The 54,075-nt window shown below is 66.0% G+C and carries 50 protein-coding genes; 22 read left to right on the forward strand and 28 right to left on the reverse strand.

Features of this window, described 5'->3' with window-relative positions:
- The 8 genes from P1X14_RS12525 to P1X14_RS12560 all read left to right on the forward strand — a co-directional run.
- Positions 1 to 680, forward strand: a 680-nt coding sequence (locus tag P1X14_RS12525) for an SDR family NAD(P)-dependent oxidoreductase (protein ID WP_277315709.1), incomplete at its 5' end; no start/stop codon positions are given.
- Positions 681 to 690: 10 nt separating this feature from the next.
- Positions 691 to 1,671, forward strand: a complete 981-nt coding sequence (locus P1X14_RS12530; protein WP_277315710.1) for a fumarylacetoacetate hydrolase family protein — start codon at positions 691 to 693, stop codon at positions 1,669 to 1,671.
- A 110-nt stretch (positions 1,672 to 1,781) separates the two neighbouring features.
- Positions 1,782 to 2,858 (forward strand): VOC family protein, encoded by a 1,077-nt coding sequence (locus P1X14_RS12535; RefSeq protein ID WP_277315711.1) that lies wholly within the window; start codon positions 1,782 to 1,784, stop codon positions 2,856 to 2,858.
- Positions 2,848 to 3,285, forward strand: coding sequence for a VOC family protein (locus P1X14_RS12540; RefSeq protein ID WP_277315712.1), 438 nt, complete (start codon positions 2,848 to 2,850; stop codon positions 3,283 to 3,285). Before P1X14_RS12535 ends, P1X14_RS12540 begins: the two co-directional genes overlap by 11 nt.
- Positions 3,282 to 4,052 (forward strand): SDR family oxidoreductase, encoded by a 771-nt coding sequence (locus P1X14_RS12545; RefSeq protein ID WP_277315713.1) that lies wholly within the window; start codon positions 3,282 to 3,284, stop codon positions 4,050 to 4,052. The genes P1X14_RS12540 and P1X14_RS12545 overlap by 4 nt, the downstream gene beginning before the upstream one ends.
- Positions 4,046 to 4,591, forward strand: coding sequence for a cupin domain-containing protein (locus P1X14_RS12550; protein WP_277315714.1), 546 nt, complete (start codon positions 4,046 to 4,048; stop codon positions 4,589 to 4,591). The genes P1X14_RS12545 and P1X14_RS12550 overlap by 7 nt, the downstream gene beginning before the upstream one ends.
- 19 nt (positions 4,592 to 4,610) lie before the next feature.
- A complete protein-coding gene (locus tag P1X14_RS12555; RefSeq protein ID WP_277315715.1) occupies positions 4,611 to 5,777 on the forward strand; it encodes an alpha/beta fold hydrolase in 1,167 nt (388 codons plus the stop codon).
- 5 nt (positions 5,778 to 5,782) lie between these two features.
- On the forward strand, positions 5,783 to 6,082 hold the full coding sequence (locus P1X14_RS12560) for an antibiotic biosynthesis monooxygenase family protein (protein ID WP_277315716.1): 300 nt from the start codon (positions 5,783 to 5,785) through the stop codon (positions 6,080 to 6,082).
- Here the strand turns inward: P1X14_RS12560 and P1X14_RS12565 are convergent.
- Complete coding sequence (locus P1X14_RS12565; RefSeq protein ID WP_277315717.1) at positions 6,079 to 6,546, reverse strand: helix-turn-helix domain-containing protein; 468 nt, start codon at positions 6,544 to 6,546, stop codon at positions 6,079 to 6,081. The two genes, P1X14_RS12560 and P1X14_RS12565, sit on opposite strands and share 4 nt — an antisense overlap.
- A gap of 71 nt (positions 6,547 to 6,617) precedes the next feature.
- On the opposite strand from P1X14_RS12565, the gene P1X14_RS12570 reads away from it, so the two are divergent.
- Genes P1X14_RS12570 through P1X14_RS12580 form a run of 3 tightly spaced genes read left to right on the forward strand, consistent with a single transcriptional unit; the run spans position 6,618 to position 9,254 of the window.
- Positions 6,618 to 7,427: an SDR family NAD(P)-dependent oxidoreductase gene (locus P1X14_RS12570; protein WP_277315718.1), complete on the forward strand. Its 810-nt coding sequence runs from the start codon at positions 6,618 to 6,620 to the stop codon at positions 7,425 to 7,427.
- Positions 7,428 to 7,452: 25 nt separating this feature from the next.
- Positions 7,453 to 9,036 carry an NAD(P)/FAD-dependent oxidoreductase gene (locus P1X14_RS12575; protein ID WP_277315719.1) on the forward strand — a complete coding sequence of 528 codons (1,584 nt, stop codon included), beginning with the start codon at positions 7,453 to 7,455 and terminating at the stop codon, positions 9,034 to 9,036.
- Positions 9,036 to 9,254, forward strand: coding sequence for a hypothetical protein (locus P1X14_RS12580; protein ID WP_277315720.1), 219 nt, complete (start codon positions 9,036 to 9,038; stop codon positions 9,252 to 9,254). The genes P1X14_RS12575 and P1X14_RS12580 overlap by 1 nt, the downstream gene beginning before the upstream one ends.
- A 13-nt stretch (positions 9,255 to 9,267) precedes the next feature.
- Here the strand turns inward: P1X14_RS12580 and P1X14_RS12585 are convergent, their stop codons facing one another.
- Positions 9,268 to 10,038 carry an SDR family oxidoreductase gene (locus tag P1X14_RS12585; protein WP_277315721.1) on the reverse strand — a complete coding sequence of 257 codons (771 nt, stop codon included), beginning with the start codon at positions 10,036 to 10,038 and terminating at the stop codon, positions 9,268 to 9,270.
- A gap of 139 nt (positions 10,039 to 10,177) precedes the next feature.
- On the opposite strand from P1X14_RS12585, the gene P1X14_RS12590 reads away from it, so the two are divergent.
- The gene (locus P1X14_RS12590; protein WP_277315723.1) at positions 10,178 to 11,365 is read left to right on the forward strand and encodes an MFS transporter; all 1,188 of its coding nucleotides are present in this window, start codon (positions 10,178 to 10,180) and stop codon (positions 11,363 to 11,365) included.
- On the opposite strand, the gene P1X14_RS12595 is transcribed toward P1X14_RS12590, so the two are convergent.
- The 4 genes from P1X14_RS12595 to P1X14_RS12610 all read right to left on the reverse strand — a co-directional run bounded on the left by P1X14_RS12595 (position 11,325) and on the right by P1X14_RS12610 (position 17,204).
- Positions 11,325 to 12,452 carry an FAD-dependent oxidoreductase gene (locus P1X14_RS12595; protein WP_277315724.1) on the reverse strand — a complete coding sequence of 376 codons (1,128 nt, stop codon included), beginning with the start codon at positions 12,450 to 12,452 and terminating at the stop codon, positions 11,325 to 11,327. The genes P1X14_RS12590 and P1X14_RS12595 overlap by 41 nt on opposite strands.
- A gap of 88 nt (positions 12,453 to 12,540) precedes the next feature.
- Entirely contained in the window at positions 12,541 to 12,960 is a 420-nt protein-coding gene (locus P1X14_RS12600) for a hypothetical protein (protein WP_277315725.1), read from the reverse strand.
- Entirely contained in the window at positions 12,957 to 13,970 is a 1,014-nt protein-coding gene (locus tag P1X14_RS12605) for a hypothetical protein (RefSeq protein WP_277315726.1), read from the reverse strand. The genes P1X14_RS12600 and P1X14_RS12605 overlap by 4 nt, the downstream gene beginning before the upstream one ends.
- Before the next feature lie 60 nt (positions 13,971 to 14,030).
- Complete coding sequence (locus P1X14_RS12610) at positions 14,031 to 17,204, reverse strand: autotransporter domain-containing protein (protein ID WP_277315727.1); 3,174 nt, start codon at positions 17,202 to 17,204, stop codon at positions 14,031 to 14,033.
- Between the two features lie 65 nt (positions 17,205 to 17,269).
- Here P1X14_RS12610 and P1X14_RS12615 point away from each other — a divergent pair, with 65 nt between their 5' ends.
- Positions 17,270 to 17,989: a response regulator transcription factor gene (locus tag P1X14_RS12615; RefSeq protein WP_277315728.1), complete on the forward strand. Its 720-nt coding sequence runs from the start codon at positions 17,270 to 17,272 to the stop codon at positions 17,987 to 17,989.
- Here the strand turns inward: P1X14_RS12615 and P1X14_RS12620 are convergent.
- Positions 17,970 to 19,877, reverse strand: coding sequence for an ATP-binding protein (locus P1X14_RS12620; protein ID WP_277315729.1), 1,908 nt, complete (start codon positions 19,875 to 19,877; stop codon positions 17,970 to 17,972). The genes P1X14_RS12615 and P1X14_RS12620 overlap by 20 nt on opposite strands.
- A 151-nt stretch (positions 19,878 to 20,028) precedes the next feature.
- On the opposite strand from P1X14_RS12620, the gene P1X14_RS12625 reads away from it, so the two are divergent.
- Positions 20,029 to 20,697, forward strand: a complete 669-nt coding sequence (locus P1X14_RS12625) for a nitroreductase (RefSeq protein ID WP_277315730.1) — start codon at positions 20,029 to 20,031, stop codon at positions 20,695 to 20,697.
- Here P1X14_RS12625 and P1X14_RS12630 read toward each other — a convergent pair.
- The gene (locus tag P1X14_RS12630; protein ID WP_277315731.1) at positions 20,694 to 21,044 is read right to left on the reverse strand and encodes a DUF2200 domain-containing protein; all 351 of its coding nucleotides are present in this window, start codon (positions 21,042 to 21,044) and stop codon (positions 20,694 to 20,696) included. The two genes, P1X14_RS12625 and P1X14_RS12630, sit on opposite strands and share 4 nt — an antisense overlap.
- A gap of 167 nt (positions 21,045 to 21,211) precedes the next feature.
- Between P1X14_RS12630 and P1X14_RS12635 the strand changes: the two genes are divergently transcribed.
- The gene (locus tag P1X14_RS12635) at positions 21,212 to 22,387 is read left to right on the forward strand and encodes an acetyl-CoA C-acetyltransferase (RefSeq protein WP_277315732.1); all 1,176 of its coding nucleotides are present in this window, start codon (positions 21,212 to 21,214) and stop codon (positions 22,385 to 22,387) included.
- Between the two features lie 126 nt (positions 22,388 to 22,513).
- Positions 22,514 to 23,296 carry an SDR family NAD(P)-dependent oxidoreductase gene (locus P1X14_RS12640; protein WP_277315733.1) on the forward strand — a complete coding sequence of 261 codons (783 nt, stop codon included), beginning with the start codon at positions 22,514 to 22,516 and terminating at the stop codon, positions 23,294 to 23,296.
- Between the two features lie 24 nt (positions 23,297 to 23,320).
- Here the strand turns inward: P1X14_RS12640 and P1X14_RS12645 are convergent, their stop codons facing one another.
- Positions 23,321 to 24,154, reverse strand: coding sequence for a DUF2306 domain-containing protein (locus tag P1X14_RS12645; protein WP_277315734.1), 834 nt, complete (start codon positions 24,152 to 24,154; stop codon positions 23,321 to 23,323).
- A gap of 2 nt (positions 24,155 to 24,156) precedes the next feature.
- Positions 24,157 to 24,765 carry a TetR family transcriptional regulator gene (locus P1X14_RS12650; RefSeq protein WP_277315735.1) on the reverse strand — a complete coding sequence of 203 codons (609 nt, stop codon included), beginning with the start codon at positions 24,763 to 24,765 and terminating at the stop codon, positions 24,157 to 24,159.
- A 257-nt stretch (positions 24,766 to 25,022) separates the two neighbouring features.
- Here P1X14_RS12650 and dld point away from each other — a divergent pair, with 257 nt between their 5' ends.
- Both dld and P1X14_RS12660 read left to right on the forward strand, forming a co-directional pair.
- Positions 25,023 to 26,741: a D-lactate dehydrogenase gene (gene dld, locus P1X14_RS12655; protein WP_277315736.1), complete on the forward strand. Its 1,719-nt coding sequence runs from the start codon at positions 25,023 to 25,025 to the stop codon at positions 26,739 to 26,741.
- On the forward strand, positions 26,738 to 27,580 hold the full coding sequence (locus tag P1X14_RS12660) for a fumarylacetoacetate hydrolase family protein (protein WP_277315737.1): 843 nt from the start codon (positions 26,738 to 26,740) through the stop codon (positions 27,578 to 27,580). The genes dld and P1X14_RS12660 overlap by 4 nt, the downstream gene beginning before the upstream one ends.
- A 24-nt stretch (positions 27,581 to 27,604) precedes the next feature.
- Here P1X14_RS12660 and P1X14_RS12665 read toward each other — a convergent pair whose 3' ends face one another.
- The 15 genes from P1X14_RS12665 to P1X14_RS12735 form a co-directional block, all read right to left on the reverse strand.
- Positions 27,605 to 28,369: a helix-turn-helix domain-containing protein gene (locus P1X14_RS12665; protein WP_277315738.1), complete on the reverse strand. Its 765-nt coding sequence runs from the start codon at positions 28,367 to 28,369 to the stop codon at positions 27,605 to 27,607.
- A 94-nt stretch (positions 28,370 to 28,463) separates the two neighbouring features.
- Positions 28,464 to 29,309, reverse strand: coding sequence for an amidohydrolase family protein (locus P1X14_RS12670; RefSeq protein WP_277315739.1), 846 nt, complete (start codon positions 29,307 to 29,309; stop codon positions 28,464 to 28,466).
- A 19-nt stretch (positions 29,310 to 29,328) separates the two neighbouring features.
- The gene (locus tag P1X14_RS12675) at positions 29,329 to 30,558 is read right to left on the reverse strand and encodes a right-handed parallel beta-helix repeat-containing protein (protein ID WP_277315740.1); all 1,230 of its coding nucleotides are present in this window, start codon (positions 30,556 to 30,558) and stop codon (positions 29,329 to 29,331) included.
- A gap of 35 nt (positions 30,559 to 30,593) precedes the next feature.
- Complete coding sequence (locus P1X14_RS12680; protein WP_277315741.1) at positions 30,594 to 31,322, reverse strand: SDR family oxidoreductase; 729 nt, start codon at positions 31,320 to 31,322, stop codon at positions 30,594 to 30,596.
- Entirely contained in the window at positions 31,322 to 32,521 is a 1,200-nt protein-coding gene (locus P1X14_RS12685; protein WP_277315760.1) for a UxaA family hydrolase, read from the reverse strand. The genes P1X14_RS12680 and P1X14_RS12685 overlap by 1 nt, the downstream gene beginning before the upstream one ends.
- A 2-nt stretch (positions 32,522 to 32,523) precedes the next feature.
- Entirely contained in the window at positions 32,524 to 32,826 is a 303-nt protein-coding gene (locus P1X14_RS12690) for a UxaA family hydrolase (protein ID WP_277315742.1), read from the reverse strand.
- On the reverse strand, positions 32,823 to 34,418 hold the full coding sequence (locus P1X14_RS12695) for an alpha-L-fucosidase (protein WP_277315743.1): 1,596 nt from the start codon (positions 34,416 to 34,418) through the stop codon (positions 32,823 to 32,825). The genes P1X14_RS12690 and P1X14_RS12695 overlap by 4 nt, the downstream gene beginning before the upstream one ends.
- 28 nt (positions 34,419 to 34,446) lie before the next feature.
- Positions 34,447 to 35,232, reverse strand: a complete 786-nt coding sequence (locus P1X14_RS12700; RefSeq protein ID WP_277315744.1) for an SDR family oxidoreductase — start codon at positions 35,230 to 35,232, stop codon at positions 34,447 to 34,449.
- A complete protein-coding gene (locus P1X14_RS12705) occupies positions 35,229 to 36,686 on the reverse strand; it encodes a sugar porter family MFS transporter (RefSeq protein WP_277315745.1) in 1,458 nt (485 codons plus the stop codon). The genes P1X14_RS12700 and P1X14_RS12705 overlap by 4 nt, the downstream gene beginning before the upstream one ends.
- 99 nt (positions 36,687 to 36,785) lie before the next feature.
- Positions 36,786 to 39,515 carry a TonB-dependent receptor gene (locus tag P1X14_RS12710; RefSeq protein WP_277315746.1) on the reverse strand — a complete coding sequence of 910 codons (2,730 nt, stop codon included), beginning with the start codon at positions 39,513 to 39,515 and terminating at the stop codon, positions 36,786 to 36,788.
- A gap of 283 nt (positions 39,516 to 39,798) precedes the next feature.
- Positions 39,799 to 40,761 (reverse strand): alpha/beta hydrolase, encoded by a 963-nt coding sequence (locus P1X14_RS12715; RefSeq protein WP_277315747.1) that lies wholly within the window; start codon positions 40,759 to 40,761, stop codon positions 39,799 to 39,801.
- On the reverse strand, positions 40,758 to 43,235 hold the full coding sequence (locus P1X14_RS12720) for a glycoside hydrolase family 2 protein (protein ID WP_277315748.1): 2,478 nt from the start codon (positions 43,233 to 43,235) through the stop codon (positions 40,758 to 40,760). The genes P1X14_RS12715 and P1X14_RS12720 overlap by 4 nt, the downstream gene beginning before the upstream one ends.
- Before the next feature lie 54 nt (positions 43,236 to 43,289).
- On the reverse strand, positions 43,290 to 43,988 hold the full coding sequence (locus P1X14_RS12725) for a TetR/AcrR family transcriptional regulator (RefSeq protein ID WP_277315749.1): 699 nt from the start codon (positions 43,986 to 43,988) through the stop codon (positions 43,290 to 43,292).
- A 145-nt stretch (positions 43,989 to 44,133) separates the two neighbouring features.
- Positions 44,134 to 46,371, reverse strand: coding sequence for a TonB-dependent receptor (locus P1X14_RS12730; protein ID WP_277315751.1), 2,238 nt, complete (start codon positions 46,369 to 46,371; stop codon positions 44,134 to 44,136).
- A 99-nt stretch (positions 46,372 to 46,470) separates the two neighbouring features.
- The gene (locus tag P1X14_RS12735) at positions 46,471 to 48,141 is read right to left on the reverse strand and encodes an AMP-binding protein (RefSeq protein ID WP_277315752.1); all 1,671 of its coding nucleotides are present in this window, start codon (positions 48,139 to 48,141) and stop codon (positions 46,471 to 46,473) included.
- A 199-nt stretch (positions 48,142 to 48,340) separates the two neighbouring features.
- Here P1X14_RS12735 and P1X14_RS12740 point away from each other — a divergent pair, with 199 nt between their 5' ends.
- Genes P1X14_RS12740 through P1X14_RS12750 form a run of 3 tightly spaced genes read left to right on the forward strand, consistent with a single transcriptional unit; the run spans position 48,341 to position 51,045 of the window.
- Positions 48,341 to 48,685 (forward strand): hypothetical protein, encoded by a 345-nt coding sequence (locus P1X14_RS12740; RefSeq protein WP_277315753.1) that lies wholly within the window; start codon positions 48,341 to 48,343, stop codon positions 48,683 to 48,685.
- Positions 48,682 to 49,647: a hypothetical protein gene (locus P1X14_RS12745; RefSeq protein ID WP_277315754.1), complete on the forward strand. Its 966-nt coding sequence runs from the start codon at positions 48,682 to 48,684 to the stop codon at positions 49,645 to 49,647. The genes P1X14_RS12740 and P1X14_RS12745 overlap by 4 nt, the downstream gene beginning before the upstream one ends.
- Positions 49,648 to 49,704: 57 nt before the next feature.
- The gene (locus tag P1X14_RS12750; RefSeq protein ID WP_277315755.1) at positions 49,705 to 51,045 is read left to right on the forward strand and encodes an MFS transporter; all 1,341 of its coding nucleotides are present in this window, start codon (positions 49,705 to 49,707) and stop codon (positions 51,043 to 51,045) included.
- 43 nt (positions 51,046 to 51,088) lie between these two features.
- On the opposite strand, the gene P1X14_RS12755 is transcribed toward P1X14_RS12750, so the two are convergent.
- Both P1X14_RS12755 and P1X14_RS12760 read right to left on the reverse strand, forming a co-directional pair.
- Complete coding sequence (locus P1X14_RS12755; protein WP_277315756.1) at positions 51,089 to 52,270, reverse strand: lipid-transfer protein; 1,182 nt, start codon at positions 52,268 to 52,270, stop codon at positions 51,089 to 51,091.
- Complete coding sequence (locus P1X14_RS12760; RefSeq protein ID WP_277315757.1) at positions 52,270 to 53,076, reverse strand: alpha/beta hydrolase; 807 nt, start codon at positions 53,074 to 53,076, stop codon at positions 52,270 to 52,272. The genes P1X14_RS12755 and P1X14_RS12760 overlap by 1 nt, the downstream gene beginning before the upstream one ends.
- Before the next feature lie 162 nt (positions 53,077 to 53,238).
- Here P1X14_RS12760 and P1X14_RS12765 point away from each other — a divergent pair, with 162 nt between their 5' ends.
- On the forward strand, positions 53,239 to 53,652 hold the full coding sequence (locus tag P1X14_RS12765; RefSeq protein WP_277315758.1) for a hypothetical protein: 414 nt from the start codon (positions 53,239 to 53,241) through the stop codon (positions 53,650 to 53,652).
- 4 nt (positions 53,653 to 53,656) lie between these two features.
- Here the strand turns inward: P1X14_RS12765 and P1X14_RS12770 are convergent.
- On the reverse strand, positions 53,657 to 54,075 hold a 419-nt coding region (locus tag P1X14_RS12770; RefSeq protein ID WP_277315759.1), incomplete at its 5' end, for a hypothetical protein.

Here is a 54,075-nt window from a genome sequence, read left to right on the forward strand (position 1 = left end):
GGCTGGCGGCAACGGCGGCGCTGACCGACGCCGGGGCCGAAGTGACGCTGGCAGCGCGCTCGCGCGACGAGATCGAAGCCGGGGCGGACGCGATCGGGGGCAATGCGAAGGCCGCAGTGCTGGACGTGTCGGACCTTGCCGCGGTGGAGGCGTTCTTCGCCGCGCGGCCGGCCTTCCATATCCTGGTCAACAATGCGGGGACCAATCGCCCGAAGCCGATGCAGGATGTGAGCGAAGCCGATTACGACGCGGTGCTCGATCTCAACCTCAAGTCCGCCTTCTTCGTCGCGCAGCATTGCGTGAAGGCGATGCTGGCGCAGGGCGTACCCGGATCGCTGATCCATATGGGATCGCAGATGGGCCATGTCGGCGGGCCGAACCGATCGCTCTATTGCGCGTCGAAATGGGCGCTGGAGGGGATGAGCAAGGCGTTCGCGCTCGATCTTGCCGCGCACAATATCCGCAGCAACACGATCGCACCGACCTTTATCGAGACGCCGCTGACCCGGCCATTCTTCGAGAACGAGGCGTTCAAGGCGAGCGTGCTGGCGAAGATCAAGCTGGGGCGGATCGGGCAGGTCGAGGATCTGATGGGCGCGATCCTGTTCCTCGCGTCCGATGCCTCGGCGTTGATGACCGGAACATCGATGGTGATCGATGGCGGCTGGACCGCCGATTGAGGAGAGACGGATGAAGCTCGCAACGCTCAAATCGGATGGCCGCGATGGCAGGCTGGTGGTGGTCGCGCGCGACCTGACCCGCGCGGTTTCCGCCGACGGGATTGCCGCGACGATGCAGGATGCGCTCGAACGCTGGAGCGAGGTCGAGGCCCCGCTGCGCGCTTTGTTCAACCGGCTTCAGGCAGACGAAGCAGAAGGCGCATTCGACTTCGACCCCACGCAGGCGCTCGCACCCTTGCCGCGCGCGTGGCAGTGGCTCGATGGCTCGGCCTATAAGAGCCATGGCGCGCTGATGGACAAGGTGTTCGGGATGGACCCGCCCAAGACCGACCGGCCGCTGATGTATCAGGGCGTGTCCGATCAGTTCCTGAGCGCCACCGCCGACGTGCCGATGCGCAATGCCGAGGAAGGCATCGATTTCGAGGGCGAGTTCGGCATCATCGTCGACGAAGTACCGATGGGCACCGCGCCCGCGGACGCGATGCGGCACATCCGCCTGATCGTGCAGATCAACGACTGGTCGCTGCGCAAGCTGGCGCCGATCGAGATGAAGACCGGCTTCGGCTGGATCCAGGCCAAGCCGCCATGCAGCGCCGCCCCGGTAGCCGTGACGCCCGACGAGCTGGGCGCGGCATGGGCGGACGGCCGCGTCCATCTGCCGCTGAACGTCTGGTGGAACGAAGCGAAGTTCGGCGCCGCCTTGGGCGGGGCGATGGGGCATGGCTTTCACGAACTGGTCGCCCATGCCGCGCACAGCCGCCGGCTGGTGGCAGGAACGATCATCGGATCGGGCACCGTATCGAATGAGAATTATCGCGAGGTCGGCTCGTCCTGCATCGCCGAGCGGCGCGGGATCGAGATCGAGGATCAGGGCGAGCCGAAGACGCCGTTCATGGCGTTCGGCGACCGCGTGCGCATGGAAGTGACGCTTGGCGACGGCACGCCGGTGTTCGGCAAGATCGATCAGCAGGTGGTGGAAGCGGCGCCCTAGTGGAGATCCGGGCCCAAAGGGCCCGGTTGGCCAATAGCTGCGATCCGAAACTTGGATTTCTCCCGGCGGCAAGGCTGTGGGAGGGCTGATCTCAGGACGAGGGGACTGAAATGGCAATCCTGGGTGTTGAGAGCGCAATTTTCGGCGTCGACGATCTCGATCGTTGCACGACCTTCTGGGAAGATTTCGGTCTCACCCTGAAGTCGCGCGATGCGGACGAGAGCGTGTTCGAGCTGCCCAGCGGATCGAAGATCGTGGTCCGCCGCCGCGGCGATCCGCGCCTGCCCGCTTTCTATTCGGCGAAGGTCGGCGTGCACGAGACGATCTGGGGCGTCGATACGCAGGAAGCGCTCGACACGCTGATCGCGGACCTGAAGACCGACCGCGAGGTGACGGTCGATCCCGATGGCACCGCGCATTTCGCCTGCGACGACGGGTCGCCGATCGGACTGCGCCTGTGGGCCAAGAAGCAGGTCGTGTCGCAACCCGATCCGGTCAACGCGCCGGGCAATATCCAGCGGCTGAACGTGATGCGCAAATGGCGCCCGCGCGCGCTGCCCAAGACGATCAACCACATCGTCTTCTTCGCGCACGACTATGTCGCCAGCCTGGAATTCTACATCAACCGGCTGGGCTTCCGCTATGTCGACCATTCGCGCGGCGCAGGTGCGTTCGCGCGGGCCGACGGCACCAACGAGCATCACTCGATCTTCTGGGTCTCGACCGCGCTGCCGGTCGCGCCCGACGAACCCGGCTTCATGCACATCGCCTTCGGCCTCGAGGATATCGACGAGCTGATGATCGGCGTGAATTACATGGAGAAGAAGGGCTGGAAGAATCAGAGCGTCAACAGCTCGGGCGGGCTTTCGCGGCACCGCATCTCCAGCGCGATCTACTATTATTTCGACAATCCCTCGGGCGGCGAGGCCGAGTATCATGTCGATACCGACTATCTCGACGATCAGTGGGTGCCGCGCGTGTGGGACTGGAAGTTCGGATCGCTGATGTGGGCGACCACCATCCCCAGCTTCTGGGCCGGCGAGGTCGAATGGGACATGAAGTTCGACGCCGACCGATCCTCGCTCGAGCCGTTCCGGCGGCCGCCCAACGCGCAGGTCAAGCCGCCCGCGGGCAAGCTGCCGGATGGGCTGGAAGGCCTGACCAGCGAAGACGAGCATGCGATCTGAGATGAACTTCTGGTATCATCATGGCGGCGTCAGCGTGGCCGATCTCGATGCATCGATCGCCTGGTATCGCGATGTGCTGGGCTTCGAGCTGGACAAGCGCTTTCACGTGCCGACGATCCCGGCCGACATTGCGATGATGCGCAACGGCGACCTCTATTTCGAGCTGTTCGAAGTGCCGGGATCCAAGGCGTTGCCGCATGACCGGCGCGTGCCCGACGACGACCTTCAGACCCAGGGCAACAAGCATGTCGCCTTCGTGGTGCAGGACGCCGCGGCGTTCGCTGCCGAGATCGAGAGCCGCGGCGCGGACATCGTGTGGGTCAAGAAGATGCCGCACGGATCGAACGCCTTCATCCGCGACAATTCGGGCAATCTGATCGAGTTCGTCGAGGAGCCGGTGCCGAGCGGGCTGCCGGGATCGCTGTGACCCTGTCCAACCGTCTCGAAGGCAAGGTCGCGATCGTCACCGGCACCGGCAACGGGATCGGCAAGGGCGTGGCCCTGATGTTCGCGCGGCACGGCGCGCGGGTGATCGGGTGCGATATCGATCATGCCGCCGCCGAAGCGACGCTGGCCGAAGCGCGTAACGAAGGACTCTCGTTCCACAGCCTGCACCCTTGCGACCTGACCACGCCCGATGGCGCACAGGCGCTGGCGGATTTCGCGGTGGAGAAGGCCGGGCGGATCGATGTGCTGGTCAATGCCGCAGCGTTCGGCGTGTTCAAATTGATCGAGGAAATGAGCTTCGACGACTGGAAGCGGACGCTTTCGGGCGAACTCGACCTCGTCTTCCTGCTGACCAAGGCGGTGTGGCCGCATCTGATCGCGGCGGGCGGCGGATCGATTATCAACTTCGCGTCGGCCAATGCCTATCAGGCGCTGCCCGGCAGCGGTGCGCTGGCGCATTGCGCGGGCAAGGGCGGCGTACTCGCGCTGACCCGCCAGCTGGCGATGGAAGGCGGGCCGCACGGCATCCGCGCCAATAGCATCTCGCCCGGCATGATCGTCACCGCCGCCACCGCCCCGGTCGTCGCCGATCCGGCGATGCGCGAGACGATCCTTGCCAAGAAGATGATCAAGCGGCTCGGCCAGCCCGAGGATGTGGCCTGGCTGGCGACCTTCCTCGCTTCCGACGAATCCGCCTGGATCACCGGCAGCGACCATCACATCGACGGAGGAGCGACCGCATGGTGAGGCCCGTACGCCGCATCGTCACCGGGCATGACGCGAAGGGCGAGGCGATCATCGTCGCGGACGGATCGCCCGCGCGCGTCTATGACCAGCTCGGCCAGCCGGGGCTGGTCTTCCACGAGATCTGGAACACGCAGCAGACCCCCGCGCAGATCGACCGCGATACTGCGGAAGCAGGCGAAGCCAGCCTGACGCTGGCCCCGCCCGCGCACGGCACGCGCATCCGCGTGCTCGACATTCCGCCCGACACCGACGAGTTCGACGATGAAGCCGCGCGCGAAGTGTTCGAGGCGATCGGCGGTGGCGACGCGCATCATGGCGGCAAGCGCCACGCGACGATGCACCGCACCCGCAGCATCGATTATGGCATCGTGCTGGAAGGCGAGATCACCCTGCTGCTCGACGAGCAGGAGACGGTGGTGCGCGCGGGCGAGATCGTCGTCCAGCGCGGCACCAATCATGGCTGGGCGAACCATTCGGGCGCCAATTGCCGCATCGCCTTCATCCTGATCGACGGCGTGTTCGACGCCGACATCGTCTGACCCTTCGGAGTCCCTTTCCATGGCCATGTTCGAATATTTCCCGGGCAATTATATCTGGAACCTGTCGGTCGACATCGCGATCGAGAGCGGCGCCCAGATCGGCGAGATCGAGGAGATCTGCCGCCCGATCCGCGAGGCCGCGGCCAAGGGCGCCGATGCCGGCACCGCGCAATTCTTCGATGCATGGTACGCGATGGCCGAGAAGCTGGTGATGCTGGCGGACGAGGACGAGGCGAAGGGCCGCACCTTCAGCGCCGCGACCAAGCTGCATCGCGCCGCGCTCTATTACCAGACCGCCGAGCGCATGCAGGCGCGCACCTATGCCCCGCGCTGGGAAGCGTTCCGCAAGGGCATCGCCACCTTCCAGAAGGCGATGGCGCTCTCGAAAGAACCCTATGAGCGGATCGAGATCGACTATCTGGACGGCAAGGTTCCGGGCTTCCTGACCTTGGCCGAAAGCACCGACGGCAATCCGCCGCCGGTGATGGTGTTCTGCAACGGCCTCGATAGCTCGAAGGAGATGCTCTACTGGACCCGCATGTCGCGCGAGCTGCGCCGGCGCGGGGTCTCGGTGCTCCATGTCGACCAGCCGGGTACCGGTGAATCGCTGCGCACCCACAATCTGCCCGCGGTCTACAATACCGAAGCCTGGGCCAGCCTGATCGTCGACCGGCTCCAGCAGCATCCCGGCATCGACCCGAAGCGGATCGGCATGATGGGCATTTCGCTCGGCGGCTATTACGCGCCGCGCGCTGTGGCGATGGAGCCGCGCTTTGCGCTGGGCGCCGTGTGGGGCGCGAACCATGACTGGGCCGAAGTGCAACGCCGCCGCCTCAATCGCGAGGGCGAGAATCCGGTGCCGCATTATTGGGAGCATGTCCGCTGGGTGTGGGGTGCCAAGGACCAGGACGAGTTCATGGAGCTGTCCGGCAAGGCGACGCTCGACGGCGTGCTGCAGAATGTGAAGGTGCCCTTCCTCGTCACCCATGGCGAGAAGGACCGCCAGATCCCGCTCGAATATGCGCACAAAAGCTATGAGGCGCTGGTCAACAGCCCCAAGCGCGAGCTGAAGATCTTCACCGATCGCGAACAGGGCGTCGAGCACACGAGCGTCGACAATCTGGCCAACGCGCGCGACTATATCGCCGACTGGATCGCCGAGACGTTCGGTACCGTGACGGGTTAAGACGCATGATATTCGAGATCGCCGAGATCGAAGTGGCCGAGGGCAGCCAGGCGGCATTCGAAGCGGCGGTAAGCGAAGCGCTGCCCCTGTTCCGCGAAGCCGCCGGGTGCCGCAGCATGAAGCTGGAACGCGGGATCGAAAGCCCGACGCGCTACCTGCTGGTGGTCTGCTGGGACACAGTCGAGGACCATATGGTCGGGTTCCGCGAAAGCGCCGCGTTCCAGCAATGGCGCGCGCTGGCCGGACCTCATTTTGCTGCGCCGCCCAGGGTGCAGCATGTCGAGACGGTGGTAGCCGGTTTCTAGTCCTCCCCCAGCGCGTCGAACCGGTCTCGGCTCGCGCGGATCGCGGGGTTGTTCTCACGCACCCAGTCCATCAGCGACTCCACCCGCTCCAGCAGGCTCAGTCCCAGCCCGGTGATCGCATAATCGACGCGCGGCGGGATGCTGGGCGTTACGGTGCGGTCGATCAGCCCGTCGCGTTCCAGCGTGCGCAGGCGCAGAGTCAGCATGCGCTGCGAAATCTCGCCTTCGGCCGAAGTCGCCGCGACCAGCCGTTTTAGCGTCGCATGACGGAAGCTGCCGATGCGCAGCAGCAGCAGCAGCAACAGGCTCCACCGGTCGCCGATCCGCGCCGGGATTTCGCGCATCGGATCGCTGCGGTCGCGGCCGTGCAATTCCATGTCGCCGACCAGCGCGATCAGCGCGTCAACCTGCATCTGCGGCACATCGTCGCCGCGCACCGCCTCGAGGATTTCGGACTCTTTCACGGGCACAAATATGTGCCGTCTTCCGCGCTCCGTCGAGGCGAATTAGCCCGGCCGTCAACAAGGAGAGGCACGTGCAGGATTTCCAGAATCGCGTCGTCATCGTGACCGGCGCCGGGGGCGGCATCGGCGGAGCGACCGCGCGCATGTTCGCGGGCCGCGGCGCGAAGCTCGTCTGCGCCGACATATCGCAGGACTATGGCCAGCGCACCGCGGACGCGATTCTGGCGAATGGCGGCGAGGCGATCGCGATCGGCGCTGATCTGGCCGACGAAGCGCAGATCGCGGCGATGATCGAAGGCGCGATGGCGCATTTCGGCCGGATCGACGTGCTGCACAATAATGCCGCGGACCAGGCGCCGGAAATGTCGCCGCGGTTCGACACCGATGTCGAGCGTACGCCCGGCTATGTGTGGGAGCGCGCGCTGATGGTGAATGTCCGCGGTACCGCGCTCGCCTGCCAGTACGCGCTGCCACACATGGTCGCGGGCGGCGGCGGGGCAATCGTCAACACCGTCTCGAACCTCGGCCTCCAGGGCAATCTGGTGCAGGTCGCCTATTCGGCTTCGAAGGCGGCGCTGATCCAGCTCACCCGCTCGGTCGCGGCATCGCATGGCCGCAAGGGCATCCGCTGCAACGCGGTCGCACCGGGCCTGACCCTGACCCAGTCGGTCCGCGACAATGTGCCCCAGCCGCATATCGATGCGGTGCTGGCGGAGACCCTCCTCCCCTATCTCGGCGAGCCCGACGATATTGCGAGCGCGGTCGTCTTCCTCGCTTCCGACGCGGCGCGATCGATCACCGGCCACACCTTGGTCGTCGATGGCGGCACCGCCAGCCATGTGCCCGGCTTCGAAGGGCTGTCCCGCGCCAACGCGCACTGAATTTCACGAGAAGAAGGAGCCGATGATGGCGAACAATTACGATGTGGTGGTGATGGGCGCGGGGCATAACGGCCTGATCGCGGCCTGTTATCTGGCGAAGGCCGGCAAGAAGGTGATGGTGCTCGAGCGCCAGGCATTTCCGGGCGGCGGGGTCGTCACCCAGGAGATCAACACGCCCGGATACAAGCACGACCTGCATTCCAGCGTGCACATCATGATCCAGGGCAACCCGATGATCCGCGAGGACGAGCTGGGCCTATTCTCGCGCTTCGGGCTGAAGTATAATTATTCCGACGTCCCCTATGCGAGCATCTTCGCCGACAACACGGCGCTGATCACCTACAAGGATCTCGACCGCTCGTGCGAGGCGATCGCGCGGCTCTCCGCGAAGGACGCCGAGACCTATCGCGAATTCGCCGAGCGTTCGATGCGGATGATGCCGATGTTCGTATCGGGCCTCTATTCGCCGCCGCTGCCGATGGGGCCGTTCGTGGCGATGCTCGACAGTTCGGACGAAGGCCGCGAGATGCTCGATGCGATGAGCCGCTCCTCGCTCGACATCATCGATTCCGCGTTCGAGAACGACCGGGTCAAGATGCACCTGCTCAAGCTGGTGACCGAGAATCTCCAGATGCCCGACGAACTGGGCACCGGCATGGGCATCTATCTGATGCCCGGCATCATCCACACCTATGGCGTGTCGCAGCCGGTAGGCGGATCGGGCGCGCTGACCGACTCGCTGGTCAAGTGCCTCGAAACCTATGGCGGCGAGCTGCGCTGCAATGCCGAAGTCTCGAAAGTGCTGGTCTCGTCGGGCCGCGCGGTCGGCCTGCGGCTCGCGGATGGCGAGGAGTATCTGGGCAAGGACGCGGTGATCGGATCGATGCACCCGCACAAGCTGCGCGCGTTCGTCGAGGAAGTGGAGGAGCCGATCCTCAAGCGCGCCGAGCGGGTGAACACCTCCACCTTCTCGCTGTTCGTCAGCCATTACGACCTCAAATCGCCGGTCAAATATTATGCCGGCGACGAGATCGAGACCGCGACGATGCTGGAATATTACCAGTTCGACACGCTGGCCGAGATGCTCGACGATTTCGACCACCTGCGCCGCGGCCGCCTGCCCGAACGGCCGCTGACCGGCGGCAGCGACGAGAGCCATGCCAATCCCGATCGCGTGCCGCCGGGCGCGGGCATGTTCCACGCGATCACCATGTCGCCCTACAAGCTGGCCGATGGCGGCGCGGCGCGCTGGGACGAGATCAAGGAGGAGGTCGCGGACAAGAACCTTGCGGCCTATCGCAAGTTCACGCCCAGCCTGACCGACGACAACATCATCATGCGCTCCAGCTGGTCGCCGCTCGACATGGAGCGCTCGTCGCCCAACAGCTTCGTCAATGGCGACATGCACGGCGCCGCGCCCTTCATGTACCAGACCGTCGGTCACCGCCCGACGCCGGATCTCGGCCAATACACCGTGCCCGGCATCGACCGACTCTATCTGTGCGGACCGTTCATGCATCCCGGCGGCGGCGTCTATGGCGCGGGCCGCGCCACGGCGATCCGCGTGTTCGACGAGCTCGATATCGATTTCGACAAGGTGGTTTCGTGATGAAGATCTATGACAAGACCAAGAAGGAGCTGATGCAGGTCAGCAAGATCGAGCGCGACGGCAACGCGCTCGTCCTCAAGGGCAAGATCTTCGGCACCATGCCGATGACCGCGCTGCTGACCCCGGAGGAGGCACGCGCGGCGCTCAAGCTGCTCGACGTGAAGACGGTGTTCTTCCTGCTGACGATCCTGTTCCGGAAATCGTCGAAGGGGAAATAACAGCTGTTGCTCGCTAGTTACCGTCGGTGATCAGCGTGCCCCCGTCGATCACCAGATTATGCCCGGTGACGAAGGCGCCCGCGGGCGAGGCGAGGAACAGGGCGGCGCCCGCCACTTCGGAAGCCTCGCCCATCCGGCGCAGCGGGGTGAGTTGCAGGCGGCGTTCCAGCACCGTTGGATTGTCGGCGATGCCGCTGGCGAAGTTGGTCCGGATCAGACCCGGCGAGATCGCGTTGGCGCGGATGTTCGACGGTCCCCATTCGACCGCGAGGTTGCGCGCGAGCTGGGCCAGCGCCGCCTTGGACAGGCCGTACAGTCCGATCGCCTTGTTGCCGCGCAAGCCGCTTAGGCTCGAAGTCAGCACGATCGCCCCGCCGCCGCGCGCGACCATGACCGGCGCTGCGAGGGAGGTCAGCCGCAATGCATGGCGCAAATTGATGTCCATGGTGAAGTCGAACTCGGCATCGCTGGCCGAACCGAGCGGCCCGAAATGCGGTGCAGCTCCGGCGTTGCAGACAAGGACGTCGATCCCGCCGAACGCTTCCATCGTCCGCGCGACCAGCGCTTCCAGATCGGAGGCGATGGTCACGTCGCAGGTCACCGCCAGCGCGCCGGGAATCCGCGCGGCCGCGGCCTCGCATCCCGCGGCATCGTTCGAAGCGATCACCACCGAAGCCCCGGCCTCGCCAAACAGTTCGGCGATCGCCAAGCCGATACCGCTCGATGCGCCGGTGACGATTGCGACCTTGCCATCGAGGCGGAACAGCGCGGGAAATCCTGTCATGCTGCGGAAATGCTGCGCGTCGCGGCAGGTGTCAAAACGGGCATTCCGATAGCGGCTATCGACCGAACCCGATTGTGCAGCCCGCCCCGGCAGGCGCAGATGGCGCAAAGCCCGGAATTCGGGCCGGGGAGGGTGTGGAATGTCCGAAGTACAGGCAAGGCAAGCAGGGATCGCGACCGGGATCACGCTGCTGGTGCCGATCACGCTTTCCACCATGGCGATCGTGCTGCTCGCGCCGATCCTGCCGATGCTGCTGAAACAGTTCAGCCACGTTCCCTATCACGACTATCTGGTGCCGATGGTGCTGACCGTGCCGGCGCTGTGCGTCGCGCTGCTTTCGCCGATCGCCGGGCTGCTCGGCGACCGGCTGGGACGGCGGCGGCTGCTGATCGCGGCACTGCTGATCTATGCGATGGTCGGCGTGCTGCCGGTGTTCCTGACCGATCTGACCGCGATCCTGATCTCGCGCATCGGCGTGGGCATCACCGAAGCGATGATCATCGTGCTCACCACCACGCTGATCGGCGACTATTACAGGGGCGAGGCGCGCAACCGCTGGCTTGCGTTGCAGACCGCCACCGCGTCGCTCTCCGCTCTGCTGTTCTTCAACCTTGGTGGCTGGCTGGGGACGTTCGGGTGGCAGGCGCCCTTCTGGGTCTATTCCTCGGCGCTGGCGATGCTCGGCGCGGTACTGCTGTTCACCTGGGAGCCGGAGCAGCTGGTCGAGACCGCCGCGGCGGAATCCTCGACACCGTTTCCGTGGAAGCGGATGAGCGGCATCCTGGCCATCACCATCTTCGCATCGGTGCTGTTCTACACGGTGCAGATCCATGCAAGCGTCGGGCTGAGCGTGCTGGGCGTGACCAATCCGGCCGAGATCGGCTTCCTCACCTCGATCGCCAGCCTGGGCGTTCCGGCGGGCACCTTGATCTACCAGAAGCTGTTCGCGATCCCCGTCCGCCGTCTGCTGCTCGCCGAATTCTCGATCCTCGCCACCGGCTTCGTGGTGATGGGCTTCGCGACCACGCCGACCGCCTTCCTGATCGGATGCGGGATCAACCAGATCGGCGCCGGGCTGATCCTGCCCACCTTGCTGGTATGGGCGATGAACCAGCTCGCGTTCGACGTGCGCGGGCGAGGGACCGGGATGTGGCAGGGCGCGTTCGCCTTCGGCCAGTTCCTCAGCCCGCTCGCGGTGACGAGCATTGCCGGCCAGACGGGGACGATGCTCTCGGCCTTCGCCTGGCTCGGCTATGCTGCGGCGGGTGCCGCAGCGATCACGCTGATCAGATCGGCGCGGACACCACTTCCAGCATCCGCCGGGTAAGCCCGCCCGGATCGGCATCCGGCGAATGGTCCTGCTCCCATTTGCCGATCTGGAGCGACGCTTCCCAGATGAACTTGGTCCGCTCGAAGCGGCGCTCCATATAGGCGGGCAGCGCGTCGTCGACCGAGCCTTCGGCCAGCAGCTCGGCAAGGACCAGCGCGTCCTCCACCGCCTGTGCCGCGCCCTGTCCCAGATGCGGCGTCGTGCCATGCGCGGCATCGCCGATCAGCACCACGCGATCGCGATACCAGGGCGGCGGCATCAGGATCGCCTCGAGCGGGCGGTAAACCACCTGAGCCGGATCGGTGATCTGTTCGCGCAGCGCCGGGATCTGTCCGCCATAGGGCGCCAGCCGCTTGCGGAACTCGTCGGCCAGCGTCTCCTCCGGAAAGCGCGGATTGCCCGGTTCGGCACCGACATAGATGACGTACATCGAAGTTTCGGTCAGCGGCACCCAGCCGGCTTTCCCCCCGGCAATGCCGTCGACCATCACCGCGTGATCGAGCTCGGCCGGGCGCGGCAGATTGTATCGCCACACGCCCTGCCCGGTGAAGTGCGGCCGGGCATCGGCATCGAGGATCGCGGCGCGCACCTTGGAGTAGAGGCCGTCGGCGCCGATCATCAGGTCATAGTCGCCGGTGGTGCCATCGGTGAAGGTCACCGACACGCCATCGGCGCGATTGTCGATCTTCGCAAAGGTGACGCCCAGCCGGACGTTGACGCCCTCGGCACGCGCCGCGCGGATCAGCACGTCGTGCAGCGCAGGCCGCGCCATGCCCAGATCGCTGGGATAATCCTCGCCAGCCAGCTTCGGTCCGGGAAAGCGGAACAGCGTCTCGCCCGCCGGATCCTGCATTTCGAAACCCGAATAGGGATAGCCGACCTTCACCAGTTCGTCGGCCAGCCCCAGTTCCTTCATCGCGCGGATGACATTGGCCTGGATGATGATGCCGACCTGATAGACGGTCCATTCGCGGTTGATCTCGGCCAGATCGACCTCGATCCCCCGCTGACGCAGCGCGATCGCGGCGCTCAGCCCGCCGATCCCCCCGCCCATGACGAGTATCTTCAAATTCGCAGCGGCCATATCACTCCCTCTCCTGACACCGGGCGATAGCCGGATCGGAGCCCGGGAGGGAAATCGCATATTTGGAGGCCAGCAATCGGTGCGGCGCCTAGCCTCGCCGCCGCTTCACCTCCTCATCGAGTACCGCGATGTCGGCCGGGCGATATTCGCGCCGGGGCAGCACCACCGCGCCGCTGCGGAAAACGAGCCGGTACTGCGCGGCACTGTCCTGCACGTCGGTCAGCCGGCTCCAGCCATGCCGTCTTTTGGTGAGCAACGTCGCGACCATCAGCGCCTCATGCTCAACCTCGACCCATTTCAGCGCCAGCAGGCGATAGAATGACACGAGCGCCAATATGCCCCCGGAGACCTTGAAGAACATCGCGGCCCGGATCGGCCGCTCGCCCGGTGCAAGTCCGGCAAAGGGATTCGGCGTCCACCACAGCAGCGAGACGCCAAGCGCGATGCTGACGAGGCAGAAGGGAATCCACCACCAGCGCGGACCGACCCGCAGGCCCCGCTCCCTCATTTCAGGCACGCACAGGGCAGGTAGCTGGTATATTCCTCGGCACCCGAGAAATCGCCCTGGCTCTCGAAGCCGGAGCCGACCGCGGCCTGCGAATAGGCATAGCCCTGGACGGTGCAATAGGTCGATCCGCGCGCCAGTATTCGCGCATCGATCGCTCGCCGCGTGACGATCCCCGAGACCGGATGGCGATAGAAGGTCCAGCCGGTATGGGTGATCAACACCCGCTCGGGCCGGGTCGCACTATCCTTCCATGTCTGGCGTGCGCGGTTCAGGATCGCGTTTTCTATTCCCGCATTGCGCATCGCCGCGGGCGGCAGGCAGATCTGCGGATCGTCCGGCCGCACCGCACCTGCAGAAACGCTCAACGTGAAACTGCCCCTGGCGACGACGGGCCCGACGATCGGCGGATTATCGCCATTGGCGACGGTGGGGATCAGCTCGACCTCGATCTGGTGGCTGCCGGGGCCGAGCTGGCCCCGTGCCATCGCTTTCGACAACAGCTCGCGGAACGCATCATTGCCCGGTACCTTGCTGCCGGTGCGATCGAGGAACTGGCCGCGCCATGTCGTCCATTCCGCATGCTCCTTGGCGGTGCCCCAGGCGCGGATCGAGGTCTCGACCGGCGCGCCGCCATCGACACGGAAGATCATGCGGTAGCGGATGCGATGCGCGTAATTGCCCTGCCCGCCCATCATCGGCGCGACCGCATTGACGCTCGACTTCGCCATATAGGCGCGGAAATAGATCGGATCGCCCAGTCCGAAACCGCTGGCGAAGGAACCGGCGTTGATCGCGCGCAGCTCCAGATCGGTGCGGGTGAAGACCAGCTTGCCGACATTGGCGGCGTGCAGCGGGCCGGTGATCCCCTGATCGGCGCCCGGCCCGCCGGTGCGCGGCGTGGCGGGCTTGACCGGCGGGGTGCGCGCCTTGCCGCCGGGGATCGGAATATCCTGAGCGGGCAAGGCGGAGCCGCACAGCAGCATGGCGGCAAAGGCGATGATCGATTTCATGATGCTGTCCTTTCCGGTGAAAGGACGGGCCGGGACTGGCCATCCCGGCCCGTCCGCCCCCTAGAACCCGAAGGCGAGAGATGCGCGACCTTCGTGCCGGGAGGATCCGCCGAACGCGCCGTCATATCCGAGTTCGAGAGCGATACCGCCCCGGAGTTCCCATCGGGCAGAGGCACCCGCATAGCCTTCCCAGCGATCGCGGTCGTCGCCCTGCAGGACGACCGGCGTACCGCTGGCGACGAAGGTCACCGGGATCTCGCGACTGCCCAGCGCGCCGAGATAACGGACGCCCGCGCGCAGGCCCGGCTGGAAACTTTGCCGCTCGGCCGATGGCGCCCGCGCCAGATCGAAACCCAGCCGCCCCTCGACCGTATCGACGCCCCGCGCCGCGACCGACAGCCGCAGCGGGCTGGTGCCGTCCTCGCGATAGGCAGCCTGTGTCTGGTGGACCCATGCGCCGGAAAGGTCGGCCGACAGCGTCCAGTTGCCGATCCGTCCGACCGGTGCGGTCAGCCCCGCAAAACCGCCATAGACGGTCGAATCCGTCGATCCGGTGACCGTTTCGGAGAAGCTGTTGAACGAGACATGGCGCCGCGTGGTCTGGTCCTGCGACCCGATCATCACGCCGCCGCGCGCGATCAGCCCGTCATTCCCGTAGCGAAGGTGCAACGCGCCGAAGAGGCTGTCGATATCGCCACCCCCGCCGCCCGAGCGCAGCGTGATGTCGCCGCGTGATCCGCCCCCGGCAATACCCAGCGACAGCCCGCCGGACAGCGGAAAGTCCGCACCACCGGCAAGACCCCAGCTGTTATGGCGGAAGCCGAGCGTCGCGGCACCAGGATCGCGGCTGGCCTGCGATCCGACACCCTGGATCCACAATCGCCCGCGGCCCGGCATCCCATGCCGCTCGGCGGCCATCAGTCCGCCCGCAAAGGCGAGGCCTGCATCGGCCGAACCCAGCACCTGGCTGTCGAAGGTCGAGGGCCGGGCGCTCAGGATCGATGGCGCCATCTGCCCGGTGGTCGTGGTGTAGATCACCGCGAGCGGGATCTGCGCGCCGAGCGTCTCGACGGTGGCGAAGGTGCCGGTGACGCCGCCGGCTGCGCGCAGGAAGGTGCCACCCTGCCCCTCCGCACCGCCCAGCGACACGAAGCGCAGCGTCCCGCCATTGATAGTCGCGCTGCCGGTCACGTCGAGCAGGTCGATCCCGCCATTGGCATCAAACTCGATCTCCAGCACAGCATTCGAGGCATGGGTGTAATTGCCCTGCACCGTCAGCGTCCCGATCGAATTGCCCGGCGCCAGCGTGCCGCTGTTCGAGACGTTGCCGATTGCGCGGCCGGTGCCGCCCAGCGTGCCGCCCGAAGCGACAGTGAAGCTGCCGGTCAGGTTCGAATTGAGCGCGATCCGTCCCGCGTTGATCGTCACGCTGCCCAGCGTGCCGCCGCCGGTCAGGGTCAGCGTACCGGTGCCGCGCTTGATCAGCGCACCGCTGCCGGAAAAGGCGCCGGCATGGGTGGTGTTGGTCGCGACGGTGGCGTCGAGCGTCGCCCCGCCGGCAACCGTGGTGGTGCCGGTGCCGAGCGCCCCCATATTCGCGATGCTCAGTGTCCCCCCGGTCACGCGGGTGCCGCCGCTGTGCGTGTTCGCGCCGGACAGCGACGCGATGCCGCTGGTCTCGATCGCGCCGGTGCCCGACACGGCATTGGTGAAGCTCACCCCGTTCAGGCGCAGCGTGGCGTTGTTGACCACCGCCCCGGTACCCAGCGCGCCGGCATGGTTCAGGACCACGGTTCCCGATATGATGCTGGTGCCGCCGCTATGGCTGTTGGCAGTGTTGAAGGTCATCTGCCCGGTCCCTGCCACCTCCAGCCACCCGCCGCCGGAAATGCCCAGAGTGAAGGTTTCGGGATCGGACGGCGTAAGGCGCAGCGCGGCACCCTGTTCGATCACGATCGCGCCCGTACCCAGCGGCCGTTCGTTCGACACGACCAGCACGCCGTTGATGATGTGGGTCCCGCCGGAATAGGTGTTGATCGCGGTCAGTTCCGCCGTACCGCCGCCGGTAACCTCGACCCCGCCGGAACCGTCGATGGAATTGCGGAACACGATGTTGCCGAGCCGCAGCGTGCCGTTGTTCACCACCCCGCCACTGCCCAGCGCGTCGCCATGGTTGAGGATCAGCAAGCCGCCGCCGGCGATGGTCGTCCCGCCGGTGAAGCCGTTGGCGCGGCCGATCACCAGCCCGTCGCTGCTATGCACCTCCAGCCTTCCGTCGCCGGTGATCTCCCCGCGGATCTGTTGCTGGCCTTGCCCCAGATTGGCGTCGCGCAGCACGCTATCCTGCGCGACGTTTATGGTGGTCGCCGTGCTCCCGAACTGCGACGCGGCAGGGAGCGTCAGCGTGCCGCTGCTCGATACCTCGGCATAGTCGACCCCACTGACCTCTCCCATCGACCAGCTGCCGAACAGCACATAGAGTTCCTCGGCGCCCGAGACCGGCCCGGCGACCGTGCCGCTGCCCGCCATGCGGATCACGTCATTGTTCGCGCCCATGTCGATCGCGCCGATGATCACCGCGCCATTGCTGATATCGAGCAGATCGTTGCCGCCGCCGAGCGAGACCGCAGTCCCACCGGTCGCATCGATCACGCCGCGCACGACGACATATTGAATGCCGTTCCCGCCCAGCACACCGGTGCCGCTCGCGGCGCGGATCGCCGAGTTCGCATCGATTTCGAGATAATTCTCGTTGCCGCTCAGCCGCACACCAGTGCCGCCGCTCAGCGTGTTGATCACCGCGCCGTTGCTCAGCGTAACGCCGGTGTTCGAACCGAACAGCTCGATATAGCCGTTGCCGATATTCACCGTCGACGCGTCGATCGACAGGCTGGAAAAATCGCCGCTGATGTCGATGCCGGTGTCGGTCAGTACCGATCCGTTGCTGACGGTGATCTGGCTGCCCGGCGCACCGGCGTTGAGCGAGAAGATGCCCGCGGTGACGGTCGCATTGTCGATCACGATCGAGATGCCGGTCTCGTTGGTCCCCTGACCATTGCTGACGATCGGACCGCTGATCGTGCCGCCGCACGTCACGGTATCGCCTGCATTTAGATCGTTGAGCGTGCCGGTCCCCGTCACGGTGCAGCTCTGTGCCCAGGCCGAACCCGCCCAGAGCAGGGCCGTGACCGATATCCCCATCCGCATCGTGCGGGCCAGTGTCGTGCGCGCCATTTCATCCTCCCGAACGCTGTACGTGTCGGCGGATTGTCGCGGCTTGGCGGGGCGGGACCCATCCCATGACTTTGGGGGTGGGTGGCGCGACGCCGTCCCGCTATGGTCTGCGCGAGAATTGGGGGACCTGTGCAGTGACCGATCCCGAGGTCAGGATCACCATATTGGAAGACGATCCCGTCATCCGGCGGCATCTGGAGGATGCGGTACGCGGCCAGGCGGGGCTCGTGCTCGCGGCAAGCGCCGGGTCGCTGGCCGATGCCGATGTGCTGATCGATGCGGCGCCCGATGTCGCGCTGGTCGATCTCGGCCTGCCCGATGGCAGCGGGATCGAGTTCATCGCGAGGCTGCAGAAGGCGACGAGCGCCAAGGCGATCGTCATCACCATCTTCCGCGACCGCGACAGCGTGATGCGTTCGCTCGAGGCTGGCGCGGACGGCTATCTGCTCAAGGATTCGACGCCCGATCAGGTCGTCGCCGCGATCCGCGCCGCGCTGGACGGCGGCGCACCGATCAGCCCCGAGGCGGCCCGCCATTTGCTCCAGCGCTTCGAAGCGATGCGCGCGCCGGTGCCCGACGAACGCGCGCTGACCGTTCGCGAAACCGAATTGCTCGAGATTTTCGCGCGCGGGCTGAGCTATCGCGAGGCGGCGCAGGCGCTGGGCATTTCACGCCACACGGTCGGCGATCATGTGAAGTCGATCTACCGCAAGCTGTCGGTCAATTCGCGTTCCGAGGCGGTGTTCGAGGCGACCCAGTCGGGTCTCATTCACCCGCATCGCTGAGCGGCAGATCGAGCCGCACCGCGGTGCCGCCCTTGCCGCCCTCGAACGCCAGCGTCGCACCGATCGTCCTCGCGCGCGCCTGCATGCTCACCACGCCGCGGCCGCCTGCGGGTGTGCCGTCGAACCCCTTGCCGTCGTCGATCACCGCCAGCTTCAACTGCCCATCGACCACCCCGGCTTCGAGCCGCAGCGACTTCGCCCCGGCATGGCGCAGCGCATTGGTCACGGCTTCCTGCAGCACCCGCAAGATCTGCAGCGTAGTGCGCGGTCCCGGCCCGCCGGGCAGGTCGCCGATCGCGGCGGTGAAGGCGATCCCCGCCGCCTCGGCCTGGGCGCGGATGCGATATTCGAACGAGGCGAGTGCGGCGGACAGGCTGTCCTCGGCCGGATCGAGCGAGTCCACGATCAGGCGCAGGTCGGACACACTGTCCTCCAGCGCACGCTCCACCCCATCGGCCTCGATCGCCCGGCCGCGCACCTGCAGGATCAAGCCGACCAGCCGTCCGCCGATCCCGTCATGCATGTCGCGCACGATCCGCTGGCGTTCCTCCAGCAAGGTCTGGCGCTGGGTCATCGCCTCGCGCTGGCGATAGGTCTCGGCCAGTTCGGCTTCGCGCGCGGCGAGCTTTCCGGCGAGTCTTTCGTTGGCGGAAGTCACCGCACGGCGCGCTTCGGTCGCCTGACGCGCCAGCGAGGTGATCATCGCCATGCCCAGCAGCACGCCCGCAATCGGCGCGACATAGAAGGTCAGCGGCAGCCCCGGCGCGAAGGGGATGGTGAGCTTGAACACGCCATCGGCGATGTCGACGATCAGCGCCGTCAGGCACAGCATCACCATCAACCGCTCGCCCCAGCGCTCGCCGCCCGACCGCCCGATCTCGCGCGCCAGCAGCAGCACCGATCCGCCGCACAGCAGGAAGGTCAGCCACAATTCCACCTGCGTCATCATCCGGAACCAGGTGCCCGCATCGGGCCCGATCCGCCCTTCGAGCAACGGCATGCCGAAGCAGGAAAGCTGCGCCGCGATCCAGCCCCGGCCGAGCCAGGCCACCCAGCGATCCGGCGCCCCGGCATCGCGCAGCACATAGCGTGCCGACGCGAAGATGATCGCGAACGACAGGGTCCAGAACACGACCCAGAACACCAGCTTGCTCATCGCAAAGGGCGGCGTGAATGCCAGCGACCAGTCGCGCAGTGCCCACACCAGCAGCAGCACGATCAGCGCGTTGACGCGGCGCCGGTCCTCGGCCGGCCAGTTGACGATCAGGCACAGCAAGGCGGTGAAGACGAGGATCGCAATCGCGGCCAGCGGCAGATCGACATTGAAGAAACCGCCCCAGCCGAACGCGCGCACCAGATCGTCCGCCGGGCCGACATGGAAGACTGGGAAGACGTGCGAATAGCCTTCATTCTCGACCAGCGCGGTGATGCGGTTGCCACCCTTGCGCACCGCGTCCTTCGGCAGAACGTAGAAGACCGATTCCCAGCCCGCCGATCCGGTGAAGCTGTCGAGCGGCACATTGGGCTGGACCACGACGCCGTTGACCCGCACTTCCTGGATCGAACGGCGGACCGCGAGATAGAGGCCGAGTTCTTCCTGCGGATCGGCGACGGTGAACGGGATCTCGAACAGCGCCCGCGCCGATCCTTCGGTAATCGAGACCTTGTAGTTGGGATCGGGCCGGTATGGCGCACGGAACTTGCGCCCGTCCGCCAGCGGATTGCCGGCTTCGTCTAGGATGGTGAACTCGACATAGGGCCGATGCTGCATGCCCGCGGGCAAAGCGGCCTTTTCCGCCAGCCCGAGGAACAGCCAGAAGATCAGCTGCGAAGCCGCGATCGCGGCAAGTGCGCGCAGCCAGACCGCCCTGTTGTCCCTCCCGATCATCCGTCCGCGCATCCTCTGCCCCGGACTAGGCCCGATTCCCGGCCACGCGGCAACCGGATTGACCGGCAATCCCCAATTCATGGGAGGGCGCTGACGGGTTGCGCGGCGCCCGACTGTGGAGGAGGATGTTGCGGAGGGGGCCGATCATTCGATGAACGTCAGCGAAGCCGTCGCCACGCGCCGCTCGATCCGCGCCTTTCTCGACAGGCCGGTCGACATGGGCCTGCTGCGCGACCTGATCGAACGCGCCGGACGCGCGCCTTCGGGCGGCAACCTCCAGCCTTGGCATGTCCATGTCGTCTCGGGCGAGGCGATGGTGCGGCTGAAGGCGATCATGCGCGAGCGGCTGGCCGAAGCGGCGTTCGGCGATCCGCCCGAATACAGCGTCTATCCCCAGCCGCTCGGCGAACCCTATCGCAGCCGCCGCTTCGGCGTGGGTGAGGCGATGTACGAGCCGCTGGGCATCCCGCGCGAGGACAAGGCGGCGCGGCTGCGCTGGTTCGCGGCCAACTGGCAGTTCTTCGGCGCACCGGTCGGCCTGTTCTGCTATGTCCGCCGCGATCACGGGCCGCCGCAATGGGCCGATTGCGGCATGTTCCTCCAGACGCTGATGCTGCTGCTCCGCGAGGCCGGGCTGGACAGTTGCGCGCAGGAAGCGTGGACCGTGCACCACAAGACGATCGGCAAGTTCCTCGACGCGCCGGAAGATCAGATGCTGTTCACCGGCATGGCGATCGGCTGGCGCGATTCCGACGCGCCGGTGAACGGTTTCGAGGTACCGCGCGCTCCGCTGGAGGAATGGGCGAGCTTCCGCGACTAGCTGCGGAGGATCTTCTCCATCGGCCGGCCCTTGGCCAGTTCGTCGATCAACTTGTCGAGATAGCGGACCTCTAGCATCAGCGGATCCTCGATCTCGGCGATCTTCACCCCGCAGATCGTGCCGGTGATCAGCGACCGTGCCGGGTTCAACGCCGGCGCGTTCGCGAAGAAATCCTCAAAGTTCGTCTTTGCCGCCAGTCCGGCGTCGAGCGCAGCCTGATCATAGCCGGTCAGCCAGCGGATGACCTCGTCCACCTCCGACTTGGTCCGGCCCTTCTTCTCCGCCTTGGTCAGATAATGCGGATACACGCTCGCGACGCTCATCGAATAGATGCGGTGCTTCGTCATGAGGCCCGCGATAGCGCATCCGGCCGCCATGGTCGAACATGACGAACATCGCCTACAGAAAGGCAGCTACCTAAGAATTAGTTAGTCACTTGAGTAATTCGTGAACGACGTTGATCGAGACAGGCCGCGCTGATACCGATGATTCGAAATCGAACGGGAGCAGGACCATGGCAGCACCTACCGCCTATATCGTCGACGCCGTACGCACGGCAGGAGGGCGGCGCGGCGGCAAGCTGGCCGGGTGGCATCCCGCCGACATGGCAGGCGCGGTGCTGGACTCGATCGTCGAACGCACCGGCATCGATCCGGCGGCGATCGACGATGTGGTGATGGGTTGCGTGATGCAGGGCGGCGAGCAGGCGCTGCATATCGGCCGCAACGCCGTGCTGGCGTCGAAATTGCCCGAAAGCGTGCCCGCGGTGACGATCGACCGGCAATGCGGTTCCTCGCAACAGGCGATGCAGTTCGCGGCACAGGCGGTGATGAGCGGCACGCAGGATATTGTGATCGCGGCAGGCGTAGAGAGCATGACCCGCGTGCCGATGGGATCGACCGCAATGCTCTACGCACAGGCCGGCATGGGCCTGCCCAAATCGCCGCGTCAGGAGGCGCGCTATCCCGGCGTGCAGTTCAGCCAGTTCATGGGCGCGGAGATGATCGCGCGGAAGCATGGGTTCAACCGCGACATGCTCGACGCCTATGCGCTGGAAAGCCATCGCCGCGGCGCTGCGGCGACCGAACGGGGCGATTTCGCGGGCGAGATCGTCGCGCTGGAAGTCGAGACGCCCGAAGGCACGGTGCTGCATTCGATCGACGAGGGCATCCGCTTCGACGCGACGATGGAGAGCATCGGATCGGTCAAGCTGCTCAGCCCCGAAGGCATGATCAGCGCGGCCAACGCCAGCCAGATCTGCGACGGATCGTCCGCGGTGATGATCGTCTCCGAAGCGGCGCTGAAGGAACATGGCCTGACCCCGATCGGGCGCATCCACAATCTGACCGTGACCGCGGGCGATCCGGTGATCATGCTCGAGGAACCCCTGTTCGCGACCGACCGGGCGCTGAAGCGTGCGGGCATGCGGATCGAGGATATCGACCTGTACGAAGTCAACGAAGCCTTCGCACCGGTGCCGATGGCGTGGCTGAAGCATGTCGGTGGCGATCCGGAGAAGCTGAACGTCAATGGCGGCGCGATTGCGCTCGGCCATCCGCTAGGCGCATCGGGCACCAAGCTGATGGCGACCTTGATCCACGCACTAGGCAAGCGCGGCAAGAAATACGGACTGCAGACGATGTGTGAAGGCGGCGGGATCGCCAACGTGACCATCGTGGAGCGGCTTTGATTTGATCGCCTGACGGCGACAGGCGGCACCAGCCCGCTCCCCCACCCGGCCTCCCACAGAATATGCTGGATGGGAGGCAGGGTGGGGGAGCGGGACGGCACCGCGAAACCAGAAAAGGAGAGGGTTATGAAGCTCGATTCAAGCGTAGCCGCGGTCGTCACCGGCGGCGCATCGGGACTGGGGGCCGCGACCGCGCGCGCGCTGGCGGCGAAGGGCGTGAAGGTCGCAATCTTCGATCTTCAGGAAGAGAAGGGCAAGGCGCTGGCGGCCGAGATCGGCGGCGTGTTCTGCGAAGTGAACGTGACTTCGGACGAGAGCGTCGATGCCGGTTTCGCCAAGGCGCGCGAGGCGCATGGGCAGGAGCGCATCCTGGTCAATTGCGCCGGAACCGGCAACGCGGTGAAGACCGCCAGCCGCGCCAAGGAAGACGGCAGCATCCGCCATTTCCCGCTGGCTGCGTTCGACTGGGTCATCCAGATCAACCTGGTCGGCACCTTCCGCTGCATCGCCAAATCGGCGGCGGGCATGCTGACGCTCGACCCGATGGAGGATGGCGAGCGCGGGGCGATCGTCAACACCGCGAGCGTCGCCGCCGAGGACGGGCAGATCGGCCAGGCGGCCTATTCGGCTTCGAAGGGCGGCGTGGTGGGCATGACTCTGCCGATCGCGCGCGATCTGATGGGCGAGGCGATCCGGGTGAACACGATCCTGCCGGGCATTTTCGATACGCCGTTGCTGGGCGCCGCGCCGCAGAATGTGCGCGATGCGCTGGCCGCATCGGTCCCCTTCCCCAAGCGGCTGGGCCAACCCGACGAATATGCCAAGCTGGCGCTGTGCATGATCGAGAATGGCTATTTCAACGGCGAGGATGTGCGGCTGGACGGCGCGATCCGCATGGCGCCGCGCTAAGCCGAGGCGGTTTCCCGGCGAGGTTCAAACGATCCGCTCCAGGATCGCCGGTCCCCAGAATTTGGTGGTGAAGGTCCAGGTCGCCAGCGCCACCAGCACGGCGGCGGCGGCCAGCACCAATGCGCCGCCGGCCCTGACCGGCACCGAGACGCTTTCGCCGCGCGAGCGGATGAAGGCTTCGGCCACGAGCAGGTTCGGCACGAAGAAGAAGAACACCATCACCATATCGAACCAGCCGCGGAAATCGCTGGCATGGCCCCAGGTGCCGAACATCAGGAACCAGAAGCCGTACTGCATCCGGTAAAGCCAGGATCCGATCGCCAGCGCGAACAGGCGGATCGCCCAGCCGCGGTGCCGATCGAGCCGCCGGGCGATGGCGTGGCGCAGCGTCTGCGCCGCCGCGAGCATCATCAGCGCGCCGTAAAGGCCGAAGCCGAGATCCATCACCCAGCCGCCGGTGGTGCCGCGGGCAAGGATATAGAAGGTACCGCCCGCGCCGGTGACGAAGGCGGCGATGGTGTAGCTCCACCCGATCCAGCGATGGACACGCGGCCAGCGATTGCGGACGCCCGCGATCAACTGGACCGGCCCCAGCAGGAGCAGCACCGCGCCGAGCAGGAAATGCACGCCGATCCCGATATTCGCGGCCAGCGATCCCGCGACATAGAGGTGCGGCAGCGTGCTGTTCCACGCCCCGGCATCGCCGTTCGCCAGCGAACCCATATAATGGGCGATGATATAGGCGCCGAAGATCGCCGAGCTGAGCCAGACGATCGCCACCAGCGCGATCGCGGACCAGCGATAGACAGGGTCGAGCCATGCGGCGGGCACCGGTCCGGTTTCGATTTTTCGCGCCACGCTCAACGTTCCGGCACCATCAGCACGCTGCGCATCAGCATATCGGTGACGTGTCCGGCATAGCCACGGCGCAATGCATCATCGATCTCATCGATGCCGAAGGCATAGTGGAGCGAGTGGCGCGCCACGAACAGATGCTCGCACGCGCCGATCAGCGAGAAGTGGAAGAACATCGGATCGACCGGCCGGAAGACGCCCTCCGCAACGCCCTGTTCGAGGATAGCCCGTTGCGCCGCCGCCAGCGGCCGGGTGAATCGTTCGGAGAGGAACCGCGCCGTTTCGGAATCGGCGTCGATCGCGAGGGCCGCCGCCAGCCGGTTCATATAGGGGAAGCGGAAATAGACCTTGATGATGCCATGCACATGGTGCCGCAGCTTCTGTGCCGCACCCATGTCCGCGCGGATCAGCTGTTCCAGCTCGTCGAACGTGCCGCCCGCATCGCGTTCGAGCAGGGCCATGAACATCCCGTTCTTGCTGCCGAAATGATAGCGGATCAGCGCGGCATTCACGCCCGATTTCGCGGCAATGTCGCTGAAGCTGATATCGACCGAATTGCGATCGATCATCAGCGCGCTGGTCGCGTCGAGGAGCCGGTCCGCCGTGCCTGCCACGCTATGCCCCCCCTTTCGCTGCCGTCGCCGTAGCACCGGACGTAGATGTAGTTGTTTGCTTAAACAAGGTGGCGTGACACGCCTCGCCTCTCACGCATTTTCGCGCGGGACCCGCCGATCCGAAGCGTGTATAGCCACCTTGCACGGCTGAAACATCGTTCCATTGACAAAATATCGTTCCATATATAGATCGCGCCTCGCGGTGGGCAGCCGGGCCACCAGTTTGGGATCGAGCGACCAGTTTTGGGATTAAGGGCGTGACCGGCACCTCAGCACCTCCGCAAGACCTGCTGCCGGCGCTGCGTGCGATCGTCGGGACGCGCCACCTCCTCACCGATTCCGGCAAGACACGGCGCTATCGCCTCGGCTTCCGCACCGGCGGGGGCGATGCCCTCGCGGTGGTGCGGCCGGGCACGTTGGTCGAACTGTGGCAGGTGCTGGAAGTCTGTGTCCGCGCCGATGTCGCGATCATCGCGCAGGCCGCCAATACCGGGCTGACCGGCGGATCGACCCCGGCGCCCGAGGGCTATGACCGGCCGGTCGTGATCATCGCGATGATGCGGCTGCGCGGCAATTTCGCGATCAACGGCAGCCGTCAGGTCGTATGCCTCCCCGGATCGACGCTGCACGAGCTGGAACAGATGCTGCGCCCGCTGGGCCGCGAGCCGCATTCGGTGATCGGATCGTCCTGCTTCGGCGCGTCGGTGATCGGCGGCGTGTGCAACAATTCCGGCGGCGCACTGGTGCAGCGCGGCCCGGCCTATACCGAATATGCGCTCTTTGCCCGCTCGACCGACGAGGGCGGGATCGCCTTGGTCAATCATCTCGGCATCGATCTGGGCGCGGATCCGGTCGAGATGCTGCGCCGGTTGGAGAGCGGCGACTTCGTTCGCACCGCCGCGAGCGACGCCCATGCCAGCGATGGCCGCTATGCCGCCCATGTCCGCGACGTGGATGCGGACAGCCCGGCGCGCTACAATGCCGATCCGCGCTGCCTGCACGAGGCATCGGGCTCGGCGGGCAAGCTGATGGTGTTCGCGGTGCGGCTCGACACCTTCGCGCGCGAGACGGCGACGCGGACCTTCTATCTCGGCTGCAACGATCCCGCGCCGCTGGCCGAGCTGCGCCGCACGATCCTGAGCGACTGCGAACAGCTTCCGATCGCGGCGGAGTATCTCCATGCCGAGGCATTCGATCTGGCCGAGCGATATGGCAAGGACCAGTTCCTGCTGATCGACTGGCTGGGCACCGACCGGCTGCCGCGCTTCTTCGACCTGAAGAGCCGGATCGACGGTGCGCTGGCGCGCGTGCCGCTGCTCCCCGCCAACCTGATCGACCGCGCGCTCTATGCCGTCAGCAGGCTGTGGCCGAACCATCTGCCCAGGCGGCTGCGCGAATGGCGCGCGCGCTTTCCGCACCATCTGATCCTCAAGGTCCCGGCCGGTGCCGCGGACGAGATGCTCGCGCTGCTGGGCCGCTGGACGGAAAGCGGCGGCGACTGGTTCGAATGCAGCGACGAGGAAGCGCGCAAGGCCTTCCTCCATCGCTTCGTCATCGCCGGGGCTGCGGTGCGCTATCATGCGGTCCACCCGCGCGATGTCGCGGGGATCGTCGCGCTCGACATCGCGCTGCGCCGCAACGATCGCGACTGGTTCGAGACATTGCCCCCGGAGATCGACCGGCAGATCGTCCATCGCATCTATTACGGCCATTTCCTGTGCCATGTGCTGCATCAGGATTATGTCGTGGCGGCGGGCGCGGATTGCGGTGCGATCAAGGATGCGATGCTGGCGCTGCTCGACAAACGCGGCGCGCGCTATCCGGCCGAGCATAATTTCGGCCATCTCTACAAGGCGCCGCCCGAACTGCTCGCCTTCCATGCCGGGCTGGACCCCGCCAACCGGTTCAACCCCGGTATCGGCGGCGCATCCCGCCTGAAGAATCACCGAACCCAAGTCACAGGAGAGAAAGCATGAAATTGTGCCGTTACGGCAAGGCAGGCGCCGAGAAGCCCGGCGTGATCGACGCGGAAGGCAGGTTGCGCGACCTGTCCGGTGTGATCGCCGATCTCGGCCCCGATGAGCTCTCGCCCGGGCGCCTTGCCGCGCTGGCCGCGCTTGACCTGTCCACGCTGCGTGTGGTCGAAAGCCCCGAGCGGTTCGGCCCGCCGGTCACCGGCACGCGCCAGTTCATCGCCGTCGGGCTGAACTATTCGGACCATGCCGCCGAAGCCGGCATGCCGGTGCCCGCCGAGCCGATCCTGTTCACCAAGGCGGTGAGCTGCATCCAGGGGCCGAACGACGTGGTCGAGATCCCGCCGGGATCGGTCAAGACCGACTGGGAGGTCGAGCTGGGCGTGGTGATCGGATCGACCGCATGGCAGGTGTCCGAAGCCGATGCGCTCAGCCATGTCGCCGGATATTGCACGATCAACGATCTGTCCGAGCGCGAGTATCAGCTCGAGCGCGGCGGCACGTGGGACAAGGGCAAGGGCTGCCCCACCTTCGGTCCGATCGGACCGTGGCTGGTGACCGGCGACGAGGTCGGCGATCCGCAGGCGCTGTCGATGTGGCTCGACGTCAACGGCAAGCGCGTCCAGACCGGCAGCACCGCGACGATGATCTTCGGGGTGGCGACGTTGGTCTCCTACATCTCGCGCTTCATGCGGCTGCTGCCCGGCGACATCATCACCACCGGCACCCCGCCGGGCGTCGGCATGGGTCAGAAGCCCGAGCCGCGGTTCCTCAAGCCCGGCGACGTGATGACGCTGGGGATCGAGAAGCTGGGCGACCAGCGGCAGGACGTGGTCGGCTGATCCCGCCGCGCGAAGCGGGAGCGATCAGAGCTTTTCGGAGATCGCTTCCGCCCGCGCGCAGATCAGCGCCGAGGCTTCGCTCTGCGAGACCGGGACGCCGCTGCGGTTCATATAGGGGATGGTGAGCGCGGCCACCGCGACGCCGTTATGGATGATCGGCGCCGAGATATCGGTGACGCCGGGCACCACCGAGCTGTCGATCGCGGCATAGCCCGCGGCGGCGATGCCTTCGAGCTTCTGGGTCAGCTCCGCCCGCGCCTTCTTCGTCAGGTCGGCGCCATATTCCTCGACCCAGCGCGTGCGCACCGAGCCGAGCTGGAAGGCGGTGAGCACCAGCCCCGAAGTCGCGGCCAGGATCGGGCGGCGATGGCCGATGCGCACCACCAGTCCCAGATCGGCCGGGGGGTCGATCCGCGCGATCACCACCATATATTCCTCGGACGGCACCACGAGGTGGCAGGATTGCTGCGTCTCGTCCGACAGTTCGTGCATCACCACCAGCGCGATATCGAGCAGGCGCTTGAGCGGCGGCCGTTCCATGCCGAGCAGGAACAGGTGGTTGGTCAGCTGGTAATAGTCGGTGCCCGGCGGGCGCTCCAGATATTGCCGCCGCTCCAGCACCTGAAGCATGCGGAAGATCTCGTTCTTCGACCGGCCGACCGCCGCGGATATTTCGGACAGGCCCATCGGCCGCGTCACGGTCGCAAGCAATTCGAGGATATCGAGGCCCTTTTCCAGCGCAGGCGCATGATAGACGACAGTCTTCTGCGCAGACTTCTCTCTCGGCATCCCCTAATTCTCTCGCTTGTCCGTTGGTTTGCGCCGATCTCGCGCTCCACCAACACCTAGGCGACTTGCGGCCGTAAGGGCAATCACTTCGATGTCATTCTCCGGAGAGGCGATAGACGCGCTCGGCGTTTCGCCAGAAGAAACGCTCGCGGTCCGCCTCGCTCCAGTTCGCCGCCAGCGCCTGCGCCAGCTTGAACCAGACCATATAGCCGCCCGCGACTTCGCTGACCGGCCAGTCGCTGCCGAACAGGATCCGCTCCGGCCCGAAGGCCTCGGCGGAAGCGCGCGCGTACCAGAGGATCTCGTCGGGGACCCAGTTTTCCCAATCGGCTTCGGTCAGCAGGCCGGAGATCTTGCACACCACATTGGGCAAAGCCGCCAGTTCGCGCATGCCGGTGAGCCAGGGTTCGCGCAGCCCCGCGGCGATGCCGGGCTTGGCGCAGTGATCCAGCACGAACTGCCCCTCGGGACAGGCGCGGACCAGCTCGATCGTCTCGCCGATCTGGTGATGCTTCAGGCACAGTTCGAAATGCAGGCCGCGAGCATGCACCGCGCGCACCCCCGCGACGAACCGGTCCGCCACCGCGAAGCCGGCGGGCTTGTCCTGGATATTGTCGCGAATGCCGCACACCAGCGGCATTGCCGCGAGCCGGGCGAGGGTCGCTTCCCATTCGTCGTCGAGGAACGAGACCCGCGCGACGATGCCCTGGATACGCGGATCGGCCTGCGCCAGACCCGCGACCCATTCGGCCTCGGCCACCGAGCAGCGGGCATGCGCATCGCATTCGACGAACACCATCCGCCGGACCGGCACTTCGGCGGAAACCCGCTGATAGTCGGCCAGGTGAAAGCTCCGGTCGAACGGCGATCCCTTCTCGATCCACGGATAGTGAAGGGTATCGACGTCCCAGAAGTGCGCGTGCGTATCGATGACGTGCATGCCTGCCCGCTTCCCCTCCCTACAGGTTGTTGGCCACAACCTTGTTCGCGCCGGTCGCGCCGTTCTGAAGCCCGCCGGCCAGATTGCGGCGAACCTCGTTGGCGACGATCATGTAGTTATCGGACGCGCCCGGGGCGATATAGATTCCATAGGCCTGCGAATTGGCGAAGCCGTCCGCCTGGCCGATCATGTTGCCCATGATCTGGAAATCGCTGACGCCGGGCGAGACGTTGATGCCGTAATGCCGCCGCGGCGCGCCGCGCGAATTGCCGGTGATCGTCGAATCCTTGATCGTCAGGTTGCGCGCGCCCGGTTCGACCAGAATGCCGTCGCCGCCATTGTTGTAGATGCGCGAGTCGGTGATGCTCAGCCCGTCGACATTCTTGACGATGACGCCGTGCAGTGCCGCGGTCGCCGACCAGCTGTTGGTCAGCCGCATCGACTGGGCCGACTGGAAGTTCCAACCCACGCCGTTCAGCGTGTCGGCCAGGCAATTGGTGAAGAAGCCGAAATTGGGCGGCACCTTGTTCTGGGTATTCTGGAACAGGAAGCCGGTATGGCCGCCGGTGATGTTGACGTTGATCGCATAGATGCCGCCGACGCCGGTATCGAACACCGCCCCGACCGAGCTGGTGCTGTCGTCATACTGATTGATCTCGACGTCGGAGAGGAACACGTCGCCCACTTCGGTGAAGTAGAGGCTCTCGCGGCTGGCATAGGTGATCACGCTGTCCTGCACGAACACCTGATTGCCGTCGTTCACCCAGATGCCGGTGCCCATATAGGCATTGGTCGCGGCGCGGCCGATGTTGAGCTGCTGGAAATAGGTGCGCCAGCAATTGTTGCACAGGATGCCGAAGCCCTTGGGGTTGGGCGTTGAGAAGAACATCTCCAGATCGCGGATCTGGATCCGGTCGATCGGATGGCCGTCGTTCGAGATGTTGAAGATGTGCGCGGTGCCGTTGGTCTGGACCAAGGTCGTCGTCGAACTGCTGGTGCCATAGATGGTGGTATGGTTGTTGGCGATGCGCAGCTGGCCGCTCAGGCGATAGACGCCGGCCGGGATATAGACCGCCTGCCCGCTGTGCGCGGCGCGGCTGATACAGGCCTGGATCTTGTCGGTATCGTCGGAACCGCCATCGCCCTTGGCGCCGCAATCGGTCTGGACGTTCAGGTCACGCGGCGCAGCAATGGCAGGCGTCACGCTCAGCAGTAACGCACCCAGGCCGGCAAAGATGGTCCGTATCATGGCAATCCCCTCTCTTGTCGTTGCTTGTGGTCGGATCAGATCGACCAGCCGCCATCGGCCATCACGGCCTGACCGGTCATGAAGGCGGATTCGTCGGCGGCGAGGTACAGCGCCAGCGCCGCAATCTCCTCGGGCTGGCCGAGCCGCCCCATCGGCTGGCGCGCCCTGAACGCGGCCAGCGCCGCTTCGAAATCGCCGGTCTCGCGCAGCCGCTCGTGGAGCGACGGCGTCTCGATGGTGCCGGGGCAGATCGCGTTGCAGCGGATGCCGCGCGTGACGTAATCGACCGCGACCGACTTGGTCAGTCCGACCACCGCCGCCTTGGACATGCCATAGGCGAAGCGATTGGGTGCCGCCTTGGGCGCGCCGACAATCGAGGCCATGTTGACGATCGATCCGCCGCCACGATCCAGCATGCCCGGTAGGAAGGCGCGGATGGTGCGGAACATCGCGGTCACGTTGACGTCGAGCGCGAGCGACCAGTCGGCGTCCGAGCAATCGAGCACCGTGCCCGCGGTGACCACGCCAGCGCAGTTGAACAGCACGTCTACCCCGCCGATCCGGTCGCGCAGCGCTTCGATAGCCGCAGTATCGGTCACGTCGAGCGCAGCGGCCTCACAACCAACGATGCCTTCCAGCACCGCCGCATTGCGGTCGGTCGCCCAGACGGTCGCGCCTTCGGCGGCGAACAGTTCGGCGGCGGTGCGGCCGATGCCCTGCCCTGCGCCGGTGACGATGGCAGTCTTGCCCGCGAGCCGTCCCATCAGCGGCCTCCCGGATGGCAGGAGGGGCCGACCGCATCGATCGACTTGTAGTTCAGGATGAACTCGCGATGCCCCAGCGCTTCGGACTTGCTGTGCTCGCCGCGCGCGATGGCCAGCACCAGCTCGAACAGCTCGTCGCCGACATCGTCGAGCGTGGCTTCGCCCAGCATGATCCGGCCGGCATCCACGTCCATATCCTCGTGCATCCGCGCATAGGTTTCGGGATTGCCGGTGATCTTGATGACCGGCGCGATCACCGATCCGACGACCGAGCCGCGCCCGGTGGTGAACAGGGTCAGGTGCGCGCCGCACGAGATCAGTTCGACGATCTCGGCATTGTCGGCGATGTTGGGGAAGCCGAAGCGCGGTGCTTCCGCCGGCACCACGTCGAGCAGATAGAGGCCCGGCCGGTCGGGCTGTTCGGCCGGGCGGATCACGCCGTCGATGGGTCGGCTGCCCGACTTCACATAGGCGCCCGCCGACTTCTCCTCGAGCGTCGACAGGCCACCCTCGGCATTGCCGGGGGAGAAGCTGCCATAGCCCATGGCGCGGTAATAGCTTTCGGCATTGGCGATCGAGACGTTGATCGCCTCGGCCACGTCGGGCGTCGCGGCGCGGACGCTCATCGCGCCTTCGCAGCCGATCATCTCGCCGGTCTCCTCGAAGATGCAGGTCGCCCCCGCATCGATCAGCCGGTCGAACGCGCGGCCGACCGCGGGATTGGCGGCGATCCCGCTGGTGCCGTCCGATCCGCCGCAGATGGTGCCGATGGACAGGTCGGCCATGGTCATCGGCACGCGGACCTCGATCTCGCGCATGATCGACTGGACGCGTCGTACCGCCTCCAGCGCCACGTCGATCCCCGAGCGGGTGCCGCCGACTTCCTGGATGACGATGGTCTCGACCGGGCGTCCGCTGTTCGCGATGAAGGTCGCGAGGCCCTCGCGGTCGAACCCCTCGCAACCCAGCGACACCAGCACCGCGCCGCCCACATTGGGGTGCGTCGTCAGCGCCTTCATCATCCGCAGCGAATAATCGTTGGGATAGCAGCCCGGAAAGCCGAGCAGATGCACATCGGGATCGTCGGCGCGATCGACCACCCGCCGCGCGACATGATGCGCGCACTCGACGAGATAGACGACGGCAACCACGTTGCGGATGCCCTTGCGGCCGTCGGTGCGGAGATACCCGTCGGCGATAATCATGAACGCGCTTCCGAATCCCTTGTGTGGGTCGAGATGTAATTGCTCTCGAGATTGTGCAGATGGACCCACTCGCCGGGACGCACGTCCGCGGTCGCCGATCCGATCGACATGCCGTATTTGACCACCTCGCCGCCCGACGGGATGAACCGCCGGGCGATCTTGTGGCCGAGCGGGACGTCCGACTGGGCGATGGCGGTGTCGCCATCCATCGCCAGTGCCTCGCCGGCGGCGATATTGCGGCGACAGATCGCTACATTATCGCCGGGCGAGAGGACGATCACCGGCCGGTCGTCGCTCATCGGCGCGGCTTGCCCTTGCGGATCAGGCCCTTGAGCTCCTTGAGCACTGCGTACGACTTCTCGCCGATGGTGCCGTCCTGGAAGATACCGACGCCGATCGTCACCGGCGCGCGGTCGCGCTGGCACAGGCGGATATATTCGGCGAGCTGCGGCGCCGGGTAGAGCGGCGGCTCCATCTCGGCATTGTCGGTGACGTGGAACCAAGGCGCGTCGAGCTTGATCGCCGAATGCGCCTGCATCCCCGCTGCCGGACCGTCCTTCAGGTAACGCGAGCCGAACGGCTTGGCGGGCAGATCGGTGATCTCGCCGCACCAGTAATCCTGGCACTCGACCTCGTTGGGGAAGGCCCAGCCGTTGAACGAGGACATGCAGTCCTTGTTGCCGCTCTTGATCGCGCGATCGATCGCCTCGTTGGGCAGGTTGGGATAGCTCTCCATCGTCTGGAACCAGCTGTCGAGCCACCAGCCCTTCACCTTGGTGCCGTAGCGCGCGCCGAATTCGTTGAAGACCTCGATCAGCTGCGCGGCATATTCGGCTTCGCTGAAGGTGGGGGTGTCGATCGCGCGCTGGTGCTGCTGGATCAGCTTACCCGTGCCCGGGCAGTTCTGGTACAGCATCAGCTCGATCCGGTATTTGGCCAGCTCGTCGGCCAGCTCCATGATCAGGTCGCGCTTGGTGGTGGTGCCGGGGTGCAGCCGCTCCCATGACTTGATCGGCGCGGGGCAGGTCGGGTTGCCGTGATTGACCGTCCAGATCAGGTACCGCGCGCCGCAATCGTCGACCATCTTCGCGATCTTCTTCACGTCGAGCGCGTTGACGGCTTCCTCATAGGGCTTGCGCGGACCGCTGCGCGGCGTGGTGAGATCGAGGAAGTGGAACCACATGCCGTAGCCGGCATCGGCGAACCAGTCGGTGTTGGCGCGATTGGCGCGCTGGCGCTGGGTTTCGGCTTCGATCTCGGCGAGCTTGGCCACCGGGGTCAGCTCGACCGAGCGCAGGCGGAACACTTCCTTGCCCTTGGGCGCGGTCACCGTCAGCTTCACGACATTGACGCCGCGGACCAGATCGACCTCGCCTTCCACCGGCTTGCGCTCGAACAGATAATATTCGCGCATCCGCCAGAAGCCGTCGCTGTCCGGATCGCCCGGATTGTCGACCGGGCCTTCCGGGTGCGGGATGAAATAGCCCTTGGTGACGGGTGCCGCGAACTGCAGGTCCTGCTTGCCGTTCACGGTGATGGTGACCGGCTGGCCTTCCTTCACCGTCGAATAGCAGAGCGCGATGCGATAGCGGCCCGGCTCGGTGACGTTGACGCTCCAGATGATCTCGCCGGTACCCATGAAGGGGAGCATCATCTCCAGCTCGCCGACGCCGAACCGGATGTCGCCGCTGCGGAACACCGACTTTTCAGGGTAGAGGCGGAGGACCGGGTTGAGCTTGTCGATCCCCGCGGCACTGGGCTTCAGCGCCGGGCCATTACCCGGTGCCGGTACAGGCGCCGATCCGCGTGCGCTCGCCGGGAGCGCGGGCAGGCTGGAAGCCGCCGCAAGGGCGGCACCGCCGCGCAGAAAGTCCTTACGTGTCAGTTTCATCGCCGATCCCTTTTCACTGATACTTTTGTCATTGCGCCCAGCCGCCCTGGGCCATGATCCCGCCATCGACGGTCACGCATTCGCCGGTCATGAAGGACGCCCCGTCGCTGGCGAGGAAGGCGACTACGCGCGCCAGTTCCTCGGGCCGGCCGAAGCGTTTCATGGGGTAGGCGTTGCGCAGCCGCGGAATATAGGTCTTGTCCGCGATCCCTTCTTCGACCTGCTTCATCAGCGGCGTGTCGAACGTGCCGGGCGCGATCGAGAGGACGCGGATATTCTGTTCGGCATATTCCAGCGCAAGCTGGCGGGTGAGCGACAGGATCGCACCCTTCGACGCGGCATAGGCCGACGCACCCTTTTGCGACTGGATGCCCTGCACGCTGCCGGTGTTGAGGATGACGCCGCCGCCCCTGGCCAGCATCTGCGGCACGCAACGCTTCACCATCCAGAAATAGGATTTCAGGTTGATGGTGAGGATCGCGTCCCACAACGCATCGTCCAGTTCGTGCGCGGGCACATAGCTGGTCGGCGGCTGGATACCGACATTGTTACACAGCACGTCGACGCCGCCGAGTTCGGCTGCCTTCGCCGCCAGCAGGTCGCAGGTCGCGGTCTCGCCCATGCTGCCCGCAACGAAGTGGATCTTGCCCGGCAGTTGCTGCGCTTCGGCGATCAGTTCGGCACCCGCTTCGGGCGACAGATCGTTGACCACGACCTGCGCACCCAGCCGGGCGAATTCGAGCGAGAAGGCCTTGCCGAGGCCGCCCGCGCCGCCGGTGACGATCACGGTCTTTCCGGTGAAGTCGGGGCTCATGCGCCGGTCCTCCCCGCCTTGCCGCTCCACAGCGACAGGATCTCCTCCAGCGCCATGCCCTTGGTCTCGGGCAATTTGGTCAGCACCACGACGAACTGGATGACGAGGAACAGTGCGAACACCAGGAACATCGCCGACACGCCGAACAGATCACGCACCACCGGGAAGGCCTGGTTGATGACGATATCGGTGATCCACACCGCCACCGTCGCCACGCCCATCGCCCGGGCACGCACGCTGGTCGGGAAGATTTCCGAGATCACGATCCATTTGATCGGGCCGAGCGAGAAGGCGAAGAAGGCCACGAACATGCACAGCAGCGCGATGATCACCGCGCCATCGGTGACGCCCGCCGCGAAGCAGATGCCTGTCGCGGTCAGCGCGATCGCGGCGCCGGCGCATCCCGCCAGCAGCACCGCGCGGCGGCCGAAGCGATCGACCACGAACAGCGACAGCACGGTGAAGCTCGCCAGCACGATGCCGATCACCGCATGGCCGCCCAGCGACGCGCCGCCGGTGATGCCGGCCCGCTCGAGGATGGTCGGGCCGTAATACATCACCACGGTGATGCCGCTTAGTTCGGAGAAGACCGCGAGGAACACGCCGAGGAACAGCGGCTTGCGCAGCGGCCCGCGCCACCATGCGCCGACCGCGACTTCCTCGTTCTTCATCGACTGTTCGATCTGGCGCAGTTCGGCCGAGGCGACTTCGGTGCTGCCGCGCAGCCGCGCGAGCACGCCCAGCGCCTTTTCGGTCTTGCCCTTCAGCGCCAGCCAGCGCGGGCTGTCCGGGACCAGCAGCGCAAGGCCGAAGAACAGCAAGGACGGCACCAGCTGGGTCAGGAACATGCCGCGCCAGGCCTCGCCGACCAGCAGCCAGTGCCACACACCCGTGCCGTTCACCGCATCGGCGGCGAGGGCGAAGTTGAGCAGCTCGGCATTGACGAGCATCGCCGTCACGATGCCGATGCAGATCGTCAGCTGGAACAGCGAGACGAGGCGGCCGCGCACGTCGGGCGGGGCCACTTCGGAGATGTAGAGCGGCGACACGATCGACGCGACGCCGACGCCCAGACCGCCGACGATGCGGCCCACAATCACCCAGTCCGCGGTCGGCGCCAGCGCGCAGATCACTGCGCACAGGCCCAGCAGCACGCCGCCGATCAGCATCACATTCTTGCGGCCCAGGCTGTCGCACAGCCGTCCCGCGATCAGCACGCCAGCGGCGCATCCGAACAGGCCGGAGGTGACGAACCAGCCCTCCATCACCGCGCCGAATCCGAACTGTGCCTTCACCAGCGACAGCGCACCGGCGATGACCACCGTCTCGTAGCCGAACAGGAACCCGCCAAGCGCGGAGACCAGGCTGACGAGCGTGACGTAGAACAGATTGCCGCTGCCCGCGGCGATCCCGGTGGGGCCGTCATCGGCTGCCGGATCGATCACATGATGCATGGGACGCCCTCAATTCCTCTTGTCGCTCCCCGGTTGGCCGCCGGCAGGATTGCCGGCGGCACGGGGGAGCCGTTCATCCCGCTTGCGCGGGACCGTGCCTCAGAAGGTGGCACGGGCGCCGATGGTGAAGCGTCGGCCGCTCAGTTCATAGAGGCGCGTGATGCCGTAGCGGTTGGTCTGGCGCAGGGCGGATTCGGTGGCGTTGATCAGCCACGCGTTCACGCTGAAATTCTGCGTGATGCGATAGTTCGCCGCGAAATCGAGCTGGCCATAGCCTTCGGTGAAGATGCCGTCGCCGAAGTAGCTCAGCGGATCCTGAACCCAGCGGCTGCGGTAATTATAGCCGGCATGCAGGCTGAAGGTGCCGTCGTCATAATAGGCGCCGACATTATAGGTGTCCTTCGAGATGCCGGTCAGCGGCACCGCGGGCGAACCCTGGTTCAGCACGACATTGCCGTACCAGATATGCGTCCAGTTGGCGCGCACCCCCAGCTTGCCCAGCGGCCCGGGCAGGAAGCTCAACGACTGCTGATAGCCGACTTCGAGACCCTTGATCGTCGTCGTCTCGGCATTGACCGGCTGCGCCACCGAGAGGAGCATCGGCAACACCGTGCTGCTGCCGTTCAGCGTCACGTTGACGGTCTGGTCGGAATAGTTGGTGAGGACCAGGTTCTGCACGCGCTTCACGAACACCGCGGCGCCGACCATGTTCTGCCGCCCGAAATACCATTCCAGCGACACGTCCGCCTGATCCGACAGATAGGGCTTCAGGTCCGGATTGCCGCGGTTCAGCGTGCCGCGCCACGTGCCCGAGGGCGGCGGACCCGACGAAGCGTTCGGGCTGCTGGCCGCGGCCAGCAGGTTCATGTCCGGACGCTGCATCACCCGCGCCAGCGCGATGCGGACCAGGAAGTCGTTGCCGATCTGGTAGCGCGCATTCAGCGAAGGCAGCGCATAGGTGTAGACGTTACGCTGTGCCTGCACCGCCGCGTCGCTGTAGCTCAGCGAGTTGCCGCCGCCGAACAGGCCATAGATCAGCGTCGCGCCCGGCGAAGGCACATAGCCCGCCGACAATTGCTCGGTGCGGACGATGCGGACACCGGCGTTGATCTTGAGCAGATCGTTGCTCGACGCGAAGTCGGCGCGGACATAGCCGGCCTGCGACTTTTCCTGCACCCGCGTCGTGGTGGTCAGCGACTGGATCGGGGGATTGATCGTCGCCAGCTTGTCGAGCGGGAAGTCCGCGAACAGTGCCGGAAGATCGACCGTCAGGAAGGTGCGCGGGAAATCCGAACCGCCGTCATAGGACGCGAAGAAGTTCGGATTGCGCCGGACATAGAGATAGCCGCTCATGTCTGTCGGCAAGCCTGCCGCCGAGTTGCTGATATAGTTGGGCGTGGTCGCCAGGATGCGATCCTGGATGTTGATGCCCGCGCGAATGCCGCGCAGGAAGCCGCCATCGAAGGTGCGCGCGACGTCGACCTTGCCGTTCCAGATCTCGTCGGTCGTCGGCTGGCGGTAATTCCCCTGCACGCCGAAGAAATAATAGTTGTTCTTATCGGCCGGGTTGAAGCCGTTGTAAAAGCCGAAGCTGGCCGGACCGCCGGGATCGGTGGTGGTGTCGTAGTAAAGACTGGCGCCCGGCGAACGCGTTGCCCACGATACGAATGCCTGGGTGGTCCGCTCGATCGCGTGACCATAGGAAAGTTCGCCGCTCACCTTCCACTTGCCGAGATCGAGCGCGCCCGAAAAGGCGGTCGAATACATGTCCTGCACGAACTCGTAGCGGTTGGCCTGAACCCAGGCGAAGACGTTGGTGCCGCGCCACGCGACTTCCACGCCATTGCCGTCGACCGTGGTCGTATCCGTCGGCGACGGCCCCAGCGCGCCGGCGCCGGTATACCAGTTATTGCCCTGGTACATGTCGAACTTCTGGCCGAAGTGCGAATAGATGCCGTCGAGCCGAAGCTCGAGATTGTCGGTCGGCTTGAACTGGATCGTACCCGCGGCGCTGCGGCGCTTGTTGCTGCCGATCATGTCGTTCTGATGCAGGCCGAAGATGCGGTAGCGCGTGCCCGGACCGGCATAGGTGCCGTCGGCCACGACGCCGTCGGTGCTGTAGGTCTGGCTGTTGAACTTGCGATCGTTGATGTCGACCGCAACGCTGATCCCCAGCCGCCCGTCGAAGAACGTGTCGCTGTACAGCGCCGAGATGTGCGGATCGATGCCGCCTTCGAGCTGCTGGTCGTAATTGCCCTCGACGCTGAGCGCGAACTTGCGGCCCACGGTCAGCGGGCTGATCGTCTGCATGTTGACCGTCGCGGCAAGGCCGCTCTCGATCAGATCGGCGGTCGGCGACTTGTACACGTCCACGCGGCTGGCGAAGTTGGCGGTCAGCACCTGGAAGTCGAACGCACGCGTACCCGAAGCCGAGGGCAGCTGGCGGCCGTTATAGAGCGTGTTGGTGAATTTCGGATCGAGGCCGCGGACGGAAAGGAACTGGCCTTCGCCAAGCGTGCGGGTGATCTGCACGCCGGTGACGCGCTGGAGCGACTCCGCGACATTCTGTTCGGGATATTTGCCGATATCCTCGGCGGCGATGCCATCGCTGACGACGTCGGCGTTGCGCTTGTTCTGAAGCGCGCGTTCGAGGCTGGCGGCATAGCCGGTGACGACGATCTCCTGACCGTCCTGCGCTTCCGCGCTTTCGTCCTTGCTGGTCTGCGCCGCGGCCTGGGGCGCCCAAAGCGCAACCATCGCAATCGCCGAACAAGCGGCCGTACCGGCCAGCATCCTGCGCATCCGCTTCGCCATGTTCATGTCTCGCATATCCCCTCCACATTCCGGCTCTTCGTGGCCGCGGTGCATTCGTGCCACCTGTGAGACGCAGTGTCAATTATGAAATCATTGCGAATGCGCGCATGACGGCGCTCTCATAAAATCACGATATTATAATGTGATAGATCGGTCACCGAACGGGCATCAGGCGCGACATCTTTGCAATTCGCGCAATCGAATCGCGTGTCGCGCGCCGTTTTGACATGATTCATCGCGCCATCCCGGCATTGCCGGCGGCGCGAAACGGGCAACGGGAAACGCGAAATCCGGCGGCTCAGTTCGCCGCTGCGGGCCTCAGATGGCGGGCCAACCAGTGCAGGCTGTCGCGGCGCATGCGCACCGCGATATCGGCCGCGGGATCGACGTCGAAGGCGTGGAAACCGCCGGGATAGACATGCAGCTCGGTCGCGACGCCCGCGCGGATCAGGCGCGCGGCATAGGCGATATCCTCGTCGACGAAGAGATCGATCGAACCGGTCGCGACGAACGCGGGCGGAAGGCCCCCAAGCTGCTCCGCGCGCGCGGCCGCGGCATAGGGCGATACACCGTCCGATCCCGGCTCGCCCCCCAGATAGCTGCGCCAGCCGAAGCAGTTGCTGCCATGGTTCCACACCAGTCTGCCCGCATGAGGGTGCGGATCGGCGGTGCAGGTGCGATCGTCGAGCATCGGATAGATGAGTTGCTGGAATGCCGGCGTCACTTCGCCCCGGTCGCGCGCCAGCAACGCCAGCGCCGCCGCCAGCCCGCCGCCCGCACTCTCGCCGCGCAGGCCGATGCGGCGTGCGTCGACGCCGAGCTTTTCGGCATTGGCGAACAGCCAGAGCAGGCCGGCATAGCAATCCTCAAGCGGACCGGGGAACACCGTCTCGGGCGCCAGCCGGTACTCGACCGACACGATCGCGCAGTCGAGCCGCTCGACCATCGCACGATGGATCGGTTCGAGCGATCCGGCGGTGCCCGCGACATAGCCGCCGCCATGGATGTGATAAATGCAGGGCAGCAACTCGCCAGCACGCCCAGCCGGGCGGTAATGGACCAGGGCGACGTCGGGCGCGCCATCGCGGCCGGGCACCACCGCCTCACCGCGCTCGACCCGTTCGGGATTGACGATCTCGCCGAGCGGCAAGCGGCCGGGCTGACGCAACAGCGGCAGGGTCGTCTCGTCGAGCGTGAGCTGCGGCCACAGGTCGAGCAGCGGGAGCAGCTCCGGGTCCACCTGATCGCGTGGGTCGCTCATACGGGATACCTCTCGTTCCAGCTCGTCACTTCGACGCTGTCCGGCGATACCGCACCGCCGCCGGTGCGGATCACGATGATCGTGCGCCGCTCGCCGCCGGCCAGATCGAAATGATTGTCGTCGAAGCGCAGGTCAGCCTCGTCCGAACGCAGCCGCACGGCAAGCGCATAGCGATCGGCGGTGATGGTCAGGCGGAGTTCGCCATCCACCTGCTCGCCGGTCACGCGAAGCCCGGGATCGGTGAGGGCCAGCGCCTTGATCGGCGCCAGCAGCAGCCGGTTGTCCGGGAACAGCCCGTCCGGGCTGCGCACCGTCAGGACATGATCGGGCGTATCGATCACGGTCCCGCGCCAGATGCACGCGCTGGCATTGGCCGCGACATCGGCCGATACGGTCTTGCGCCACGCCGCGCCGCCGTCGAGTCGCACGAGCGCCACCACCACCTCGCCATGGACCGGCGTCAGCCCGTCGTTGGTGATCCACAGCTCGGCCGCATCGCCATCGCGCCGGAACGAGGCCATCACCGGGGCGAAGGCCCGCATGGTCGAATAGAAGCTGGCCTTTGCCACGCCATCATAGTCGATCAGGCTCCAGCTCACACAGGGCCAGCAATCATTATGTTGCCAGATCAACGCGCCCGAGCAATGCGGCTTGCGGCGGCGATAATGTTCGATGCCGAACTTCAGTCCCTCGGCCTGAGCCATCATGGTGAAGTCGACAAACTGCTCCAGCGTGGCGGGCGCGCCGGTGACGGGCGCCATCATCGCGCTGGCCTTGTCGGCCACATCCTTGATGCGTTCGAGGAAGCCCTCGCTGCCCAGCACCATGTCTTCCGGCGCCATCCAGCGCCGCAGCGTGCCGATATCCGGCGCGCCCTGCAGCCCGAACTCGCTGACGAAGCGCGCCATGTCCTCGGCATAGCGGGTGAAGGCGACGCCTTCGGGCGCAGTCTCGTAGGCACCGACCGGATCGGCATCGGGGACCAGCGGGATGCCGTGCCACACCGTCCAGTTGTGCACATCGCCGCCGCGCATGCTGTTAGGCGTCGGCCCGCCCCAGGGGCTGCTCGGCCAGTAAGGCGTCACCGGATCGAGCTGCCCGAGTATCGCGGGGATCAGCTCGTCATAGAAGCTCAGGCCGGCCAGCGGGGTCTGCACGCCCTTCACATAATCGTCGAAGAACTGGATCGCCTGATTCTCGTTATTGCCGCACCAAAGCGCAAGGCAGGCGCGGTGCCGCAGCCGCGCGACCTGCTCGGCCACTTCGGCCCGGACATTCTCGACAAAGGCCGGGTCGTTGTCGGGATAGGGCGCGCAGGCGAACATGAAGTCCTGCCACACCAGCAGGCCCAGCCGGTCGCACTCGTCATAGAAGAGATCGGGTTCGTAGATGCCGCCGCCCCACACGCGGATCATGTTCATGTTGGCTTCGACCGCGCGCGCCAGCAGGTCGCGATAGGCCGTATCGGGGATCGCGCCGACGAACGAACTGGCCGGGACCCAGCAGCTTCCCTTGGCGAAGATCGGCACGCCGTTCAGGACGAAGCGGAAGAAGGTCGTGCCCGGTTCGTCCGGATCGGGCGACTGATCGATGGCGATGGTGCGGATGCCCACGCGGGTGCGATGCTCCGGCGCGCCTTCGATCCGCGCGACCAGCGTGTAGAGCGGCTGCCCGCCCAGATCGGCGGTCCACCACAGCTTTGCGTCGGGCACGGTCATCGCGACACCGCCCGAGCCATGGCGTGTTGCGCTGGCGACCGTCACGCCGTCGGGATCGATCAGTTCGAAAACCACCTCGGCCGATCCCGACAATTCGGCTTCGGCAGTCACCTGCGCCGTGCCGTCGTCGATCGAGAGCGTCGAGAAGTTGACGCTGCGCACCACCGCGCTGCGCCGCCGCTCGACATGCACCGGCTGCCAGATGCCGATCGTCGGCAGATCGGGACCCCAGTCCCAGCCCCAGCCGAACTGCGCCTTGCGCATCAATGTGCGGCGCGAGCGGCTGATCCGGTCGGTGAAGCTGCTCCACGCCGGAAGCGGCGCGCCCGCGACCATCGCCGCGGTCGGATGGAAGCAGATCGCCAGCGCATGCGCGCCCGGCGCCACATCGCTCAGATCGAACCGCCAGCTGCGGAACATGTTGCCGGCCTGCCCCAGCAGCGCGCCGTCGAGATAGATGTCGGCAAAGGTATCGAGTCCGTCGAAGACCAGCGTGAGCTTCTCGCCCGGCTGTGACGGGGCAAGCTCGAGCGTCGAATGCCACCACCATTCGCGGTCGCGCACCCAGGCCGCCGCCGCTTCGTTGCGGCCCCGATAGGGATCTTCCAGCCGCCCGGCCGCGATCAGCGCACGATAGGTGTCGCCCGGCGCTTCGGCAGGGATCCAGCCTTCGCCTTCACCCAGCGCAGCGCCAGCCGCCAGCCCTTCGCCGGGCACGAAATCCCTGATCCGCCATGCGGCGGCAATGCTGTCCATCATTCTCGGTCCTGGCTGAAATGAAACTCGTATCGCCCGGACCGAGGGGAACCCTCAGCCCTTGGCCGCGGCCCGCGCCTCCGCACGATCGCGGCAAATGCCTTCGAAGCCGAAGGCCAGGAAGCGCGCCATCCGCGCCTTGACCGCCGGAAAATCCTCCGACTTGCACAGGCCGTGCGACAGCTCGTCGATGCGGCCGGTGCGGGCCAGCGTCATGACCAGCGATCCGGTCACGAAATGATAGCCCCAAAAGATATCCTCTTCCGGGCAATCGGGGAGCGCCTGCTTGAGCAGCCCGATCAGCTTGAGCACCACCGCGTCGAAATGATCGTCGAACAGCTTGGCGCCCCATTTCGGCGCCATCGCAACCTGCGCGCCGAGCGCCGCGAAATTGCGCCAGCCCTCACCGCCCTGAATGTAGAGATCGAGATCGGTGTCGAGAAAGGCGCGCAGTGCACCCTCCACCGTAGGCTTGCCGCGGCATTCCCCAGCATAGCGATCGAGCGCGGCCATGCGCAGATCGGCGGTGACCGCGGCGCGGCGGGCGAACACCGCGTCGAACATCGCCTTCTTGTCCTCGAAATAATAATGGAGGAGCGAGGTGTGGACGCCCGCCTGCTGCGCGACGTCCTTCAGCGTGACGCCGTACAGGCCACGCTGCGAGAAGAGCAGTTCGGCGGCGTCGAGAATCTGCTCGAGAGACTCGGCGCGCTGCTGCGCCTTGGTCCGCCGCTTGGGCTTGGCTTCGGTCATTGTCGCTCCATCGATCGGACGCACCCGGTCAGCAATGGCTGCCGACAAAGTAAGTCCCGCATGATCCATGGCTTTTGTCGATCTTCATAACGGATGCCAATAACTATGCTGCGGACCGGCCCGCGCCGGCCCGCAGCCAAGGGGATCAGAAGCTGCGACTGACACGCACGCCATATTGGCGCGGCGCACCGGCGAGACGGCGGGCGCCGTTGATCGCACCGACATAATGTTCGTTGGTCAGGTTGGTCGAATAGCCCGCAATCGACCAGTCGCCCGTGGTCAGCGTGAGCTGGGCGTTGAGGATGTTGCGATCCTCGATCCGGTCGCCGCGCGCCGCATCCTGGAACAGCGTGCCCCACACCGCGCCGATATGGGCAAAGTCGAGGCGCGGGGTCAGCGTCGCGTTGTCGCCCAGCCGGATCGCATATTGCACGCCGCCGCTGAAGGTGAACTTCGGCGCATAATTCTGCTCACGGCCGGTCAGGTTGATGCAGCGCGCCGTGACCGGACCTGCGGTCGGGTTGCAGGCCGCGGGCGGCGTGCCCGCACGCGGATCGATGGCGTAGAAGGTCGCCAGTTCGGAATTCGACACCGACATCGACATGTCGAACGAGAAGCCGTCGAAATTGCCCTGTGCCGAAGCCTCGAGGCCGTACAGCTTGGTTTCGCCCGGCACATTGTACAGCGACGAGAGACCCGGCGAGCGCGGATCGATGATGTTGACCTGGAAATTCTTGAACAGGTTGTAATAGCCGCCCAGCTGCGTGCGCAGGCGACCGTTCATGAAGGTGCCTTTCCAGCCCAGCTCGAAATCGGTCACGTCCTCGGGCGCGAACGCCAGCGGCGCAAGGCCCGCGAGGTTCGGGCCGTTGAGACCGCCCGCCTTGGTGCCGGTGGCGACGAAGGCATAGAGGAAGTTGTTCGCGTCGACGGTCCAGTTCACCGCGACCTTGCCGTTGAACTTCTTGTTGACGGTCTTGTCGACCTGGACGAGCTGCGCGACCGGCGCGGCGATGCCGGTGAAATAGGCCCGGGCGACGGCGTCGTTGGCCGAGCTGCTGCGCGACCAGCGGCCGCCCAGCGTCACCTGCAGACTGTCGGTCAGCTTGTAGCCGACCTGGCCGAACGCGGCGAGCGCGGTCTTGGGATTGGTGCCGACGATCTCGATGTCGAACTGGGTGAAGGTGTTCGGCGTCAGGTCGGAATAATAGCCGCCATTGGGCGGGATGAAGATCTTGTCGCTCTGATAATAGCCGCCGATCACCCAGGTGAAGCGGCCGGTGTCCGGCGAGACGATGTTGAATTCCTGCGACCAGATCTCTTCGCTGATATTGTCGCGGAATTCGTTCGCGGGCACGGCTGCGGTGCCGGTCGCGGCAGTGCCGTCGCCGTCATAGTTGATCTGCGTGGTGCCGCGCTGGAAGCCGCTGATCGAGCGGAACACGATGCCGCTGTCGGTCGTGTAGGCCATGTTGAGCACGACGCGGCCGAACTCGTCGCGGCCGTTCAGATAGGCGTTGTTCGCAACGACCAGCGGATCGCTGGTGTTGGGGATCGGCGCGGCGGCAGTGCCGATATTGGAGGCACTGGCGGGCAGGCCACCATATTCGATATTGTTGTAATCGCCCTTCAGCAGCACCCGGAAATTGGCGCTGGGTTCCCAGAGCAGGCTGGCGCGGCCGCTATAATCGCGGCGGTCGCCGGGGTTGCCCGTCCAGGCGCCGGTGACGGTGTAGAACGTGTCGCGATGCTCGACATTGCCTGCGACGCGCAGCGCCAGCGTGCTGCTGATCGGCAGGTTGATCGCGCCCTGCACCTTGATGTCGTTGTAATTGCCATACTGCGCCATGACGTAGCCGTTGACGCTGTTCACATCGGGGTTCTTCTGGGTGATGAAGATCGCACCGCCGGTGGCGTTGCCGCCCGCGAACGTGCCCTGCGGACCGCGCAGCACTTCGACGCTGGCAATGTCGTAATAGGGCTCGGACTGGAAATAGCCGGGCAGCGTGGCGACACCGTCGCGATAGGTGACGACGCCTACCCCAATGGCACTCGTCTGCTCGGTCTTGCCGATGCCGCGGATGTTGAACGCATTGCCCTGACCGGTGGTGTTGACGGTCAGCGACGGCGTGGCGAACTGGAGCTGCTCGACGCCGTTGACGCTCTTGCGGACCAGATCCTCGCCGGTGAGGACGGTCGCGGCGACGCCGGTGCGCTGCAGGCTGGTCGAGCGGCGCTCGGCAGTGACGACGATCTCGTCATTGGTGGCGCCATCGTCAGACTGGACGGTCGCGGCAGGTGTGGGGTCGGTGGTCTGCGCCTGTGCGGACGCGACGCTCATCAGGGCAACGGCCGAGACGGTGAGCAAGCAGAATGCCTTCATTGATCCTCTCCGAACTGGAGGCACTCTTTGGGTGCCTTCACGCTTCAAACATACCGATTCCAAAATCGGCGTCAATATTCATTGATTAGTAAATCAAGATTATGCCGCGACCGCGTCGGGATCCGCACCGAACCGCGCCCGCAATGCCTGCTTGTCGACCTTGCCGGTCGCGGCGAGCGGCATCGGATCGACGCGCAGGATCGCGTCGGGCATCCACCAGCGCGGGACGGCGCCATCCAGTGCGGCGCGGATCGCGGCGTCGGAAACGCTCGCGCCCTTTTCCGATTCGACCACCACCACCGGGCGCTCGCTCCATTTGGGATGCGCGCGGCCGATCACGGCGACCAGCGACACGCCCGGCAACCCGCCGACGATCGCTTCGATCTCGCCGGGATTGATCCATTCGCCGCCCGACTTGATCAGGTCCTTGGCGCGTCCGGTGATTGCCAGATTGCCCTCGGCATCGATCACCGCGAGATCGCCGGTGTCGAACCAGCCGCCGTCATGCGTGACCGATTCATCCTGCCCCAGATAGCGATCGATCGTGCTCGATCCGCGCACCTGCAGATGGCCCTCGACCCCGCGCTGCTCGCCCAGCACCCGGCCCTCGGCATCGATCAGGCGCAGGTCGACGCCAACCGGCGGACGCCCCGCGGTGCTGGCCCGGCCGGGCGACCCCGACGGCGTCACCGTCCCGAGCGGTGAAAGCTCGGTCATGCCCCAGCTCGTCTGGACGCAAACGCCCAGCCGCGACTCGATCCGGTCGATCAATGCCTGCGGCACGCCCGATCCGCCGAGCAGCACGCGCTGCAACGAAGGCAGGGTTTCGCCGGTCGCTTCGAGATGCTCGATCAGCCCGAGCCACACCGTCGGCACGCCGACCGCCAGCGTCACGCCTTCGCTGCGGATCAGTTCGGCCAGGCTGGCGCCGTCATTGTGGCGGCAGGGGAACACAAGCCGCGCGCCAGCCGCGGGCGCCGCGAACGGCAGGCCCCAGCCGTTTGCGTGGAACATCGGCACCGCGGCCAGGATCGTGTCGCGGGCGTTGATGCCCATCACGTCGCTCTGCAGCAGATTGAGCGTGACGAGGTAATTGCAGCGATGGCTGTACGGCACGCCCTTCGGCGCACCGGTGGTGCCCGACGTGAAGCAGAGTCCGGCCTCGAGCGACTCGGAGAAGCCGCCCCATTCGGCCGGCGCGCCGAGCTCCGCGAGCAGCCGCGCCTGCGTCCATACGGGCACCGTGCATGCGGGCAGCGGCCAGGCGTCGCCGCCCGGCTCGTCGAGCACCAGCACCGATTCGAGTTTCGGGCATAACGGTACCAGCGCTTCGGCGACCGCCGCCTGATCAGCGCTGATCGCGAGCAGTCGATCGCCCGCCTGACGGATCATGTCGGCGATCTGGGCGATGCCCAGCCGGGGGTTGAGCGTGTGGCTGCTGACCCCGATCCCGAAGGCGGCGTACCAGATTTCCATATGGCCCTGGCTGTTCCACGCCAGCGTCGCGATGCGATCGCCCCGCGCCATGCCAAGCGCGAGCAGCGCGCCGGACAGGTGGTTGCTGCGATCGCGCATCGCGGCGAAATCGATTCGCGTCGGCACCGTGCCCGCACCGCCGCCGGTGATCACCTCGCCCCGCGGATGCCATTTGCCGGCATGATCGATGAGCTTGTCGAGCGTCAGTTCATAGGGCTGCAAAGGGCCCGGTGCGGTCATCGCACCCGCCCGTTCGTCCTGCATTTTCCCCGGCTGCGGCTGCCCCTCGGCCATGGCCACACTCTCCTGATTACGCGGATTTTCGTTGTCGGCTGGATGGCATCGGCTCCGTCGCGCTGTCAATCTTGATTTATTTTCTAGTGAATTTGTTGCGACCGGTTTATGCACGGCACCGAAGCGCCGGACACATGGCGCCACTGGGAGAGCGTGCGTGGGAGATCGACGATCGCGCCGGAATGCGTGGCCGCTGGCCATGGCCGTGCTGGCGATGCCGGCCCTGTCCGGCTGCGACCATGGCGATTCGCAGGGCAATGCGGTGATCGTCGTTCCGGCCGATAATGCCGTCGTGCAGGCGGCGCCTTCTGCGCCCGCCGCCAACCTATCCACCGACCATATCGAGCGCCTGCCCGACTCGGCCTCCGCGCCGGAACCGGCCAGCGCGGCGCCACCGGCCCAAATGCAGACGCGCAAGGATTTCACCGATCCGCCACTGCCGGCCGAACTCAATCAGGACGGGGGCCTCAAGCCCCTGCCGCCGCGGCCCGCGCGCCGCACCGATCCGGGGGGATCAGAAAACGGAGAGGAGAAACCGCAATGAAGGCCAGTCTTAGGCGTTTCTGCCAGCGCATCGAGCTGCTGTTGCTCGCGGCGCTGGGCGTGGGGCTGACCGCCGCGCCTGCCGCCGCGGCACCCTGCGTCACCAATTGCCTGACGCCCGGCGACTATTCGATCACCACGCTGCACGGCGGGCTGATCCGCAACTATCTGGTGCATGTGCCGGCCAGCTATACCGGCGGCACCGCAGTGCCGCTGCTGCTCGACTATCACGGCTTCAGCAAGGACGCGTCCAACGAGCGCCGCTATTCGGGGCAGCTGGCCGAGTCCGACCGGCGCGGGTTCATCGCGGTATGGCCCAACGGTTTCGGCCTCGCGTGGAACGCCTATGGCTGCTGCTTCCTGGCCGACACTTTGTTCATCAACGATGTCAGCTTCTCGCGCGCGATCATCGCCGCGATGAAGGGCCGCGCGAATATCGACGAGACCCGCGTGTTCGTCACCGGCATCTCCAATGGCGGCGGCATGGCACAGCGCATGGCGTGCGAAGCGGCGGACGTGGTCCGCGCATCGGTCTCGGTCTCCTATCCGCTGAACCGCGCAAGCTGCAGCCCGGCGCGGCCGATCACCATCGCCGAGATTGCGGGCACTGCCGACGGCACCATTTCCTATTACGGCAACCCGCCGCCCTTGCCCTTCCTGCCCGGCACCATCGCCGGCGTGCCGTTGGGCATCCAGGGTGCGCGCGAGAGCTTTGCCGCATGGAAGCTGATCAACAGCTGCAGCGACGATCTCTTCCGCGAGCAGCTGCCGGACGGCACCCGCTATGCCGGATCGCGGCGCGAGGAATATCGCAGCTGCGCCGCCGGGGTCCGCGTGTCGCTGGTGACGATCGCGAATGGCGAGCATGTGCTCTACAATGGCTATGACGAGTTCGGCAGCGATCCGGACAAGGCCCCGATCGACGCCGCGCCTTATATCTGGGACAATTTCTTCAACCTCTAGACGCGTGCCACCGGGCGGCACGCGCCGTCCGGTGGCCTTCAGACCAAAGGACCGATCGTGCTCCAAACCACCGAAGCCGGTACTCCGCCAGCGCCCGCAACGGCCTTCCGCCCGACCAAATGGAGCGTGATCTGGCTGCTGACGCTGACCATCTTCTCGGCGCTGACCGTGGGCGGGCTGGCCGCGCCTTTGCTCGAATCGATCAAGGCGGATCTCAAACTGTCCGACTGGGATCTCGGCCTGCTCGCGGGCATGGCGACGCTGATCCCGACCGCTGTCCTGTCGATCCCGATTGCGTGGATGGTCGATCACAGCACGCGCACGCGCCTGCTGATCGTCCTTGCCTCATGCTGGGCCGTCGGCACCATCGGGACCGCGTTCGCGACCGATTTCACCACCTTCTTCCTCGCACGGCTGATCGCCGGCATCGGCGGCGGCTGCGCCTTCCCGGTGCTGGTCTCGATCCTGGCAGATGTCTGCATGCCCGAACGGCGCGGGCGCAGCATGCTGCTGGTGTCGATCGGCGCCTGGGGCGGCGTCGCGGCGGCGTTCGCGATCGGCGGCACGCTGTTCGGCTATCTCTCGAAGAATCCGGGGTCCGGGCTGCTCGGCATGACCGCGTGGCGCGAAGTCCATCTGCTCGTCGGCATCGGCGCGGCTTTGCTCGTCCTGCCGCTGTTCATGCTCAAGGAACCACCGCGCTACGAAGTCGAGCGTGCCAGCGTGTCGATCCGCGACGCGATGCAGGCGCTGTGGCTTCGCAAGGGCTTTCTCGGCCCGCTGATGTTCGCACAGCTTACCGGTGGCCTCGCCGAGGGTGCGGCGGCGATCTGGATGGGCGCGGTGCTGGTCCGCCAATATGGCCAGTCGCCCGGCGATTTCGGCGCATGGGTCGGCCTCGTCATCCTCGGTTCGGGCATTGTCGGATCGATCATCGGCGGCTTCGCGGCGGATGCGGGCACCAAGCTCAAGATGCGCGGCGGCATCCTGCTGCCCGCGCTGATCGCCACCGCGCTGACCATTCCGGCGGGTGCCTTTTCGATCATGCCGACGGTGACCGGTTTCGCCTGGGTGCTGTTCGCGCTGCTGACCGGCGGCACGATCATCAACCTGGTGTGCTCCGCATCGATCGCCGTGCTGATCCCGAACGAGGAGCGCGCAATCACGCTGGCGGGCATGAAGATCGTCAACACCTTCGTGGTGGCGGGCGTGGCGCCGCCGCTGATCGGCTGGATTGCCAGCTACAATAGCGGCCCGCGCGGGCTGGGCGAAGCGATCGCGGTGCTGGGCGTTGTGACCGGCTTCATCTCGCTGATCGGCTTCTGGTTCGCGATGCGTGGCGCGCCGGAGCCGGTCGCGCGCGATCCGGACGCGAAGATGATCCCGGCGATGGGTTAAAAGGGGGACGCGGGCCGTGCGTAAAGCGCGGCCCGCGAACCGCTCAGGCGCGGCCGTACATCGTCACGACGCAGGCGCCGCCAAGGCCCAGATTATGCTGCAGGGCGAAGCGTACGCCTTCCACCTGCCGCGCATCGGCATTGCCGCGCAGCTGCTGGGTCAGCTCATAGCATTGCGCCAGACCTGTGGCGCCGAGCGGATGCCCCTTGGACAGCAGCCCGCCCGAGGGATTGGTGACATGGGTGCCGCCATAGGTGTTGCCGCCGCTGCGGATATAGGCTTCCGCGCCGCCTTCCGGACACAGGCCGAGCGCCTCGTAGCTGATCAGCTCGTTCGCGGTGAAACAGTCGTGCAGCTCGATCGCGCGGATGTCGCCGGGGCCCACGCCCGCCTGGTCATAGACCATCCGCGCCGCCTCGCGCGTCATCTCGTATCCGACGACGCTCATCATCGAACTGCCTTCGAAGGTGGAGGCATAGTCGGTGGTCATCGCCTGACCGACGATCTCCACTCCGGCGTTAAGCCCATGTTTCGCGGCAAAGGCCGGCGAAACCAGCACCGCCGCGGCCGCGCCGCAGGTCGGCGGACAGGCCTGGAAGCGGGTGAGCGGGCCGTAGAGATGCTTCGATTCCATCACCTCGTCGAGCGTGATCGGCGCGCGGAGCAAGGCGAAGGGATTGTTCGCCGCATGCGCCCGTGCCTTGACCGAGATCATCCCGAATACTTCGTCCGGGGTGCCGTAACGCGACTGGTAATCCAGCCCCGCCCCGCCGAATTGCTGCGCGACCAAGGGCGAGGTGTCGTCCTGCCCCAATATCGCTTCCTGCCGCGTCAGATGATGGTCGAGCGTACGCTTGCGATCGTTGAACACCGCGCCCAGCGCGCCGGGCAGCATCTGTTCGAAGCCGAAGGCCAGCGCGCAATCGATCGCCCCGCTCTCGATCGCCTGCCGCGCGAGATACAGCGCGGTGGATCCGGTCGAGCAGTTGTTGTTGACGTTGACGATGGGAATGCCGGTGCATCCCACGCGGTACAGCGCCGACTGGCCCGCCGTGCTGTCGGCATAGACATAGCCGGCATAGGCCTGCTGGATCAGCTCATACCCCACGCCCGCATCGGCCAGCGCGAGGCGGATCGCCTTTTCGGCCATCACGTCCCAATCCTCGCTCTGCCCCGGCTTGGCGAAGGGGATCATGCCCACCCCGGCGATGCGGACGCGCGCCATCATTCGCCTCCCTGTCCGCGGTCGACGCCGTCGATGAAATCGAGAAAGGCGGTGGTCGATCCCGCATTGTTGGCGACAAGGTAATTATGCCCCGCGCCCTTGAACTCGACATATTTGCTGTGCGGCAGCAGCGCGTGCAGCTCCCGGCCCTTCTCGACCGGCACGGCGGTGTCCTCATCGCCATGCAGCACCAGCACCGGCATGGTGATGGTCGCCACCGCGCGTTCGCGGGTGGTGGCGTAGGCGGCGATCGCCTTGGCCTGCTCGCGCACGCCCTTCATGGTGAAACGGTCCTGCCCCAGTATCTTGATATCGTGCAGCGCCGCGTCGCGGGGGGCGTTGGTGCCGTAATTCTCGGGCTTGGTCCGCTTGAACATCGCGCGCACCAGCCAGCGCGGCAGATTGTAGATCAGCTTCTGCGCACCGGCGAAAGCGATGCCCTCGGTCTTGAGCATGGTGCAGCCGAGCGTCACCGAAAGCGTCCGTTCCGGATAGCGCATCGCGAATTCCGCTGCGATGCCGCCGCCCATCGACACGCCATAGACATGCGCCTTGTCCACGCCCGCCGCGTCGAGCACCGCCAGCGCATCGGCGGTGAGTTGCTCGACGGTGACGCCGCTGGTCGTATCGCTCTCGCCGGTGCCGCGATTGTCGAACCAGATGGCGCGGTGCGTCTTGGTCAGTTCGGGCAGCAGCGGGTACCACATCTTGCTGCTGTAGAGATGGCCCATGATCAGTAGGACCGGCGGCCCCTCGCCCTGCGAGTCCCAATGGATTTTCGCGCCACTGCTCTGGACGAACGGCATAGACTGACCTCTCCTGCGCGGCGCTTTTTGCCGCCATGCCGGAGGCACATCATGATCGGTGCACCCTGTCAATATTAATTGATTAATAAATAAAGATCAGACGGTATCCGGCGGTGCGACTGCGCGCTTTACAAAGCATGCCCGCCACCGAATGATCCCCGCATGTCCCTCCGCGACCTCCACCGCGAACTCGCCGAACGCGGCTTCCGCCATCTGTGGTGGGCAGAGGGCAGCGCCACACTTTCGATGCTCGATCTGGAGATACGGCGCGACGGATCCACATGGTCGGTCGCAGATACCGAACGCGGCGAGGTGATCGAGGATCACGGAAGCTGGGCCGACGAGAGCGACGCGTGCCGCGCCTATCTGGCGCTGGTCGATACGCGATACTGGCACCTCACCGATCTGCCGGATGCGGCGGCCGCCGACGCATTGCAGCGCGCTCTGGAAGGCGCCGGAATCGCATCGCAGCGGAACGACCGGCCGGACGATGCCCGGCCCGGCAACTATATCCCGCGCCTGTTCGTCCCGGGCGACCGCTATCGCGAGGCGCGGCGGCTGGCAGGGCTGGGCTGACCGCTCAGATATTCTCGCACAGGATCGGTTCGCGCTTGAAGCCGTCCTGGAAATAGCCGGAATCGTAGCGGCCATTGGCATAGCGCTGATAATAGTCGAGCGCGACGACGAAGCATTTCCCGTCGGGCGCGCGCACGCCGAAATTGGTGCCGATCTGGCGATACTCGATCTGGTTGGTGACCTCGTGCCGCTTCACATACCAGTCGCGGCTGTAGAGCGCCTGGCGGATAAGCGTGTGGCCGGGGAAGAATTTGGGGAACTGGTCGCGAAACATCCGGTCCCATTCCGGATTGACGGTCACCGCCGCGGGCATGCGGTTCGCCGCGACCTTCGCCTGCGGATCGTAGTTGCGCTGCGCCCGCACGCGCTCGCGCGCCGCCGCCCGCGGATCGTTGGATGGCGCCGGCTGGGCCAGCGCAGGTT

The organism is Sphingomonas sp. AOB5, from assembly GCF_029433115.1.
Taxonomy (GTDB): Bacteria; Pseudomonadota; Alphaproteobacteria; order Sphingomonadales; family Sphingomonadaceae; genus Sphingomonas.

What these genes read in the sequence shown, in the direction of transcription:
- P1X14_RS12530 (WP_277315710.1), top strand. Translation starts at nt 691, where the DNA reads ATGAAGCTCGCAACGCTCAAATCGGATGGCCGCGATGGCAGGCTGGTG.
- P1X14_RS12535 (WP_277315711.1), top strand. Translation starts at nt 1,782, where the DNA reads ATGGCAATCCTGGGTGTTGAGAGCGCAATTTTCGGCGTCGACGATCTC.
- P1X14_RS12540 (WP_277315712.1), top strand. Translation starts at nt 2,848, where the DNA reads ATGCGATCTGAGATGAACTTCTGGTATCATCATGGCGGCGTCAGCGTG.
- P1X14_RS12550 (WP_277315714.1), top strand. Translation starts at nt 4,046, where the DNA reads ATGGTGAGGCCCGTACGCCGCATCGTCACCGGGCATGACGCGAAGGGC.
- P1X14_RS12555 (WP_277315715.1), top strand. Translation starts at nt 4,611, where the DNA reads ATGGCCATGTTCGAATATTTCCCGGGCAATTATATCTGGAACCTGTCG.
- P1X14_RS12560 (WP_277315716.1), top strand. Translation starts at nt 5,783, where the DNA reads ATGATATTCGAGATCGCCGAGATCGAAGTGGCCGAGGGCAGCCAGGCG.
- P1X14_RS12575 (WP_277315719.1), top strand. Translation starts at nt 7,453, where the DNA reads ATGGCGAACAATTACGATGTGGTGGTGATGGGCGCGGGGCATAACGGC.
- P1X14_RS12580 (WP_277315720.1), top strand. Translation starts at nt 9,036, where the DNA reads ATGAAGATCTATGACAAGACCAAGAAGGAGCTGATGCAGGTCAGCAAG.
- P1X14_RS12585 (WP_277315721.1), bottom strand. Translation starts at nt 10,038, where the DNA reads ATGACAGGATTTCCCGCGCTGTTCCGCCTCGATGGCAAGGTCGCAATC.
- P1X14_RS12590 (WP_277315723.1), top strand. Translation starts at nt 10,178, where the DNA reads ATGTCCGAAGTACAGGCAAGGCAAGCAGGGATCGCGACCGGGATCACG.
- P1X14_RS12595 (WP_277315724.1), bottom strand. Translation starts at nt 12,452, where the DNA reads ATGGCCGCTGCGAATTTGAAGATACTCGTCATGGGCGGGGGGATCGGC.
- P1X14_RS12600 (WP_277315725.1), bottom strand. Translation starts at nt 12,960, where the DNA reads ATGAGGGAGCGGGGCCTGCGGGTCGGTCCGCGCTGGTGGTGGATTCCC.
- P1X14_RS12605 (WP_277315726.1), bottom strand. Translation starts at nt 13,970, where the DNA reads ATGAAATCGATCATCGCCTTTGCCGCCATGCTGCTGTGCGGCTCCGCC.
- P1X14_RS12610 (WP_277315727.1), bottom strand. Translation starts at nt 17,204, where the DNA reads ATGGCGCGCACGACACTGGCCCGCACGATGCGGATGGGGATATCGGTC.
- P1X14_RS12615 (WP_277315728.1), top strand. Translation starts at nt 17,270, where the DNA reads ATGACTTTGGGGGTGGGTGGCGCGACGCCGTCCCGCTATGGTCTGCGC.
- P1X14_RS12620 (WP_277315729.1), bottom strand. Translation starts at nt 19,877, where the DNA reads ATGATCGGGAGGGACAACAGGGCGGTCTGGCTGCGCGCACTTGCCGCG.
- P1X14_RS12625 (WP_277315730.1), top strand. Translation starts at nt 20,029, where the DNA reads ATGAACGTCAGCGAAGCCGTCGCCACGCGCCGCTCGATCCGCGCCTTT.
- P1X14_RS12630 (WP_277315731.1), bottom strand. Translation starts at nt 21,044, where the DNA reads ATGACGAAGCACCGCATCTATTCGATGAGCGTCGCGAGCGTGTATCCG.
- P1X14_RS12635 (WP_277315732.1), top strand. Translation starts at nt 21,212, where the DNA reads ATGGCAGCACCTACCGCCTATATCGTCGACGCCGTACGCACGGCAGGA.
- P1X14_RS12640 (WP_277315733.1), top strand. Translation starts at nt 22,514, where the DNA reads ATGAAGCTCGATTCAAGCGTAGCCGCGGTCGTCACCGGCGGCGCATCG.
- P1X14_RS12660 (WP_277315737.1), top strand. Translation starts at nt 26,738, where the DNA reads ATGAAATTGTGCCGTTACGGCAAGGCAGGCGCCGAGAAGCCCGGCGTG.
- P1X14_RS12665 (WP_277315738.1), bottom strand. Translation starts at nt 28,369, where the DNA reads ATGCCGAGAGAGAAGTCTGCGCAGAAGACTGTCGTCTATCATGCGCCT.
- P1X14_RS12670 (WP_277315739.1), bottom strand. Translation starts at nt 29,309, where the DNA reads ATGCACGTCATCGATACGCACGCGCACTTCTGGGACGTCGATACCCTT.
- P1X14_RS12675 (WP_277315740.1), bottom strand. Translation starts at nt 30,558, where the DNA reads ATGATACGGACCATCTTTGCCGGCCTGGGTGCGTTACTGCTGAGCGTG.
- P1X14_RS12680 (WP_277315741.1), bottom strand. Translation starts at nt 31,322, where the DNA reads ATGGGACGGCTCGCGGGCAAGACTGCCATCGTCACCGGCGCAGGGCAG.
- P1X14_RS12690 (WP_277315742.1), bottom strand. Translation starts at nt 32,826, where the DNA reads ATGAGCGACGACCGGCCGGTGATCGTCCTCTCGCCCGGCGATAATGTA.
- P1X14_RS12695 (WP_277315743.1), bottom strand. Translation starts at nt 34,418, where the DNA reads ATGAAACTGACACGTAAGGACTTTCTGCGCGGCGGTGCCGCCCTTGCG.
- P1X14_RS12700 (WP_277315744.1), bottom strand. Translation starts at nt 35,232, where the DNA reads ATGAGCCCCGACTTCACCGGAAAGACCGTGATCGTCACCGGCGGCGCG.
- P1X14_RS12705 (WP_277315745.1), bottom strand. Translation starts at nt 36,686, where the DNA reads ATGCATCATGTGATCGATCCGGCAGCCGATGACGGCCCCACCGGGATC.
- P1X14_RS12710 (WP_277315746.1), bottom strand. Translation starts at nt 39,515, where the DNA reads ATGCGAGACATGAACATGGCGAAGCGGATGCGCAGGATGCTGGCCGGT.
- P1X14_RS12715 (WP_277315747.1), bottom strand. Translation starts at nt 40,761, where the DNA reads ATGAGCGACCCACGCGATCAGGTGGACCCGGAGCTGCTCCCGCTGCTC.
- P1X14_RS12720 (WP_277315748.1), bottom strand. Translation starts at nt 43,235, where the DNA reads ATGGACAGCATTGCCGCCGCATGGCGGATCAGGGATTTCGTGCCCGGC.
- P1X14_RS12725 (WP_277315749.1), bottom strand. Translation starts at nt 43,988, where the DNA reads ATGACCGAAGCCAAGCCCAAGCGGCGGACCAAGGCGCAGCAGCGCGCC.
- P1X14_RS12730 (WP_277315751.1), bottom strand. Translation starts at nt 46,371, where the DNA reads ATGAAGGCATTCTGCTTGCTCACCGTCTCGGCCGTTGCCCTGATGAGC.
- P1X14_RS12735 (WP_277315752.1), bottom strand. Translation starts at nt 48,141, where the DNA reads ATGGCCGAGGGGCAGCCGCAGCCGGGGAAAATGCAGGACGAACGGGCG.
- P1X14_RS12740 (WP_277315753.1), top strand. Translation starts at nt 48,341, where the DNA reads ATGGCCGTGCTGGCGATGCCGGCCCTGTCCGGCTGCGACCATGGCGAT.
- P1X14_RS12745 (WP_277315754.1), top strand. Translation starts at nt 48,682, where the DNA reads ATGAAGGCCAGTCTTAGGCGTTTCTGCCAGCGCATCGAGCTGCTGTTG.
- P1X14_RS12755 (WP_277315756.1), bottom strand. Translation starts at nt 52,270, where the DNA reads ATGGCGCGCGTCCGCATCGCCGGGGTGGGCATGATCCCCTTCGCCAAG.
- P1X14_RS12760 (WP_277315757.1), bottom strand. Translation starts at nt 53,076, where the DNA reads ATGCCGTTCGTCCAGAGCAGTGGCGCGAAAATCCATTGGGACTCGCAG.
- P1X14_RS12765 (WP_277315758.1), top strand. Translation starts at nt 53,239, where the DNA reads ATGTCCCTCCGCGACCTCCACCGCGAACTCGCCGAACGCGGCTTCCGC.